Genomic DNA, 55,849 nt, shown 5'->3' with positions numbered 1-55,849 from the left:
GCGCGCATGCCGAGACAAACGAGCCAGAGCGCAAGGCCGCCGCACACCGCCGCCTGCCGCTCCAGCTCCAGCAGGGCGGCGAGACGGCGCGCATCCCAGGGCGCGGACTCCGCCCCGGGCGGCCCAAGCCACGGCTTGTCCACACGCGTGCCGAAATATACGGACGGCCCGGCCATGCGGCAGCCGCACAGCCACGCGCAGGCCGTCATGGACCAGCCGGAATTGGGGCTTGGCATGCCCCGCGCCTGCCCCGCCACCGCGCGGAACCCGGGCCAGCGCCCGTCCCACGGACGCGCCGCGGGGCGCAGGCGCGCGAGGGCGTCTGTCAGCCACAAAGCCAGGACGGAAAGCCGCGCGGGCACCAGGGCCAGCATGTCGTCGGCGCGCGCGGCGGCCCATCCGGGCCAGCGCCAGCGCTCGTTGAGATAGCCCCACATGGAATCGCCCGTGCTCACGGCCTTGTAAACCCACAGGCCCACGGGTCCCGCCGCCAGAAGCCAGAACCAGGGCGCGAAGAAGGCATCCGTAAAATTTTCCGAAAGCGTGTCGGCAAGGGTCTTGCGCAGGGTCGGCCTGTCCATGGCGCTCACCTCGCGGCTGACCAGCCGGGACAGGGCCGCGCGGGCCTCGGGGAGCGGCGCGCCCTCCACCGCCCGCAATACCTCACGCCCGGTACGCGCCAGACAGCCCATGGCGAGGCCGGACCAGGCAAGATACAGGGCAAACGCGCCCCCCGCCACCGGCAGCGAAATCAGAAGCAGGACCACCGCCCCCGTGCCCGCGCACAGCAGGGCAAGCGCGCAGGCGCCCGCCAGTTTCAGACGCGGGGGCGCGCCCGCGCCGCTGCCGCCGAAACGGCGCACCGGAGCCTCCAGCCGGGCAAGGCACCTCCCCAGCAGACAGACGGGATGCGGCCAGGGCAGACGCGGATCGCCGAGGAGCAGGTCCAGGGCCAGGGCCGCGGGCGCAAGCCACCAGGCATCCCATACGGACCAGGGCAGGACGAGCCAGTGGGGCGCGGCCCCCAGTGCCGCAAGGCCGTTCATGGCCGCGTGTCCCCCGGCCCGATGCATCCGCTGGACGTGAGGGCCGCAAAAAGGACAATGCCCGCGGCGGTGGAAAGATTGAGGCTGCGTACGCCGCCTTCCTCCATGGAACGCACGGGGATGCGTACCCGCCACGGCGACGCGGCGAAAAGCTCCTCGGGCAGGCCGCGCGTTTCCGGGCCGAAAACGAGGGCATCCTCGGGCCGGAAGGCGAAATCCTGAAGCGGCGCGGCCCGGCGCTTCGCGGTCGTCAGGACCCAGCGCTCGGCGGCGCTGCGCCCGGCGCGGGCCGCAAACGCCGCCCAGTCCCGCCAGACATGCAGACGCACATGCGGCCAGTAGTCCAACCCGGCGCGCCTGAGATAGCGGTCTTCCAGAGAAAAGCCGAGCCTGCCCACAAGGTGCAGCTCCACGCCGAAGCCCGCGCAGAGCCGGGCCACATTGCCGGTATTGGGCGGGATCTCCGGCTCAAACAGCACGACACGCACGCATTTCCTCCCGAACGGGGCAGACCGGTGCCGACACGGCATGTGACCGACAACGCGGCATCCTTTCGCTACCTGCCGCCGGGCGCTCCATCGTTCCGCGCTCGAAAAACCGCGACTCACTCCCCGGCAGCCAGCCGCGCGGCAATGCCGGGCCGCACCTGGCAGGTCACGCGGATGTCGCGCGAGCCGCGCCCCCCGTCGTCCAGCGTGGCGAACAGGTCCGCCTCCACCACTTCCACATCCGCATCGTCCACGCCCTCGTCGACAAGACGCGCTTCAAGAAGTTCCCGGGTGCGCGCCGCCGCCCGCTCCAGCGTCAGGTCCCTGCCCACGCGTTCGCTGTGGTCCAGCGACGGGACATTCAGAATGCCGCGTCCCGTATCCGCATAGGCTTCCAGCACAGCCGTGGGCACGGCCAGCGCCGCGCCGATGGCGTTTGCCACCTCGAAATGCGCCGGGATGCTCACGGGCAGCCCCAGCGCCGTCTCCAGATGCTCCCGCACGCACCGGGCCGGGCCGCCCACCAGACAGACCCGCTGCGGGCGCGCCTCCCGTATGGCCCTGAGCGCCGCAAGCGTGTAGATGGGGCGGGCATTGATGCCCTCCACAAGAGTCCGCGCCGCCCGCGCCACCTGAGCGCAGGCGTCGGCCACAGCCTGGCGCGCCAGTTGCCGAATGCCGTCCGGCCCGTGCTCCGGCCCAAGGCCGACCTCTTCGGCCAGCGCCGCCATACCGGCGCGGGAAGCGGCCGCATCGCCGCTGGTCCCGTCCGCGAGGGAGAGCACATTGAGCGCATCCAGCAGGGTCGGCCGCGCGCCGCCAAACGCAAGGGCCGGCCCTTCGCGCTCAGGACCCACATGGACAGTCAGGGCGCCGTCGGCCGTTCCCTCCGCCCGCAGCAGGGAGTCTCCGCCCACGCCGATGGAAACCGACGCCAGGGAACGCACGAGGGTCCGCCGTCCGAGCAGGCGCATGCCATCCCTGTCCACCACGGGCGATCCCTCGTGGAACACGGCCATATCCGTCGTGGTGCCGCCCATGTCCAGCAGCAGGGAACAGCCCCGCGCGGCCTCGGGCCAGAGGGCCATGACGCCCATGACGCTCGCCGCCGGCCCGGACAGGATGGACTGCACGGGTTCGCGCCGCGAGAAGGCCAGCGGCGCCGCGCCCCCATCCGCCTTGAGCAGGCGCGCCGGCGCGGTCACGCCGGCATCGGCCAGCGCGGCCTCCACCGCATCGAGGAACTCGCCCTGGAGCCGGGCGACGGCGGCGTTGTAATAGGCCGTGGCGATGCGCCGGGGAAAGTTGAGGCGCCCGGAAAGACTGTGCCCCAGCGTCACGGGCAGTCCGGAAGCGGCGGCCGCAGCCTCCCCCATGCGGCGCTCCTGTTCCGGATTGCGCGGGGAAAACTTGCCCACGCAGGCCACCGCCGCGACGCCCCGCGCCGGCCAGGCCGCCGCCTCGCGGGCCAGCGCCTCCGTTGAAAGCGGCGTCACCTCCACGCCCCGGTGGTCAAGGCCGCCGGGCACGATGCACACATGGCGGCCCAGGGCGAAATGCGCGGGGTCCAGCCCCGGCCCGGCGGACAGCGCAAGCCCCACCGTGTCCGCCCGGTCCTGCACCAGAGCATTGACGGCCAGCGTGGTGCCCAGGGTGGCGCGCTCCACACGCGCGAGCAGGGCCGGGCCGTCCAGCCCCGCCGCTGCCGCCGCCCGCCCAAGGGCCGCCAGGACCGCGCGCACGGTGCCCGGCAGATCCTCATGCCGTGTGGGCACCTTGGCCGAGGCCAGCAGCCTGGCCGCCGGAAAGGCGGCCCCCTGCTCCGGCAACGCCAGCAGCGCCGCATCCGTATGCGTTCCCCCGGCGTCGATACCGAGGACGATCTGTCCGTTCATGACGTTCCCCGCCTCTTCCCGCGCAAGGATTCAGTGGTGACAACGCACCTGGTTGAGCACACCCAGACGGCCGAGCATGGACTCCAGCGCATGCCTGAGCCGCCGCTCCATGCCGTCGGCGATATCCGCCTGAACTTCGGCGAAGGCCTCGTTCAGCGCTTTTTCGATATAGGCCGAATTTTTTTCCACGATCTTGCGGCGGTTGCTTTCATTGAGGAGAAAGCCCGGCAGTTTCCGTTTTTCCAGAAAACCGGGCGCGGCCCTGCCAAGCAGCCACGCGCCGCCAAAGGCCATTCCGCCGCCCAGCACGGTGGAGACAGGTTCCCCGGTATGGGCCAGCGCGCCGGCGGCGGCGGTGCCGGCCAGCAACGGCAGCACGGCTGTCAGGGTAAAACGCATGATGTTGAGCGAATCCAGACGCGAAAGCCGTACGCTCACCCCCTTGAAAAAGTCCGCGCTGATGGCCTGGGCGGGGACTTCGAAGCGCGGCACGAGCAGCACGCCGTTCTCCCGCAGCCATGCCCGGAAACGCCGGGAAAGTTCGCGCTGCAATTCCGCGTGCAGGGCGGCGCTTTTTTCCCGCACGATGTCCAGCAGCGCCGCGTCTTCACGGATATTGCGCTCAAAGGCCGCCTCCAGGGCGGCCACGGTGGTGCCCGCGCCCTGCGCGGCCTCCAGGGCGGGCATGATGTCACGCGCCACGATGCGTTCCGTGCAGCGATGCGCCAGCGCGCGGCCGCTCTTTTCCACCAGGGCGCGCGCGGCCGAGGCGGCCTCGGCCGCAAAGGCGCCGAGTTTTTCCTGCAGCAGCCGTTCGACGCGCGCGCGCGAGGCCGCCAGCACGGGGTACAGCGCCAGCCCGTAGGCGATATCCTCATAGGTGCGCCTGCTCATGGCGCAGGCGGCGGCGGGGAACAGCTCCCGCACCATGTCGCGCACAAAGAACCAGCGGCTGCTGCCGCCGGTGAGCAGGACGCGCCCCACCTCCCGGCGGCCGTCCAGAGTGCCGAGCAACTCGCGCAGCCACGAGATCAGGCCGATGCTGCGCCCCTCCAGCAGGTCACGCGCGGAGCGGCTCAGGCCGCCGCGGCCCTGATACTGCCGGAGCATGGCGAGCATTTCCGGCGAGGCCGCATAGTTTTCCGCATCGCGGATAAACTCCTCGCGCGTGTAGTCATGCACCCAGGCATCGCGGCGCGCGCCCGCCGCATCGTACCACACCGCATGCAGGCTCACGCCTTCGGGCGCTCCCGGCGCTCCCGGCGCTCCCGGCACTCCCGGCGCTTCCGGCGCGGAAGGCGACAGCCCGTGGCTCATGGCCGTTGAAAAGCGTTCCTTCTCGGTCTTGCATTCCATCCAGTGGAAAAAATAGGCATAGGCCGAACCGGCAAGCCCCGGCGCCAGCTCCGGAGCGCGGCGGCAAAAAACCTGAAAGACGAGATCGTCGAACAGGCGGCCGCCGTAGAGCGGGTCGCCGCCGTTGGCAAGCGCATCCACGCCGTCGAGCACCGTAACGTCGCAGGTGCCGCCGCCGAAATCGAGAATGACGGCGCGCCGTTCAAGATCGTCGATATCCAGCGCCCCGGACTGGAGACAGGAAATGAGCGCCGCGTCGGACTCGCGCACAAAAACGGGCGCGGGCCAGCCGGCATCGGCAAAGCAGCGGCCAAGGTTGAGGCTGAAGTCCTCCCGCGTGAGCGACGGAATGCCCACATAAAGACGCGTGCCCGGCCGGGGCGCGCCCTCCGGCAGCGCTTCGCCGAGCAGGCGCAGGAAATCCGTCATCCAGAGCATGGCCTCGGCGTCGCCATGGGCGATCTCCGGCTTGAACTGGCTGCGGAGCACACGCCCGGGCAGCGCATTGGCGTACTGTTCGCTTTCCGCCATGTTCCCGATGAGGATGGGCCTGCCGTCCTCATACAGCACGGCCGTGGCAATGCTGCCCGCGGCGTCGCTCACGCCGGGCACCACCACCGCTTCAGGCCGGGACGCGCTGTCCGCCCGGCAGGAGAAGAGATAGGTATTGCTCGTGCCGAGGTCCATGCCCAGAATGTTTCCGGCGCCGGAACCTTCCCGCCCGGCCGGCGGTGCGGTGCCGCTCATGGGCGCCCTCCTTCCGGAGCGGACGCGGCCGAGGGCGCCCGCTGCACAAGCCCCCTGACCACACCCCGCGGCGTATGCATGGCGCGCCGCAGGATACGGCAGCGCTCGCCCGGTCGCACAAGCCCTACGGCATCATAGAGCGCGGCATGCGTTTCCGGCTCCCAGACCAGCCAGTCCTCATCCGCGCGTTCCGGCGCGTAGCCCGCCGCCGAAAGACGCTGGAGCAGGAAACGGCGCGCATCGGCATCCAGGCCGTCGAGCATGCCCAGCAGGTCCCTGGCGAGGGCATCGCCGTTGCGGCGCGGATCGTCCCCTTCCGCGACCTCGTCCAGCCGGTCCCGCAGCTCGGCCAGGGCCGCGTCGCGGCGTTCCACCTCGCCGAGCACGAAGGACGCGAGAGCCAGCCTTCCTTCCACCTGTTCCCGCAGGGAATGGCGAAAAGCGGTCATATCCAGCGCCGTGACCTTTTTGGAAAGAAAGACGAGCACAAAAAACGCGCCGAACAGGAGCCAGCCGGCCTTGAAGATATTGGGCAGCCTGCCCGCGCCGAAAATGGCCTGACGCAGGCTCCCCCAGGAACCGATACGCAGCATGCCCGACATGGCGGACACGGCGAAGCGGCCCAGCGCCCCGAGGCCGAGCACGGCAAGCAGCCCGTGCCGGGCCTTGGGATTGGCCGAAAGATATTCCGAAAGCCAGAACATGGCCCACACGCCGAAAGCGCGCAGGATGTCGCCGCCAAGCCCGAACCACCCGAGCACCGTGGACGCGAGGCCGCCGAGAAACCAGCCGAACAGCGCCATGCCCGCCATGGCCGCCAGGGAGGAGCGCTTCTGGTACAGGGCCTCGGTGCTGAAATCGGGCAGCGCCCGCGCCAGGTCCCAGACCATGTCGGCATGGGCGGCGCCCCCGGCGACGTCCGGCGCGGGGGGCATGGCCGCAGGGTCCCCGGAGACCGGCAGGCCCGCAGGCGCCGTCCCTTCCATGCTGTCGCCGTCCCCTTCACGGGGAGATGCCGCGGCCGCCAGCTCGACGACGGCGAGCTTGAGATCATGGAGCAGACGCCCGTGCGCCGCATAGTCTCCGGGCGCGGCGGCAATGGCGTCCGCAGTCTCGTCCGCGAGGCGGTCCGCGGCGGCGTCAAGGCCGGCAGCCGGGTCGGCAGCCGGAGGGCGCGTGGAGGGGGAAACGCCGTTTCCTTCCAGGCCGCCGTGCGGCGCCGGCGCCGGCATCAGGCGTCCCCTTCGCGCAGGGCGCAGCCGCGCGCGCCGTCCCCGACCGCAGCGGGGGCGTCCTTTTTCCGCGCCGGTTCGTGGGTATAGTCAAAAACGGGCACATTTTCGCCCACGGCCGCCCTGACCACCTTTGCGAGCTTGCCCGCAAAGGGACAGGCGTAGTCAATGGGCGTCCCCCTGGTGATGCAGGAGGCAAGGGCAATGGCTTCCGCGCCCCGGCGCACCATCATGGCGGCGCGCGCGCCGGCCTTCTTGCCGGGGCAGCCGCCGCAGGTGGTCACGCCAACGAGGACGATCTCGCCTTCCACCCCGGCAAAGGCGTCCTTTTTCGTCCGCATATATTCAAGACAGCGCGAGGCGGGGCAAAGTTCCTCGGTCTGCATGCAACGCACAAGGCCGATCTTCATGGCTTCTCCTTCGGACCCCGCGGCGCGTCGGCCGCACAGGGTATCCGCCGCCATTCTCGCACGGCCACGCCCCCCTTGCAAGCCACGCGGCGGTCGCCGCACATCCGAAACATTGACTTTTGCCGCGGGAATGCCCACCTTCCCGCTGATCACGAACAGGCGACCCTCCCGGGAGACGGCATGAAAATGAAGATCGGCGCCCTGGCGAAGCTGGCAGGCTGCCCGGTGGTGACCATCCGCTTTTATGAAAAGGAAGGCCTGCTGGTCCCCCCCGAACGCAGCGAAGGCAACTACCGCCTGTACGGCGAGGCGGATCTCGAACGCCTGCGCTTTGTCATGCACTGCCGCCGCCACGGCATGAAGCTTGCGGAGGTCCGCGAACTCCTCGCCTTCCGCGACCGGCCCACGCGCGACTGCGCCTGGGTGCACCGTCTGGTGGACGAGCATATCGCCAATGTGGAAGCCCAGATCTCGGCCCTCCAGCACCTCAAGGCGGAACTGGTGGCCCTGCGCGCGGCCTCGTCCCATGGACCGGGATGTGGTGAGGGGTGCGGCATCCTCGCCAGCCTGAGCGCCGCCGACTCCTGCCCGTACTGCGAAGACCTGCGCTGCCGCGCGGGCATTCCCGAAACCGGCGGCCCGCCCGCGTCCGGCGCTGACGCCCCGCTTGCCAAGCCCGGCGCTTTTAAGTAGATTTCATCCCTTGCGCGGCCGCGCGGACTTTCGTCCGCCAACCGCACGCGCCAAATGTGCCCTGCGCGAGGATACCCATGCAGACAACGCAATTCATCTGGTTCGACGGCAAGCTGGTTCCCTGGGATCAGGCCCAGGTCCATGTGCTCACCCACTCCCTGCATTACGGAAGCGCCATTTTCGAAGGCATCCGCGCCTATGCCTGCGCTGACGGCACCTCGGCGGTCTTCCGCCTGGGCGACCACTGCCGGCGCATGCTCAATTCCGCCAAGATCCTTCGCATGGCCCTCCCCTACAGCGCCGACGAACTCGCCGCCGCCTGCCTGGAGACCCTGGTCGCCAACAAGCTCCCCGCCGGATATATCCGCCCGCTCTCCTTCGTGGGCTATGGCGAAATGGGCGTTTACCCCGGCAACAATCCCGTCCAGACCATCATCGCCGTCTGGCCGTGGGGCGCCTACCTCGGCGCCGAGGCCCTTGAGAAGGGCATCTCCATCAAGACGAGCAGCTTCGCCCGCAGCCATGTGAACACGAGCATGTCCAAGGCCAAGGCCGCGGGCAACTACATCAACTCCATCCTCGCCAAGATCGAGGCCAAGGAAGACGGCTACGACGAGGCCGTCATGCTCGACACCAACGGCTTTGTCTCCGAAGCCACGGGCGAGAACATCTTCATCGTCCGCGAGGGCATCATCAAGACCACGCCGCTCACTTCCATCCTGGGCGGCATCACGCGCAATTCCATCATCACGCTGGCCCGCGACCTCGGCTATGCGGTGGAGGAGCAGCAGTTCACCCGTGACGAGCTGTACACCGCGGACGAGGCGTTCTTCACCGGCACGGCCGCCGAGCTTACGCCCATCCGCGAGGTGGATCACCGCCAGATCGGCGCCGGGCATGCGGGACCCGTGACCAAACGCCTCCAGAAGGAATTTTTCGCCATCGCCAAGGGCGAAAATCCGAAATACGCCGACTGGCTGACGCACTACACGTTCTGAGCAGGCCGGGCTGCCCGGCGCGGATTGGCATGAAGCACCTCTCGCTTGCGGCGCGCTACCGTCCGCAGACCTTCGCCCAGGTGGCCGGCCAGGAAATGGTCGTGGCCGCGCTGTCGCGCGCCGCGGAACGCGACAGCCCGGCCCCGGCCTATCTCCTGAGCGGGACGCGCGGCGTCGGCAAGACGACCATTGCCCGCATCTTCGCCAAGGCGCTCAACTGCGAGCACGCCCCCGCCGCCGAACCGTGCAACGAGTGCGCCCAGTGCCGCAAGATCGCCGCCGGCGCCCATGTGGACGTGACCGAGATCGACGGCGCCTCCAACAACAGCGTGGAGGACGCCCGCGCCCTCAGGGAGCATATCGGCTACGCGCCCATGGACGGCCGCTACAAGGTCTTCATCGTCGATGAGGCCCACATGCTCTCGCGCAGCGCCTTCAACGCCCTGCTCAAGACGCTGGAGGAACCGCCGGAACGCGTGGTCTTCATCTTCGCCACCACCGAGGCGCACAAGTTCCCCGTCACCATTGTCAGCCGCTGCCAGCATTTTGTCTTCCGGCATCTGAGCGAGGATGCCCTGGCGGCGCATCTCGTGCGGACGCTGCGCGCCGAGGGCAGGGACTACGAGGACGCGGCCGTGCGCCTCATCGCCCGGCGCGCCGCCGGGAGCGTGCGCGATGCCATGTCCCTCCTCGACCAGACGCTGGCCCTGGGCGGCGCGCGCCTGGATGCGGAAACCACGCGGCAGGTGCTCGGCCTTGCCGGGCAGGAGCTGTTCACCCGGCTCCTTGTGGCGCTTTCCGCCCAGGACTGCGCGGAAGCCGCGACGACCACCCGCGACCTGCTCCAGCGGGGCGTGGACATCGGCTTCTTCATCCGCGAACTGGCCGGCCACTGGCGCAATCTCTTCCTGCTCCGCCAGACGGGCGGCGCTGTCCTGCCCTCCCTTGCCCTGCCGGACGACGAAGCGGCGTGGCTCAGGGACATGGCGGCGCGCTTCTCGCCGCCCCACCTCCATGCCGCCTGGCAGATGACGCTCGACGCCCAGCGCGGCATCACCCAAAGCCCGGAACCGGCGGCAGCGCTTGAGCTTTTGCTCCTGAATCTGGCCCTTTTGCCCCGGCTCCTGCCGGTGGAACGCCTGGATGCCCTCACGCCGCCGGGCGCTCCCCGCGCGGACTCCGCCCCTGCCGGACCGATGCCGGAAGCGGCGCCCGCCGTCACGGCCGGACCCGACCGCGAGGGGTCGCCGCGTCATGAGCCACCGGCACGGAGCGCGGAGAGACCGGCGCGACACGCCGGGGCGGACGCCGCGCCCGCGTTGGGCGACGCGTGCGGGGAAGCGCGTCCCGCGCCGCCCGCGCCGGAACCGGAGCTTCCCTCGCCGGAACTTCCCTCGCCGGCGACGGACGCCGGCGCAAAACCGGCTGCCCGTCAGGAACCGGACGCCTCTCCGCGCAGCTCCCCGCCGGACTGGGCCTCGTTTTGCGCGTTCTGCGCCGCCGAACACGAGGCGGGGCGCCAGGCGCCCCCCCTGCACGCCTTGCGCGGTCTGGAAGTGGAGTGGCGGCCCGAAGGCCTGCGCCTGCACGCGCCCGCACGCGAGCTGGTGCATCAGCTGGAAAAGCATCGCGCCGCGCTGGAAGCCGCGCTGGCGGCCTATTGCGGCGGCAGGGCGCCCGCGCTGGACATCGTGGCCCCCCGGCCGCGCCGCAGTCAGAACGAGCTCATGGCCGAATTTTCCCGCCGCCCCGAACTTCAGCCCTGTTTCGAGCTTCTGGGCGCCTCGCTCGCCCATTGTTCGGAGCGCGGCGGCAACCCCTAACAGCAACGCGCCCCCGGGCGCTCGGAGACCCCCATGCGCAACATGAACGACATCCTGCGTCAGGCCCAGGTCATGCAGAACAAGATCGCCAAACTCCAGCAGGAAATGGGCGAACGCACCTATGAGGCCGCGAGCGGCGGCGGCATGGTCAGGGCCGAGGTTTCGGGCAGGCAGGAACTCCGCAGGCTCGTCATCGACCCCAAGGCCCTGGAAGGCGGCGACGTGGAGATGCTCCAGGATCTCATCCTCGCCGCCGTCAACGAAGCCGCGCGCATCGCCCGCGAAAGCATGGAGCGCGAAATGAACGCCATTTCCGGGGGCATCCGTTTGCCCGGCATGTTCTAAGCCATGTCCACCCGCGTTCCGGAACCCTTGCGGGCGCTTGTGGAGCAGATGGCGCGCCTGCCCGGCCTTGGTCCCAAGTCCGCCATGCGCGCGGCCATGACCCTGCTCAAATGGCCGGAAGCCGAAACGCGCCGTCTCGGCCGGAATATCCACGACCTGCGGGACAACCTCCATTTGTGCGGCCGTTGCGGCGGCCTGGCCGCCACGGACCCCTGCGCCATCTGCGCCGACCCCGCCCGCAGCCGCGACACGCTCTGCCTCGTGACCGAATGGGACAGCATGCTCGCCTTGGACGAGGGGGGCTTCTACCACGGCCAGTACATGATCCTCGGCGGCCTGCTCGGGCCGCAGGAAAGCCCGCTGGACCTGGAGCGCCTTGCCCGCAGACTGGGCGAAGGAGAGATCGGCGAACTCATCCTTGCCCTCGGCGCCACGGTGGAAGCGGAAAATACGGCGGCGTTCATCCGTGAGATGGTGCGCCGGCGCTTCCCCGCCGTCCGCGTCTCACGCCTCGCCCAGGGCATCCCCCTGGGCGCCGAGGTCAAATACATGGACAGAGAGACCCTGCGCCAGTCCCTCCGTTTCCGCCAGGATCTGTGACCGGCGCCGTCCCCCTTTTTTCTTGCAAAAACGCGGGGTCCATATAAAGTTTCCCCGGCAGCAGCCGAACAGAACTTCAGATTCCGCCACGCGCCGCCGCCCGCTGCTTTCGGGCGGTGTCCGCTCTTCGGGACGGAGACAACCCTTGGCAAGGGCGCCGGTCCATCTTGGGCCGGGGCCTCAGCGGCCAGCGGCACAGTATGCCGGGCGGCAGTTCAGCTCAGTCAGCATTCTGGAAAGGAAACAGCCATGAGCAACTCTATCAGCTCCAAACTGGTGCTTATCTTCATCTGCTTCCTGGTGCTCGCCTGCGTGGCCTGCATCGTCAGCATCAGCATGTCCTCCGGCGGAGCCGCCTGGAGCGCGGCGTTGCCCGGCATCGCCGTGGCGGCGGTCCTGGCCGTCATCGGCGCCGTTTTCATCTCCAAAAGCGTGGGCGAACTCCCCAGGATCGCGGAGTATGCCAAAGCCGCGGCGGAAGGCAAGCCGCTGCCCGGGCTGGACCCGGCCGCCTGCGGCGCCATGGCCCCGCTCGCCAGAGGAGTGCAGGGCATGGTGAAACGCTCGCAGACGCGCACCCACTGGTACGAGGACATCCTCAACGCCCTGCCCTGGGCCATCGCCGTCACGGACGAGAACATGAACTGGACGTTCTGCAACACGGCGTCGCTCAAGTCCATGAACAAGTCCTCCATGAGCGAGGTGCTTGGCGTCCACTGTTCGGCCAAGGGCGGCAATATCTGCAATACCCCCAACTGCGGCATCGAACAGTTGCGCCTGGGCAACAAGCGCGTCATCAACCACATGCCCAACGGCAAGACCATGCAGATCATCCTCGAATTCCTGCATGACGCGTCCGGGAAGGTCATCGGCCATGTGGAAGTGGGTGAGGACATCACCGAACGCATCGCCCTGGAAAAGAAGAGCAAGCTCGCCGCGGCGGAAGCCCGCGCCACCATGGTCTCGCAGCTCGAAAACGTGGTCAACGGCATCGACAAGGGCGCGGAAAGCCTCAACACCGCCCTGACGGAAGTCCGCAACCAGGCGCAGGAGGCCGCGGCGCGCCTCTCCGAATCCGCCACGGCCATGAACGAGATGAACTCCACCGTGCTTGAGGTGGCAAGCAACGCCGAAGGCGCCGCCGATGCGGCCACCTCCGTGCAGACGCAGGCTCACGAAGGCAATGCCCTCGTCCTCCGCACCGTGGAAAGCCTGCGCACCCTGCGGACCCTTTCCGTCAACCTCAAGACCGACATGGAAGGCCTTGACAAGCAGGCCAATGACATCGGCACGGTCCTTACCCTCATCCGCGACATCGCCGACCAGACCAACCTGCTCGCGCTCAACGCCGCCATCGAGGCCGCCCGCGCCGGCGAGGCGGGCCGCGGCTTCGCCGTGGTGGCCGATGAAGTACGCAAGCTCGCGGAAAAGACCATGAGCGCCACCCGCGATGTGGAATCCGCCATCGAGGCCATCCAGCAGGGCACCGACAAGAGTTCCTCCAATCTGGACACCGCCGTGGAGGCCATTGAAAATACCAGCCGTATCGGTGAGGAATCCGGCAATGCCCTGGAGCAGATCTCCAGCCTTGCCGAAGACTCCAGCCTCCGCGTCTCGGCCATTGCCGCCGCCGCCACGGAACAGTCCGCCGCCTCCGAGGAGATCAACCGCAGCATCACCGAGGTGAACCACCTGAGCGCCGAGATCTCCCGCGTCATGGGCGAAGCCGTGGAACAGATGGCCGAGATGGTCCAGGAATCCCATGTGCTCACCGACATCCTCGAACGGATCCGCAAGCAGGGCGAGGAGGAGGACGCGGCCTAGCCAGTCCGCGACAGGCGCCCGCATGAACGAAACGCGGCGGTCCGCACGGGCCGCCGCGTTTCGTTCATGTACCAGAAAACGCCGGAACACGTTCCGGCGTTTTCCTTTTCAGCACAGGCCCGCTGTGCGGGCCACCGGCTACGGATGATCCTTGAACTTGTCGGAGACCGCCTTGCCGCCGCTGTGGCAGGGGGTGCAGTCCATGACGCCCTTGGCCCAGTTGGCCTCGTTGCCCTTGGTCATATGGCATTCGCCACAATATTCCACGGACTTCTGCATGGGGATGGTGCCCTTGAAGTCCTTGCCCTGGTCGATCTTGGCGTTGAGGATCTCCACGGCCTTGCGGGACACGTCAGCCGTGATGCGGCCGCAGCGCTCGCTGCGCGCCTTGCTCGTGGCCTCGATCTTGTTCTGGAAACACCACTTGGAGACCGAAAGGTGGCAAAGCACGGAGTCCGAAACATTGCTCGGGATGGCGCCCTTGACGCCCTGGGCCTTGTCGCCGGGATTGTAGATGGGCAGCGCCGTGGTCTCATACCAGCGGAAAAGCTCGTTGACCATGGGCGTGCGCTCCTTGCGGCCCCAGAAGAGCGCGAAGGCGGCCGCCGCGCCGTAGAGCGCGCCGCAGATGGTGCCCCAGTCCGAAATGCCGCCCTTGTTGGCCTCGAGCATGGTGAACGGGAACTGGTTGTAGGGCGCCCCGTATTTTTCGCCCATGACGCCGATGATGCTGTAGAAGGTGCCGTATCCGCAGGCATAGCCCTTGTACCAGTAGCCTTCATAGGCCGCGATCTCGCACTCGGCGGGGTCGAGCTTGTGCGGCTTCCAGCCGAATTCGCCGTTCACCTGGGCAAAGCGTTTGCCCGCGGGGGCCTGCGCCTCCGCGGCGAGACCGGGAGCCGCCATGCCGGCCGCGAGACCGCCCACGGCAAGACCACCGAGACCGCAGAGCAGATGCCGCCTGTTACACTCCACCATAATGCCCTCCTGGCGCTGAAAATCCCGCGACAGAACGTCGCGAACCGGAACTCCACCAACGGGAATGTGCAAAATATCACTAGCACTCGCAGGATGGGGCGTCAAGGAATCCGCCGGCCATCTCCCGCCCCGCGCGTTTGCGCCGCACGCGCGCATCCCGGCCGGGCAGCCCCGTGACCGCACGGACAGCGCGCACGGAAGAAACCGGCCCGGGACCGGGCGCGGGCCATGCGGACAAAAAATTTTTCCGCCGCCTCTGGACGCCGGCGCGAAAGGACTTATCTTCTTCCTGCGTGGAAGGCGCGCGCCGGTCTCCACTTCCGGCGTCCCGGCGCAAGTTTCGCGCACCAAAGTTTTCCTGAAGATTTTCCTGAGGAGGAACAAAACATATGTCCAAGATCATCGGCATCGACCTGGGCACCACCAATTCCTGCGTCTATGTCATGGAAGGCAAGGACCCCAAGTGCATCACCAATCCCGAGGGCGGCCGCACCACGCCGTCCGTCGTGGCCTTTACGGACAAGGAGCGGCTGGTGGGCGAGATCGCCAAGCGCCAGGCCGTGACCAACCCCAAACGCACCATTTTTGCCATCAAGCGCCTCATGGGCCGCAAATACAACAGCCCCGAGGTCGATCGCTGGAAAGAAAACTCCCCCTATACCATCGTGGAGACGCCCAACGGCGACGCCGGCGTCGAGGTCGACGGCCGCGTTTACAGCGCGCCGGAAATTTCGGCCATGATCCTTGCCAAGCTCAAGGCCGACGCCGAAGCCTACCTCGGCGAGACCGTCAGCGAGGCCGTCATCACCGTGCCCGCCTACTTCAACGACGCCCAGCGCCAGGCCACCAAGGACGCGGGCCGCATCGCCGGTCTTGAGGTCAAGCGCATCATCAACGAGCCGACGGCCGCTTCCCTGGCCTACGGGGCGGACAAAAAGGCCAACGAAAAGATCGGCGTCTTCGACCTTGGGGGTGGCACGTTCGATATCTCCATCCTCGAGGTGGGCGACGGCGTGGTGGAAGTACGTTCCACCAACGGCGACACCTTCCTCGGCGGCGAGGACTTCGACCAGCGGATCATCAACTTCCTGGTGGAAGAGTTCAGGAAGGAGAACGGCATCGACCTCTCCAAGGACAGCATGGCGCTCCAGCGTCTCAAGGAAGCCGCCGAAAAGGCCAAGAAAGACCTGTCCACCGCCATGGAGGCCGAAATCAACCTGCCGTTCATCACGGCGGACCAGAACGGCCCGCGCCACCTGCTCATCAAGCTCTCGCGCGCCAAGCTGGAATCTCTGGTCAGCGATCTGGTCGACCGCACCATCGAACCGTGCAACCAGGCCCTCACCGATGCCGGTCTCGATCCCAACCAGATCAACGAGGTCCTGCTGGTGGGCGGCATGACGCGCATGCCCCTGGTCCAGCAGACCGTGGGCAAGTTCTTCGGCAAGGAACCCAACCGCTCCGTCAATCCGGACGAAGTGGTCGCCATGGGCGCGGCCATCCAGGGCGGCATCCTCACCGGCGACGTGAAGGATGTCCTCCTGCTCGACGTGACCCCGCTCTCGCTCGGCATCGAGACCATGGGCGGCGTCTTCACCAAGCTCATCGACCGCAACACGACCATCCCGACCCGCAAGAGCCAGGTCTTCACCACCGCTGCCGACAACCAGCCTTCGGTGTCCATCCATGTGCTCCAGGGCGAACGGCCCATGGCCGCGGACAACATGACCCTCGCCCGCTTCGACCTGACGGGCATTCCGCCGGCGCCGCGCGGCGTGCCGCAGATCGAGGTCTCCTTCGACATCGACGCCAACGGCATCGTCAACGTGTCGGCCAAGGACATGGGCACCGGCAAGGAGCAGTCCATCAAGATCACCGCTTCCTCCGGACTCTCCGAGGACGACATCCAGCGCCTGGTGCGCGAGGCCGAGGCCCACGCCAGCGATGACAAGAAGAAGCAGGAGCTTATCGAGGCCCGCAACCACGCTGACAGCCTGATCTACGGCACGGAAAAATCCCTGGCGGATCTCGGCGACAAGGCCGACGCCACCGTCAAGGGAGACATCGAGCGCCGGATCGCCGATCTTCGCAAGCTCATGGAAGGCGAAGACGCGGCCGCCATCAAGAGCGCGGCTGACGAACTTGCCAAGGCGTCCCACAAGCTCGCCGAACAGCTCTATCAGCAGCAGGCCCAGCAGGCGGGCGCCCAGCCCGGCGCCGATGCCGGAGCGGCCGGCGGCGCCACGGGCGGTCAGCCCGGCGGCAACGACGACGTGGTGGATGCGGACTTCACCGAAGTGAAGAAATAACGCCACGCTTTCCGACCATGCGCGGGCAGCCCCTCGGGGCTGCCCGCTTTTGTTTATGGAGCCGTTTATGCCGTGGATGATCGGCTCCATGCCCGGAGAGACAAAAAACTCTTGGGGAAAAGGCGCGCCGGAGGCTCCCCATGCCGCCATGGAATGGCGGCATGCCACGGCCGTCGTCCCCTGTCCCACGGAACGCCTCCGGCATGGCGGCTTTCGGCGGCTTGCCACCGCGCCCCGGCTGTACTAGAATTTCTGTTCATGCCTCTTTCATTTTTTGTGCATAAGGAATCGCCATGCCCGCCAGCGCCATGACTTCCCTTGTTCCGTGGTTCCGGCCGCTCCGCAGGGGCGCGCTCGCCGGAACGCTCCTCCTCGCGCTCGCTCTCGGCCTTTGCGGATGCCAGTTTCCGTTCGGCAAACGCGATGCCACGCCCACAGCGCCCGAAGCGCCGCAGCAGACATGCGTGGTGCTGGCCCTGCCCGCTTCCGGCCCATATGCGCCCATTGCCGCCAAGATCAAACGTGGCGCTGCTGCCGCGCAACAGGAACTGGCGGCCGCCGGCGGCAAGCTGCGTCTGGAGACCGTCAATACCGCGGCCGCCAACTGGCTGGAGACTCTGGCCGCGCTGCCCCCAGCGTGCGCCGTGGTGGGCGGTCCCCTGCGTGACGTGACCTACGGGCAGGCGCAGAAATCCGGCGCCCTGGAGCAGCGCGCCTTTTTCTCCTTCATGCCCACGCTCAAGTCCGGCGATGAAGGCGCCAGGGCCTGGCGCTTTTTCCCGAGTCCGCAGGACCAGATCGACGCTCTGGTGGGCTTTGCCACGGGCGAACTGGGCATCCGTTCCTACGGAGCCTTTCATCCGGCGGATACCTATGCCGCGCGCATGACCGGCCTTTTGGCGCAGACCCTCGGCAAGCGCAACATCCCCCTGCGCCAGGCCACCTACAACGCGGCGGACCCCACTTCCTGGAGCGATGCCGCCGCGCCGCTCATCAACCCCGTCACCGCCGAAGGCAGCAGCACACCCGTGCCGCAGACGGAGTTCGAGGCGCTCTTCCTGCCCGATTCCTGGAAAAACATCGACATGATCACTCAGAGCCTGCTCTACAACGGCGAAGACCGCCTCGTCCTGCTCGGCACCACGCTCTGGGAGCAGAGCCTTTCCGGCAGGCAGGTTCCCCGCGCGGAGAATTTCGCCCTGGCCGTTTTTCCGGGCGCGTGGAACGCCCAGCGCGCCCCGGCGGCGCTCAGGGCGCAGGGCAACGATTTCTGGACGGCCCTTGGCTACGATTTCGTCAATTTCGCCGCGGCGCTGGCCCTGAACTCGCGCCTGACCACGCCGGAGATCACGGCAAGGGCGCGGCGCGCGGCCTCGGCGGCGCGCGCCATGGCGCCCCTGGCCTATGACAATGCGGGCGTCGCCCATCAAAAGCTCCACCTCTTCCAGGTCTCGCCGGGAGGCATGAAGCCGCTCGACGCGACGCAATTCCGCGAAACACGCGCCGCCGTGCTGGAGCGCGCGGCCCTGCGTATGCAGGGGCTGCCCAGTGTGGACGCCCAGGGCAATCCGCTCGTGCCGGGAGCGCCGGGCGCACCGGGAGCGCCGGGAGCGCCGGCCACAAATCCCGGGCAGACCACCGGCACGCCGCCCGCAGGCGCTTCAGGGGCACCGGCCTATGATACCACACCGCGCCCCTCCTACAAGCTTCGTCTGCCGGGGAGCCGCTGATACGGTCCGCCCCGTCGGGAGACAGTGAGGATACCATGACAGAAGAACGGCATCAGCAACGCGTCAGCCGGGAAGAAGTGCGCCATATGGCCGCCCTTTCCCGCCTTGCCGTGACGGAAGAGGAAGAACGGCTCTTCGCGCGCCAGTTCGGAGAGATCCTCGGCCACATGGACCGGCTCTCCCGTGTGGACACGGAAGGCGTGGAACCGCTCTACAGTCCCCTGGAACATGCCGCGGCCACCCGCCCCGATGAGTCCCTCCAGCGCAGGGAACGCGCGGAGATCCTTGCCAATGCGCCGGAGACCGACGGCGAATACTTTGTGGTGCCCCGCATCGTCTGAGGATGCGCCGCTTTTTCCGGGCGCTGCCGGTTTCAGGCCCTGCCCCCACGATCATGCCTCGGGATCATTGCCATGACAGGTGACATCTGCTCGTTTTCTCTCGGTGAAGTGGCCTCCTCCCTCCAGCAGCGGCAGCTTTCCGCCGTGGAGGTGACGCGCGCCTGCCTTGCGCGCATCGAAGCCACCGAACCCGCCATCGGCGCCCTGCTCCATGTGGATGCCGAAGGCGCCCTTGCCCGCGCGGCGGAACTGGACGCCCGGGGACCGGACCCGGCGCTGCCGCTCTGGGGCGTGCCCGTGACCGTCAAGGACGCGCTCTCCACCAGGGGCATCCCCACCACGGCGGCCTCGCGCATCCTGGAAAATTTCGTGCCCGTCTATGATGCCTTCGTGGTGCGGCGGCTGAAGGAGTCCGGCGCCATCCTGCTGGGCAAGGCCAACATGGATGAATTCGCCATGGGTTCCTCCACGGAAAACTCCGCCTTCAGGGCCACCCGCAACCCCTGGAACGTGAACAGGGTGCCGGGCGGCTCCTCGGGCGGCTCCGCCGCGTCCGTGGCCGCGGGGCAATGCTTCGCGTCGCTGGGTTCGGACACGGGCGGCTCCATCCGCCAGCCCGCCGCGTTCTGCGGCTGCGTGGGGCTGAAGCCCACCTACGGGCGCGTGTCGCGCTACGGGCTTTTCGCCTTTGCCTCTTCGCTGGATCAGGTGGGACCGCTCACGCGCACCGTGGACGACTGCGCCCGCGTGCTGACGGTCATTGCCGGGCACGACCCGCGCGACACGACCTCCGAACCGCGTCCGGCGGAAGACTTCACCCTGGCCGCGCGCAACGCAGGCGACAGCCTTGCGGGGGTGCGCCTGGGCGTGCCGCGGGACTTTTTCGGGGAGGGACTGGCGGAAGAAGTGCGCGCGGCCTGCGAAGCCGCCCTTGACCGCGCGCGCGAACTGGGCGCGGAACTGGTGGACGTGCGCCTGCCCGCCACGGACATTGCCTCGGCGAGCTACTATATCATCGCCATGGCCGAGGCCAGCTCCAACCTCGCCAGATATGACGGCGTCCGCTACGGCCGGCGCGCGCCCGAATCCGGCACGCTGGAAGAACTCTACGTCAATTCGCGCAGCCAGGGCTTCGGCGAGGAGGTCAAGCGCCGGATCATGCTCGGCTCCTATGTCCTTTCCTCGGGGTATTATGACGCCTATTTCCGAAAGGCCGCGCAAACGCGCCGCCTCATCCGCGACGCCTGGCACGCGGCCCTTGAGACGTGCGATGCCATCTGCACGCCCGTTGCCCCGGTGACGGCGTGGCCCCTGGGGAGCCATGCGGCCGATCCGCTTCAGGCCTATCTCATGGATGCCTATACCATCCCCGTCAACCTTGCGGGCCTGCCGGGCCTGTCCCTGCCGGTGGGGCTTGGCCGGGAGAGCCACATGCCCGTCGGCCTCCAGCTCATCGGCAAGGCCTTTGACGAGTCCTCCCTCCTGCGCGTGGGGCAGGTGCTGGAGCAGGCGCTGCCGGGCATTGGCGCACCGGCCCTGTAGCACGATCCGGAATACCGGCGACAGCGATGGCGCGTCCCAGCCGCATTAAAACATCGGGGCATTTCCTTCCGCGATCTGTCATCGCACGAGGAAATGCCCCGGTACTGCTTTTTCCCTTTTTGTCAGGCGCGCTGCCTGCCGGAAACAGCCTGTGATGTCATTGCTTGTGCAGCATGATGTCGAGGATGACCTTGTCCGTCTCGCGCATGCCCGTCGAGCCGAGCCGTCCGAGATTGGCGATGCAGGCTTCGATATCTTCCGAAACGATGCCTTCATTCCCGGGAACGGCGGATCCTTCCAGAGCGAGCATGGCCGCCTGGATGCCCGCGCCCACGGCCGAAGCCACCTTGAGCGCGCAGGAACTCTTGGCCCCGTCGCAGATCATGCCCGCCACATTGCCCACCATATTGCGCACGGTCATTTCCATCTCGCGCAGGCCGCCCCCCAGCAGGAGGGTGATGCCGCACCCGGCCGCCGTGCCGGCCACCATGGCGCCGCAATGGGCCGAAAGCCGCCCCAGGTGATGCTTGATGTGGATGGCCGTCAGGTGGCTCATGATCAGGGCGCGCGCCAGCTCCTCGTCGCTCTTTTCCAGGCGGATGGCGCAGGCCACCACAGGCATCGTGCAGGTGATGCCCTGATTGCCGCTGCCGGAATTGCTCATGACCGGCATCATGACGCCCGCCATGCGCGCGTCCGCCGCGGCCGCCGTGAGCTTGACGGCAAAGGTGGGCATGTCGTCGGCGAGGATATGGCGGCGCACCTGGGCATCCATGTTTTTGCCGACCGCCAGGCCATACTGCCGGGTAAGCCCTTCCTCGGCCACCGTGCGGTTCATGCGCGCGGCCTCGAGGATGAAGGCTATCTCGGGCAGCGGCGTCGTGGTGGCGAACGCATGGATGGCCGCCAGGCTCAGGGGCCACTGGCCGGAAGCGGACTCCTCTTCCGCCGCAGCCGTTCCGTCGCCGGTGAAGACAAGGACATCGTCCCGCCACACGGCGGTGATATTGGCGTGGGAATCCCGCAGTTCCGCCGCGCCGCTGTGGCCGCCGCCATGGGCGACCACCTTGCAGTAGAGCAGCAGCTCATTCTCCGGCAGATGCAGGTTGACCCTGTCCTCCGCAAGCAGGGCCTTGGCCCGGGCCACCTGCTCTGGCGAAAGATCGCGCAGGCATTCCAGGCCAAGGGCGCTCTTGCCCCCCAGGGCGCCGGCGGCAGCGGCGATGCCAAGCCCCATTTCGCCGGTGCCCGGCACCATGACGCCCATGCCGTTTTTGAGCAGATTGGCGCTCACGGCCACGTCCAGCCGTTCCGGATCGGCGCCGAGCGCTTCGGCGGCGCGCGCCGCCGTCAGCGCCACGGCGATCGGCTCGGTGCATCCGAGCGCGGGCACCACTTCGCGGTGCAGAAGCTCAAGGAATGCCCGATGCCCGCTCATGCGTCCGTCCCGTCGCTGTGCTGCATCGGCCCAAGCTGACCATGACGATTGAAGACGCCGTCAAGGATAAGCGTCAACGCGCCGTCGCCCGTGACGTTGCAGGCCGTGCCGAAGCTGTCCTGCAGCGCGAAGATGGCGATGAGCAGGGCCACGCCGGTCTGATCGAAGCCCAGCACCCCCGTGACGATGCCGAGAGAGGCCACCACCGTTCCGCCGGGCACGCCGGGCGCCCCCACGGCGAAAATGCCGAGGAGGATGCAGAACAGAATCATGGTGCCCAGAGGCGGCAGGGCGCCGTAGAGGATGAGGCTGATGGTCATGACAAAAAAGGTCTCGGTCAGCACCGAGCCGCACAGGTGGACCGTGGCCCCCAGCGGCACCATGAATTCCACCATGGTGCGGCTGAGCACCGGCGAGCGGTGCGCGCACTCCAGGGCCACCGGCAGGGTGGCCGCGCTGGACATGGTGCCCACCGCCGTCAGATAGGCCGGCGCGTAATAGCGGAACACCTGCGCGGGATTGCGCCCGGAAATCGCGCCGCCGATGCCGTAGAGCACCGCGAGCCAGATGAACTGGCCGATGATGACCAGCGCCACCATGGTCACAAAGATGGGCAGATGCCGCGTGAGCGAGCCTTCATACGCAAGCCCCATGAACGAAAGCCCCACAAAGACGGGGAGGATGGGGATGAGCACATGGATCACGAGCCAGCTGATGACCTTTTCAAATTCCTCAAACAGCGCGGTCAGCGTCCGGGCGCGCGTCCAGGCGATGGCAAGGCCGAGGAAGAGCGCGGTGATGAGGGCGCTCATGACGCTGAAGAGCGGCGGGATGTCCAGCCGGAAGACCATTTCGGGCAGCTTGCGCAGCGTTTCCGCCTCGGTGGCGATGGAAAGATGCGGAATGACCAGGTACCCGGAAACCATGGAAAAGAACGCCGCCCCCACCGAAGACACATAGGCGAGCGCCACCGCCGCCACGAGGATCTTGCTCGCGTTCTGGCCGAGGCGCACGATGGCCGGGGTAATGAAGCCCACGATGACAAGGGGCACCAGGAAGAAAATGATCTGGCCGAGGATGTGGCGCACCGACACCACCACATCCATGACCGCCTCATTGACCACAAAGCCGAGCAGGGCACCAAGCACAAGACCGGCAAGCAGTTTGATGATGAGCGAAAGGTCTCCGATCTTTGCCATGGCGAACCTCCTCCTGGCTCTTGTCCGGCGCATGCGCCACACCTGCGGCACACCGGGGCGCCCCTCACTATAGGCGGGAGCGGCGCCCCGCGCAAGGCGGTAGCAACGGGATTTTCCCAGGTCGGACGCCGCGGGCGCGCCCCGGGGTCATTCCAGGATATAGCGCATGGGATTGACGGGCACGCCGTTGAGCCGCACCTCGTAGTGCAGGTGCGGGCCTGTGGTGCGGCCGGTCATGCCGACATGGCCGATGACCTCGCCCCTTCGCACCCATTGCCCCGGCTTGACCGTGGCCCGTTGCAGATGGGCATACTTGGTGGCGATGCCGCCGCCGTGGTCGATCTCCACGCTGTTGCCGTAGGCGCCGTCGCGGCCGGCCATGGTGACCGTGCCCTCGGCGGGAGCCACGACGGGCGTGCCCACACGGTTGCTGATATCCAGGCCCTTGTGGAACTGGCCGCCCCTGCCGAAGGGCGAAGACCGGCCGCCGAAACTGGAAGAAACAAAGCCGGTCACGGGCCAGATGGATGGCATGGCGGCAAGGATGCCGCGATTGTCGCGCAAGGCGCGGAGAAGGTCCTGCTGGCGCACTTCCTCCAGTTGGGTCGCCTCGGAAAGACGGCCGAGAAAATCCTGCATCTTGCGCGCGGCCAGCTCCTGCCGGTGGAGCGGCAGATAGGTGCGCGAAAAATCGCCCGGGCCGTCCCCCACTTCGGCCGGGTCCTTTTCCATGTTCATCATCAGGCGCAGCTTGGAGTCAAAGCGCTGGATGCGGAGCAGGTCGCGGCTCACGGCGGTGATGCGCCCGGCCAGGCTCACCGTCTGGCGGCGCTGCTCCTCGGCCGTGCGCCGCGCGGCGGCGAGATCCTCTTCAAGGTGCCGGGAAGCGAGCCATTCCCGCCAGAGCCAGAGATTGCACCCCACCAGGGCGGCCAGAAGCAGGCAGGCCGTAACGCCGAACCAGCCGCGAAGATGCAGGTTGCGGCTGCCGCTGCGGCCTTCCTTGAAGATGACGATATGGTACTTGCCAAAAAGCATGAGGGGGCCAGTCTAGAGGGCGGCCGCCACGCTGTCAATGCGGGCCGCGCCACGCCGTGCCTGCTGACAGGGCGCCCCGGCCCGTGTATGCTTTGTCCCGCGCGCTCCGGCCGCAGGGCCGGGCGCAACCACACAGGGAGGGAGCATCCATGCCGCAGGACCCCATGACGCAAGCCCCCGGAGACGACCCGGGCAGACAGGCGCTGGCCGCCTGCCTGCCGGAATTTTACGCCGCCGTGCGGGACTTTCCGGATCTCAGGGTGGAGCCTGGCCTTGACGACGGCGCCATCGCGGCGCTGGAGACCCGGCTGGACTTCCGCCTTCCGGCCGGACTCAGGCGGCTCCTCCGCCACTGCGCGGCCATTTCCATGAACGGCCTTTCGCTCAGGGCGCGCGAATTCGGACCCATCGTCATGCCAGGCTCGGAGGCGCTCGTCATCGGCGAGCTGTATCTGCACAATCCCGGCGACCGGCTGCTGATGCTCCCGAACGACGAAAGCGTCTATTATCTGGAGCAGCGCAACGGCGCCATCACCAAACTCGCCGACACGGTGGAGGGCTTTTTCAATCAGACGCTCCCGCGCCATCTGTATGGCTAGCTCCTCCCTCGGGCGCCGCGTTCCTGCCCAGCTGCCAGCGGGTGAGTCCGCGCAGGATGGAACGGCGCGCGTCCGGAATGGCGCCGGAGAGCGTCCCGAGCGTTGCCTCCATCTCGCTGCGCGCGGTATGCCCCGCTGAAGGGCAGGCATTCCTCCAGACCGGCAGCCCCCACTGGCGGGCCGCCGCGCTGACGTATTTTTTTTCCACCAGGAGCAGCGGCCGCACCAGCTCAAGGTTGCCGCCGAAAAAGGCCTCGCGCATGCTCAGGCCGTCCACGCGGCCATTGCGGCAAAGATTGAGGAAAAACGTGGTCACCAGATCATCCGCCGTGTGCCCGAGAGCAAGGTGGGTCAGACGGTACTGGCGGCAAAGGTCGAACAATCGCTTGCGCCTGAGCCACGCGCAGCGGAAGCATGCGGAGCGCTTCCGGTTGCGTTCGGAATGCGCCTCGGGACCATGCTCCGTCACCTCCACATGCCCCGGGATCCCCTCGGCGGCCAGCCATGGCAAGAGCGCCGCATGCGCCAGCGGGTCAAAGCCCGGGTTGCAGTGCAGCGCCATGATCTCGAACCGGAACGGCACGATGCCCTGCCGGATCCTGAGGGTCTTGAGCAGGACAAAACTGTCAACGCCGCCGGAAACCGCCACGCCAACGCGGCAGCCGGGGCGGAGCATGGCCGCCTTCTGCATGGCTAGCCCGGCAGCCTTGACGCAAACTTCCTGCGCGTATGTCCGTTTTTCGCGTGCCATACAGCTCCCGCAGGAGGGTCGTCCGCGCGGCGCCGTTCAACAGCGGCGGGACTTGACGGACATGGCCCTCTCATCTACAGTAACGTGTTTCAGCCGGTGCGACATCCCCGGCAAGCGGCCGCCCTTGACAATGCCGTGGGCGGCCATAGTTTTTCGTCACGATTCCGCCGTAAACGGAGGCAGCATGGCCCGCATCACCGTGGAAGACTGTCAGGAACGCGTGGACAACCGTTTCCTGCTCGTGCAAATGGCTATCAAGCGCGTGCGCCAGTATCGCGAGGGCTACGAGCCTCTGCTGGAATCGCGCAACAAGGAAGTCGTCACCGCGCTGCGCGAAATCGCGGCCGGCAAAATCCTGCCCGACGACAAGACGCTCTATACGCCGCTTCCGGCGGATGGGGAAGCGCCCGCCGCCACCGCCGGCGACGAGGCGACCTCCGGGAACTGACGGGCCGGGGCGCGCTCACGCCGCGCGCCCGCGCAAGGACCCTCCACATCATGACAGAACGCGATTATTACGAAGTGCTCAGCGTCTCGCGCGACGCCGGGACCGAAGAAATCAGGCACGCCTACCGCAAACTCGCCATGCGCTACCATCCGGACAGGAACCCCGGCGATGCCGATGCCGAGCTGAAGTTCCGGGAGGCCGCCGAGGCCTATGAGGTCCTCAGGGACCCGGAAAAACGCGCCCGCTATGACCGTTTCGGCCATGCCGGCGTGCAGGGGGGCGCCGCCGGATTCGGCAACGCGGAAGACATTTTCGCGCATTTCAGCGACATCTTCGGCGACCTTTTCGGTTTCGGCGGGTCCATGCGCGGTTCCCGCGCCGAGGCGGGCGCGGACCTGCGCTACAATCTCACCATCAGCTTCGCCCAGGCGGCCCACGGGGACGAGATCAGCCTCACCCTGCCCCGGCATGTGGAATGCCCCGACTGCAAGGGCGGCGGCGCGGCCCCGGGCAGCAAGGCGGAACCCTGCCGCCAGTGTCGCGGGACCGGCCAGGTGCGCCGCAGCCAGGGATTTTTCCAGCTCGCCATGCCCTGTCCGGCATGCCGGGGCACGGGCCGCATCATTTCCAGGCCCTGCGCCCGCTGCAAGGGCGAGGGACGCGTGGAGGATTCGCGCGAGATCATGGTGCGTATCCCCGCCGGCGTGGATACGGGCACGCGCCTGCGCGTGCGCGGCGAAGGCGAGGCGGGTTTCCATGGCGGCCCGGCCGGAGACTTGTACGTGGTGCTCACCGTTGAGGATGACGCCCGCTGGGAACGGCACGGACAGGACCTGATCTTCACGCAGGAAGTCAGCTTCGCCCAGGCGGCTCTCGGCTGCCGGGTGGAAGTGCCGGGCATCGACGGCCCCCTGGGCATGGACATTCCCCGGGGCGTCCAGTCGGGTGCGCTGCTGCGCCTTGCGAACCAGGGAATGCCCTATCCCGGACGCAAGCAGCGCGGGGACCTGCTCGTGGCCGTCAAGGTCGTCACGCCCACGCGTCTCAACGCCCGGCAGGAAGAGCTTTTGCGTGAGTTTGAGCGCGCCGGTGAGGAAACACCGCTCGAAAAGGTCAAGAGCGCGGCAAGAAAGATCGGCAAGGCCATGGGCCTGGATTGAGACCGCGCGCCCGCGCTCCGGACCCTGACCGGCGCAGCGGAAGAAAACGCGCGATTGACAAACAGCGCCGGCGCCCGCATCCCGGGGCGACGGCGCTGTTTTTTTCTGCCGCCGATGCCCCTCAGAGAACGCCCAGCCCCCCCAGCGCCGCCAGGACGTCTTCCACGGGCAGATGCGCCAGCGCCGGTTCGGCGCCCGAAGGATATTCAAAACCGAGGTTGAGATAGGCGCACTGCCCCGTGCGCGGCAGCAGGCTCACGCACCGCGGACCCACAGGACCCCAACGGCGCGGATCGGTGGCGCCATGCAGCCCCACCGTGGGCGCGCCCGCCAGGGCGGCAAGATGCATGATGCCGGTATTCACGGAAATCACGGCATCCGCCCGTGCCAGAAGCCACGCCAGATCGGGGAGGCTGGCCCGCCCGGCCAGGGAATGGATGTGCGCCGCCCCGGAAAGCTGTTCCCGCACGAACGCCGCGTTGCGCGCCGCATCGGACCCGCTGCCGGTGAGCCAGACGCTGAAGCCGCGCCCGGCAAGCTCGCGGGCCAGGCACGCCCAGTATTCAGGGGGCCATTCCTTGAGATGGCTCTTGTAGCCCGCAGGCCACATATGGAGAAAGGCATGGCGGCGGCCATCGGCCATCCCGGCCGCCAGCGGCGGCGTCCCGGCGGGCAGGCGCAGGGCCGGGGCACCGGCAAGGCCGGGCCAGAGCGCTCTGCCGAGCGCGAGAAAGTTTTCCGTCTCATGCTGCCGCGCGCTGTGCGTGACCACGCGGTCATAGCCCAGAGAACGCCATTGCCCCGCCGTGGAAAAGCCCACCGTGAGACCGGCGCCCGAAAGGCTGCTGACGATGGCGCCGAGGCGCGCCCATTGCGTGCTGTCAAACAGGAGGTCATAGCGCCGGGCGCGCACATGGCGCACCATGGCCGCCGCATGCCGCACGTCAAATGCCGCCACGGCGTCCGCCTCCCCGAGAAGAGGGACGGCCCCGGCATTGCCGGAGGACACCACGAGTTCCAGTGACGCCCGGGGCAGTTCATGCCGCAGGCCCCTGAGCAGCCCGGAGAGCAGGAGCAGGTCGCCGATGGCGCCCAGGCAGATGATGCCCACCCGCCGCGCCGCGGAAGGCTCGCCGCAACGGCGTGGCCGCTCCGCCGCGCGGGCCGCCGCCGCCATGGCCGCCAGCGGGATGCCCGCATATCTGTCCAGCCAGCGGTGCAGCCGGTTGCCGCGCTCGGACGCCATCAATAGGCCCCGTAGCCCGTAAGGACAACGGGGATGGTCCTGGTCAGGATCCAGATGTCCATCCAGACAGACCAGTTATTGATGTAGTAATGGTCAAAGCTCACGCGCTCGGCATACGTCGTGTTGTTGCGGCCCGAGATCTGCCAGAGTCCGGTGATGCCCGGTCGTACCCGGCAATATTCGTCAAAGACCGCGCCGTACTTTTTCACTTCATCGGCCACAATGGGGCGCGGGCCTACCAAGCTCATATCGCCCATGACCACGTTCAGGAGCTGCGGCAGCTCGTCCAGACTCGTCTTGCGGAGGAAGCGGCCCATACGGGTGACGCGCGGATCGTGCCTGAGCTTGTGGTCGCGCTCCCATTCCTCCCTGAGGACCGGGTCCCTGGCAAGCCACTCCCGGAGCTTCGCATCCGCGTCCGCCACCATGGTGCGGAACTTGTACACGCTGAGCAGACGCCCGTCCCGGCCGATGCGCCTCTGGCGGTACAGGGCGGGTCCGGCACTGTCCAGACGGATGAGCAGCGCGAGCACAAGGCCGATCGGCAGCAGAAACGGCAGCAACAGGAGGCAGAACAGGAGGTCGATGCCGCGCTTGATGGCGAGGCGGCGGCGGTCGTGAAGGTTCTGGCTCAGCAGCAGGGCCGTGACGCCGCAGAGTTCACAGGGGATCAGCCAGTACCGGCGGAAGCCCGCCTCCAGGTCGGGAACCACGATGACCTTGGCGAAATGGCGGCTCACTTCCGTGACATAGTCCACAGGCTGGCGCACGCCGGCCTTGGGCAGGAGCAGGGCCGCCGCCCCGGGCCAGCGCCGCGCCGCGCCGCTCAGCAGCGTGCGCAGATGCTCGGCGTCCGCGGGCAGGTCAAGCATCTCCACGGGCCGCACCCCATGGTTGGGGTGGCGCCTGAGATAGTGCCAGAGACGTTTTGCCGCCCCGCCGCGGTCAAGGATGAGCAGCGGCCTGCCCCACCATGACCTGCGGGAAAAAAGCCGGACGCAGACGGCGCGCAGGAACGGGAGCGTCACCAGCGTGGCGCCCCAGCCGCCGATGATGACCAGGCGCGAATACAGGTCGCCCGTCTTGGAAAGGAACAGCATCAGGAGGATGAGGGCATAGATCAGACTGACGAAAATGAAGATGCCCTTCATTTCCCGGTAGGGCGGAAGGCTGATGCTCCGGTACAGGCCAAGGGTGGCGGCAAAAACCGGCGAGATCAGCAACAGCGGAAAAACCCAGTGATAGATGGCGGGGTCCAGGTCGCCAAACGCCGCGCGCGCCATGAGAACGGCGAACATGGTGCCCAGAAGCGCCACAAGATCGGAAAGCGCGAGCACCGCGGCGCGCACGGGAATACCCGCGCGCTGCATGAGGAGAGGAAGCTGGGAGATCCGGCGCATGGCGCCCCTTGGCAAAAATGTTGTATCGCCCCCCTTTGGGACCAGGAGCGGCCGGAGGGAACGGCATGCGGCAGGGGAGGCTCTCTGCCGCAGATTTTTGCGGAATGCCTGAACTTCAGTACACCAAAGCACCGCCAAAGCGCAAGCCCGGCCCGGCGGGGTCCCGGCGCCCATCCCCCGGAGCGCCTTGCCTTGGAAGCGTCCATCTGGTAAAAGATGCCTTCCTGCAAGAGCGGCCTTCCCGTTTTTGCCACCACACGTTTTCCGAGGGGAACCACGCATGAAAAAGCATTTCCGCGGCGCGCTCCTGGCCGGACTCCTCACCCTGCTTTTCGCGCAGGGCAGCATGGCCGCCGGGGCGAAGACCTATGTCAACGGCATCGATCCCAACTATCCGCCCTTCGCATATGTGGATGAAAAAACCGGCCAGCCCGCCGGTTTCGATGTGGACTCCATGAACTGGATCGCCAAGACCATGGGCGTGAACATCGAACACAAGCCCATGGCCTGGGACGGCATCATCCCGGCCCTGCTTGCCAACCAGATCGACATGGTCTGCTCCGGCATGAGCATCACGCCCGAGCGCGCCAAAATGGTGCAGTTCTCCGATCCGTACTGGACGGTCTCGCGCGTGTTCATCGTGCCCGCCGATTCCTCCCTCACCGTGGAGGAGATCCTCAGCAAGCCCATCAAGGTGGGCGTGCAGCGGGGCACTTCCGAAGCCAATGCCATCAAGCAGGAGCAGCAGACCAAGGGCTACCCCTTTGAACTGCGCTTCTATGATTCGGCGCCGCTTGCCGTGGAAGACCTCCTCAATGGACGCATCCAGGCCGCCCTCATGGACGAGCTGCCCGCGGACGACGCCATTTCCAAGGGGCGCGCGGTGAAAAAGGCCGGCACCCACGGCAAGCCCGACGGCTTCGGCGTGGCCCTGCGTAAGAACGACAAGGAGCTGCGCGCCCTTGTGGACGAGGGCTACCGCAAGCTCATGGCTGATCCGTACTGGCAGGAACTGCAGAAGAAGTATTTGCACAAGTGATGCCGGCGCGCGGCTCCGGAGCCTGCCTGCCCACGGCCGGAAGGACTGCCCGGGGCCGCGCCGTATGCGCGGGCACCGCCGGCGGCGGCCGCCCCTTCACCGGCGCGCTCCCCCGCCGGAGCACCCGGCAACGACCGTAAACGCCACGCCCATGGACTCTCTGCTCGTCGTCATCCAGGCGCTGCCCGCCATTCTGCCGGGCATCCTCGTCACTGTGGGCAATGTGGCCGCATCGCTCGCCATGGGACTCGCCCTGGGCGTTCCCTTTGCGGTGGCCCAGGTCTATGGTCCCGGCTGGAGCCGGAGCCTGGTGCGGCTCTATGTCTGGTTCTTCCGGGGCGTGCCCATCCTGGTCCTGCTCTTCCTGTTTTACGGCTTCTTCATCAGCCTCGGCCTGCCCGCTGAACCCTTTTTCATCTCCTGCCTGGTACTCGGCTGCACCAGCACAGCGTACCAGTCGCAGATTTTCCGGGGCGCCATCGAAAGCCTGCCCAGGGGGCAGCTCCTGGCGGCCAGGGCACTGGGCATGAACGACGCCACGGGCATCGCCTGCATCATCCTGCCGCAGGCCCTGCGCCTTTCCATTCCCGGCTGGGCCAACGAATTTTCCATTCTTCTCAAGGACTCGGCCATCTGCTTCGTCCTCGGGACGCAGGACATCATGGCGCGCACCTCCTTTGCCGCGGCGCGCACCCATGAGCACCTGGCGCTTTATGCCGCGGCCGGATCCATCTATTTTCTCCTTACCCTGGTGGTGCTCAGGCTGCTGCGCCGCCTGGAGGACAAGGTCCATGTGCCTGGCTACTCCACCGGCGGGGGCAGCCTGGGGATGGGAGAACCGGCCTAGAACGGGAGGACCAATGAGGGAGGAACAGGACGTTGTGCTCCGCGTGGAGCATGTCTCCAAACGGCTGGGCGGCAAGCTCATCCTGGATGACTGCTCCCTTGCCGTGCGCCGCGGGGAACTCATGGTGCTCATCGGCCCTTCCGGCGCGGGCAAGAGCACCCTGCTCCAGTGCATCGACTGCCTCATCCCGCCCGACAGCGGCGAGATATGGCTGGAAGGCGAACGCCTGGAGCGCGACGACCGGCGCAGGCTCTGTGACTTTCGCGCCCAGGTGGGCATGATCTTTCAGGATTTCAACCTGTTTGACCACCTCACGGCGGAAGAGAACGTCGCCATCGCCCTGCGCAAGGTGCGGGGCATGTCCCGCAAGGAGGCCAGGGCCAGGGCGCTTGACGAACTGGCCCGGGTGGGCCTTGCCCGGCGCGCCCTGCTCTATCCGGCCCAGCTCTCCGGCGGCCAGAAACAGCGCGTGGCGATCGCCCGCGCCCTTGCCATGGACCCCAAGGTCATGCTGCTTGACGAACCCACTTCCGCCCTGGACCCGGAACTGGTGGGCGAGGTACTGGCTGTCATCCGCGATCTGGCGGCCGGGGGCATGACCATGGTCATGGCGACGCACCAGATGGACTTTGCCCGCGCCCTCGCCACGGAGATCCTGTTCATGGAACGCGGCAGGATCATTGAACGCGGGGCGCCCGCGCAGCTGCTCGCCGACGGTTCAGCCACGCGAACGCGCGATTTCTGCCTGCGGGTCCTGGAAGTCAGTATTTGAAACGCTCGCGGTGAAGGCAGCGACGCCTGAGGAACATCTCCGCAAGACGGGCATCCTCCCCGAAAAAATGCTCTACCGGCTTCCGCCGCCCCCCTGCTGCCGCGCCTGACCGCCGGATGTGCTGCTCCAGTTGCCTTCGGTGGAGGCATCGCTGGCAGGCTTTTTCTCTTCTCCCTGCCCCGGCATGAAACGCTGGAGATCGCGCGAGACCTCAAAGGTCCGCAATTCGGCAGCCGCGGCCTGGGCAAAGGGCGAATCGGGGAAACGCTGCACAATGCCTTCCAGCAGCGCCTCAGCGCGGGAGGCATCCCCGAGCTTGCGGTAAAGGCGCGCCTCGCGGAAGCGCAGCCCCGGATACTCCGCCGAATCCTGCGGCACATAGGCAGTATAGCGTTCCACCCATTGCAGGGCCTCGGGGATGCGGTTCCCCACCTCGCAAATGTCCATGAGCGCGGCGATGGCCTCCTTGATGCGCTGGGGGTCCGCCTTGTCGGAGCGTTCGTCCTGCAGGCGGGTAAAAAGCTCGATGACGCGGCGGTTGGCCTCGTAGGCGTTGCGGATATCCTTGCGGTTCTCGGCGTCACGCGCGAGAAAATAGGTGGCATAGGCCTGCTGATAGAGCGGGATATCCTGCCGTTCCGCCAGCTTCCGCCACATGGTCAGCGCCGGGCCGCCCAGATTGAGATTCTGCGCGGAAAGCGCCATGGCATAGTCGAGCTGATTACGCAACTGCGGCTGAAGATCCCAGTTCTCCACGAGCTTGCTCAGGTCGAGGATCTTGTCCCAGGCGCCGTTTTTCAGATAGTGGTTGAAAAACTGGGAAAAGGCGGCCTCGCCATAGTCCGGGTCCATGGGACCCTTGAGAAAATCCGCCAGCAGCTCGAAGGACTTCTTTTCATCCCCCCGCTCCAGCCAGCCCTGGGCCAACGCATAGCGAAGCTTTGCGTCCGGCGCGCCATAGCGCTCGCGCACCAGCGGAAAGCCGTTCCAGAGCAGAAGGATGCGGCCGTAGTTCTGTTCGGCCAGAGAGTTGGCAAGCTCCTTGCTGAATGCCTGCCAAAGGATCTCGCGCGCTTCGGGCACGTCCCGATGCTCGGGATACGCATCGATGAAATCCGCCGCCTTGCCCATGGCTTCGGGGTACTGGCGGTCCCAATAGAGCCACATGGCCTGCTTGAGCCGCGCGAGCACCGCCTCGGGCGTCGTATCCGACGACGCGGCCAGATCGGAATAGACCTGCCAGAGCGGCGGCTCTCCTCCCTGCGCGAACACCCTGCTCATTTCCTCATAGGTGATGGGCGATTCGTGGATGCCCTTTTCCGCCAGGCGCAGACGCGCGGTAACGGCCGCCGGGGAGTCGGGAAAATTCCGTTCCAGATCCGTGTAGATGAAATTCGCCGCCTGGCTGTTGCCCCGCCGCATGTAGGTATCGGCCATCCTGAGCAGCAGGCTGTCGTTGCCCTGGCGTTTCGGGTCCAGATTGACAAAGAGCCAGTGGAGATCCATGGCCGCGTCACCGCGGCCCATTTTTTCGTCATTGGCCGCCTGAAGGAGCAGGAACGCCGGATCATCGATATAATACCGGGGCCAGCGCTTGCTGATGAAGTCGAGGATGACCTGCGCGCGCTCATGCTTGTCCTGATTGACAAGGGCCTTTGCCAGCCCCACGGATGCGGCCTGGAGTTGCGAGGATTCGGGATACTTGTCGAGCACGATGCCAAAGGACTGCTCGGCTTCGGCGTTGCGCCCGTTCTTGAGCTGGGCCTCCCCCAGGGCGGTCAGGCCCTGGGCAACGCCGGGATAATCGGGAAAGCGGCGCAGCAGGGCGACGATATACCCTCCGGCCTCGCCGAGATTGCCCACATTGGCGTTGGCAAGGCCCAGACGCAGGAGCGCGTCCGGCACGCGGGGCGAACGCAGATTGGCGTTCATGGCCTCGTTTGTGGAGGAGACGATAGGTTCGAATCCCGCCAGCGGATTGTCCGCATAGCGCGCCCAGAGGCAGTCGCTGATGCGGTAGAGCGTCCTTTCCAGCAACTCGGGCGGCAGATTCGGCAGCTGACGGATATTCTCCAGCGCGGGCAGGGCTTCGTCGTACTTGCCCTCGTCAATGAGCGCCTCGGCGGCGGCGAACATCTTGTCCGGCTCCGGCGGCTTGGGCACCGGATTTCCCTGCTCGTCCACATAGATGACTTCACGGGGCTTCTCAGGCTCCGGCGGCTCGGGAGCCTTCTGCCCGAGGGGCAGCCCCACCGTGCCGGGCACCGCCGTTCCGGACGCTGTGCGTCCCTCGTGGCGCACGGCGGCCGGCGGGGGAGTGGACGGCGCCGCGGCGGAGGCCGCCTCCGGCGCGCCTGCCGGTGTGGCTGGCGCGCCGGCCGGAGAGTCTGACGCGCCCGGAGCGGTCCCGGGAACAGCAACGGAAGAGGCCGGGGGCACCTCAACGGCCGGGGGAGGCGCCTTGCGGGGAGCGGTCTCCGCCTGCGGCATCGCCGGCGCGGGTCCGGGCACAGGCTGTCCCGCCGCGCCCCCCGGCGTCCGCGCCGGAGAAGCCCCGGCCTGTGGCGCGGGGTCCGGCGCAGGCGGCGCCGACGGGGCGGCCGTTCCCCCGGGCACATCGGCCGTGGCAGTGGAAAGACCGCTGTTTTCAGGCCAGTCTTCCGGACCCCCGGTATTGACCTTGCCCCGCAGCGATTGCCGGGAATCCATGACGCCCCGGCCGCCCAGGGCTTGTCCCGCTGTCGCGCCGGCCGCCGCGCCGGGCTGGCCGGGCGTGGCCGCCTGCGCCGGGGCCGCGCCGAACGCCCGCGCCATCACGCCGGGCGTTTCCGCCGGAGCGGACGCAGGGGCGGGCCAGGGCATGTCCGCCCCGGCCCTGGCACCCAGGGCATTCAGTTGTGAATACGGGACGGTCTGCCGCCCATTGAGCTGCCCGCGCACCTGCTCCGTTCCGGGAACGGCGGCCATGCCCCCGCTGTCGGCGGCCAGGGCGGGCGCGGCGCCGCCCAGCCAGCAGACGAACACCAGCAGGCACGCGGCCCGCCGGCCGTTGCCGGGAGCGAGCCGCGCGGGGCGCGCAGCGACAGGCGCTGTGTGTATGGGGCGGAAGAAAACAGCCATGGGCAGCATCCTGCACAAGACAATGCAAAAAAAATGCCACATCCCCCACATATCGGACGCCAGGTTCATGCCCCCCGCTTCTTGAGCTTTTCGATGAGGGTCGTCCGCTTGATGCCCAGATATTCGGCGGCCTGGTTCTTGACGCCGTCCGCGCGTTCCAGCGCCTCGTCAATGAGGCGGCCTTCCACGGTATCGAGAAAATCCTTGAGGTTCATCCCCTTGTCTTCCAGCACGGACAGGGTGGGCCACACAAAGCCCCCCTCCCCGGGGACGCCGTCGCGGGCGGCGCCCGGCGCCACGGCCGGCGCCGGGGCGGGCGGTTCGGGCTCGGGCAGCGAAGCCACATCCCCCACCTGGTCAAGGATCTTGGCGGGCAGGTCGGCGGCCATGACCGTATCGCCATCCACAAGGATGCTCAGCCGCTCCATGAAATTCACGAGTTCGCGCACATTGCCCGGCCAGGAATAGGCGGCAAGGATGCGCCGCGTCTCCGGCGCAAGCGCGAGCGGCGGCCGTTCCTTCCTGCGGCAGAACTGTTCAAGAAAGTGCTCGGCCAGCAGGAGCACATCGCCGCCGCGCTCGCGCAACGGCGGCAGGTGGAGGGGAATGACGTTGAGACGGTAGTAGAGGTCTTCCCGAAAATGTCCGGCGGCCACCTCCTGCTCCAGGTCACGGTTGGTGGCGGCCACCACGCGCACATCCACCTTCTTGCTGCCGGTGCCTCCCACGCGTTCGATCTCCTTTTCCTGGAGCACGCGCAGGATCTTGACCTGGAGGCTCAGATCCATCTCGCCGATTTCATCAAGAAAGATGGTGCCGCCGTCGGCAAGCTCGAAGCGCCCCGGCCGGGAGCGGATGGCATGGGTGAAGGCGCCCTTTTCGTGGCCGAACAGCTCGCTTTCCAGCAGTTCCTTGGGGATGGCGCCGCAGTTGATGGGCACAAAGGGCTTGTCCGCGCGCCGGCTATTGGCATGGAGGGCGCGCACGAGAAGTTCCTTGCCGGTGCCGGATTCTCCGGTTACAAGGACGGTGCTGTCCGTCGGGGCGACCTTGCCGAGAACCCTGAAGACCTCGGCCAGGGTGGTGCTCTGGCCGATGATGCCGCTGGTGTCGAGATCCATGGCGTTCCTGCTCACGGCCCCGGGCGGCCACTGGCCGGCCCGCGCGGGCGTTTGACTGGCTGTTCAGGTGTCAATACACTGACACGGGCCGAATTGCCAGCAAAAACACCGCCACCCCCGCGTTTTCCCCCGGGAGCGCCCGCGCCCCTCACGCGAAACACCGGTCAAGAAATGCCGCGGCGCGTGCTTCGCTGTAATAGAGACCGCCCGGCTGGGCAAAGCCCACATGCCCGCCGTGCGGCGCCACTTCCAGATGCAGACGCGCGTTGCGCCGTGCGGCCTCCCACGGGTAGCAGGCCGGCGTGCAGAACGGGTCATCGGCCGCCAGCAGCAGATACAGCGGCGTGCGGATCTCGGGAAGGTCCGGCAGGACGCTGTTGGCGGCCCAGTAGTCATGCGCCGAGGCGAAGCCGTAGACCGGCGCGGTGAAACGCTCGTCAAAAACGCCGAAGGTGCGGATGCGCTCCACCCCTTCCGTGGAAGGATAGGAAGGAAAGCGCGCGGCCTTGGCGCGCACCTTCTCGCGCAGGGTGCGGAGGAAATAGGCCATATAGAGCCGGCACGACGGGCCGTCCATCCTGGCGGCGGCGCTGACAAGCTCGCACGGCACGGACACGGCCACGGCCGCGCGCAGAAGCGGGGAGACCGGGCCACGGGCGAGGTACCGGCAGATCTGGTTGCCGCCCAGGCTGAAGCCCGCGAGCGCCAGCGGCAGGTCCAGCGATTCCGCGTAGCGGATGACCGCGCCGAGATCGCCGATCTCGCCCATGTGATAGAGCCTGTCCGTGCGGTTGATCTCGCCCGAACAGGAACGCATGTTCCAGGCAAGCGCATCGAAGCCGCGCAGGGCCAGCGCCCGGATCATGCCCAGGACATATTTGCGGCGGCTGTTGCCTTCAAGGCCATGTGAGATGATGACCAGCCCGCGCGCCCTTGCCCCGGCGCGACGGTGCAGGTCAAGATCAAGAAAATCCCCGTCGTCGGTCTCAATGCGGATGCGCTCCGGCCCGGACTCCATGCCCGGCGCCGGACGCGGCCGGCGGCGGAACAGGACCGGCCAGAGCGTGCCCGCGTGCCCGTTGGTCAGCCACCAGGGCGGACGATAGGAAGAAGGAAGGATCGGCATGGACAGGACCCCCGTGACGGCATGCGACGCCCGATCGCGGTCATTTTCTACGCCGCCGTCTTCGTGCATGTCAAATGACGGTCCGGCAAACGGCGGTCCGGCCATCGCCGCGCGGGGGCGCCAACCGCGCATCCCCGGCGCGGAGGCGGGCGCGGGGCGCGTGGATGTGCTGATCCTCGGCGCCGGGGCCGCCGGGCTTGCCTGCGCGTGCGAGGCCAGCCGCCGGGGGCTGGGCGTCCTCCTGCTCGAACGCGGGCGAAGCCCCGGCCGCAAGCTGTCCGCCTGCGGTGGCGGCAGGGCCAATTTCAGCAACCGCTCCGTCACGCCGGAGGACTACCTCTGCCGGTCCGACGCCGCCTTCTGCCGCCATGCCCTGGCCTCCCTTCCGCCGGAACGCGTGCTGCGCCGAATCCAGGGCTGGCGCCTGCCTGTGGAAGAGCGCGACCATGGGCGGCTTTTCCTGAAAGTGCCCGCCATCCGGCTCGTGCGCGCGCTGGAAGACGAATGCGCCGCTCACGGCTGCCGTCTCGCCTGCGGTGCGGAAGTGCGCGCCGTGCAGCGCGAAGACGGCGGTTTTGCCGTGGACGACGGGAAGCGCATATGGCGCGCTCGCGCCGTTGTCCTTGCCCTGGGCAGCCCGGCCTGTCCGGCCCTGGGGGGGAGTGCCGCCGGCTGGCGGATCGCCGCCGCGCTGGGGCATACGCTCACGCCCGCGCGCCCGGCCCTGGTGCCGCTGCGGCTCCCGGAGGTAACGCCCCTGGGCGCGGCGTTGCGCGGGCTGGCGGGCATCAGCCTGCCCGCGCGCCTGACGCTGGCCCACGCCGTGGAGGGAAAGACGCGCATCTGGGAGGACGACCTGCTCTTCACGCATACGGGCCTGAGCGGGCCGCTCGTCCTTGGCGCCTCCCTGTTCTGGCGTGACGGCCACGCTCTGGAGCTGGATCTTCTGCCGGGCCAGGATACGGAAGCCCTGCTCGATGTCGGGGGCGCCCGCACGCCCCGCGCCCTCCTGCGCCGCTTTCTGCCGCAGCGCCTGCTCGATGCCGTCCTGCCGCCGGAGCCGGCCCGGCGCAAGTGCGCCGAGCTTTCCCGTCAGGCGCGCCGCCAGCTGGCCGCCGCCGTCCACGCCCTGCGCGTGACGCCGTCCGGCACCGGGGGGCTGGACAGGGCCGAAGCCTGCTCCGGCGGCGTGGATACCGGCGAGGTCGACCCGCGCACCATGGAGAGCCGCCTCATCCCCGGGCTGCACATCGTCGGCGAAATGCTCGATGTGACGGGACGGCTGGGCGGCTACAATCTCCACTGGGCCTGGGCCAGCGGCATCCGCGCCGGGCGGTCGGTGCTGGCCGGGGCCGAAGGCCGCCTCACAGGCCGCAAAACAGCGTCACCCAGAACGGCACGCTGAAATCAAGCACCATGGCATGCACGATGGCCGGAAAGGCCCAGGCCGTCCCGGCGGCGCGGGTAATGACCGGCAAGGTGGTGTCCATGGTGGAGGCCCCCCCGCACATGACGGGCGCTGGCGCCCCGCAGAGCCGCACGAGCAGCGGGGTGAAGATGAGGGTGAACAGCTCGCGGAAAATATTGGCGAGCAGGGCCACCGTGCCCAGTTCCTCCCCCCGGTACTGGGTGATGAAGACCGAAGAAAGCGAATAATAGGCGAAGCCCGCCCCCACGGCCAGGCAGTCCGCCACACTGTACACAAGAAAGACACTCATCAGGGCGCAGCCCGCGAAGGTGCCCACGGTGGTCCCCAGCGGCAGCAAAAGGACGCGGGGCCGCAGGGAACGCAAAATCTCGCCCAGGCGCCTGTCCGCCCCCAGCGAAAGCCCCACCAGCGCCATGAGCAGCCACAGGGCGGGCAGCGTGGGGTCATGCCGCAGCAGCGCCTCCGGCGCAAGGCCGAAACGCGCAAGCAGCAGGCCCGCGAGAAAACAGGCGAGGATGGGCAGGCTGGCGCTCATGCCGGTGCGCCGTCGCGGCCCTGAGGGCGCCCGTCCCCGTGGGGGCGGTCCCCTCTTCCCCCGCCGAAGACCCGCCGGAGCAGGACGGCGCAGACCAGCGTGCCCCCGATGCCGCCCAGCGCAAGCGCCAGCGCGGCACCCCCCAGATGCGGCAGATCGCGCACCAGTTGCGCGTTGCCGCCCACGGCGATGCCGAGGAAAAACAGCAGCAGCATGATGGCGAGAAAGATCCAGCGCCGCAACGCCTCCGGCCTGAGCCTTCCGCGCAGCAGGCGTCCGGCGAGCATGCCGCAGAGCATGATGCCCAGGGCGATGTACATGGTGATTCCCCCGTTCCTCTCTCTGACCGTCTCAGCGCGGCAGCCGCGCCACGGGACCAAGCCCCTGACGAAGAAAGGCGAGCGTGGGACCGTAGCGCGCCATGTCCCCCGCGAGGGCATCCACATCCCGCAGCACAAGCACCAGTTGCCCGCGCCAGCGCAACTGGCCCAAAGGCCGCGCCGTGCCCGGCAGCCCCAGGGCGCGGACAGCGGCGCTCCCCATGACGATGACCGCCCGGCACCCCAGATGGACGGCGCCGGACCAGAACGCCTCGGCATGCGGCGCGAACTCCGGTCCCCCCGCAGGGGGAGCGGCGGCTTCCGGAACTTCCGGCAGGCAGGCGGGCCAGAAGGTATGCGTGCCCGCGGGGTGCGCCAGATCCCGGAGCAGCCGCCCCAGAAAGGCGCGACGCGCGGCGCGGGCTTCCGCCCCGCTGTCCTCCTGCCGTTCATCGCCGGCAGCGGCGGTGAGGTCCGGTCCCAGATTCCAGTAGGTCCAGGCGACCAGTCCGGGCCGGGTGGCGGCCAGACGGCGGCGCCAGGGTTCCGGCAGCTCCGCGCGCGGCAGGGGGCGCCAGCGGCCCTCCGCGGCCGCCGCGGAGGGGACCTGTTCCCGCGGCGCCTGTTGCGGCCGTTGCGGACGCCGCCCCGGACCCGCGTCATGCCCGGCGGGACGGGGGGGGCGCCCGGCCGCAACAGCCGGACGCGCGGCAGAGGGCGCCGCGCACAGCGAAAGCTCCGGCGGCAGGTCGGCGGGGGCCGCCAGATACCGCAGCCCGCGCCCATGCCAGAGCGCGGCGGCGAAACTCAGATCCGCAAAAGCCATGAACAGAGATCCCAGGCGATGTCCGCCTTGTTTTTGAGGCTCCAGATCTCCCCGTGGCCCGTCCTGTCCACCACGGCCATGGACGCGCCCTCGGCGCCGAAGGCGCCGTGACCGGCATTGACGGGATTGGCCGCCACCACGTCCGCGCCCTTGCGCTCGAGCTTGAGGCGCGCCAGCGGCAGCAGGCTCTCCATATCCGGCACGATCTCCGCCGCGAAGCCGAGCACGCGCTGTCCGGGGCGCCGCGACGCCGCGAGGCTCTTCAGGATGTCGGGATTGGGCGCAAAGGCGATGCTGAACCCCTCGGGCGCGCCGGATTTCTTGTACTTGCCGAGGCCCCCGTCCGCCGGGCGCTCCGGGGCGAAATCGGCCACGGCCGCGCTGAAGAACCCCATGTCCATGCCGGGCCAGATGTCGGCGGCAGCGCTGAACATCTCCGCCGCGCTCGTCACCTCCACGCGCGTGACGCCCGCCGGGAATCGGCAGCGCACGCCGGGACCGCAGATGGCCGTCACCGCCGCGCCGCGCAGCCACGCGCAGACGGCGAGCGCCGCGCCCATGCGCCCGCTGGAGGGATTGGACCAGTAGCGCACGCCGTCCCACGGTTCGCGCGTGGGTCCGAGCGTCACCATGACGCGCAGGGACGCCATATCCTGGGGAGCCAGCGCGCGCAGGACGGCGAAAAAGATCTCCGGCAGCGCCGCCAGCCGCCCCCGCCCCCGGTCGCCGCAGGCGGCTTCTCCCGAATCCGGGCCGACCAGGACCACCCCGCGGCCGCGCAGGCGCTCGGCATTGGCCCGGGTGGCCGCATGCGCCCACATGCGCGGGTTCATGGCCGGAGCCACCACCAGCGGTCCGGAAAAGGCCAGGGCCTGGGCCGAGAGCATGTCCGACGCGGCGCCGGACGCCAGCCGGGAGAGCACATCCGCCGATGCCGGAGCGATCACCATGGCCTCCGCGTTCTCCCCCGGCTCCAGATGGGCGAACACCTCCTGCCCCGGATCGAACATATCGCCATATACGGGATCCGCCCCCAGCGAGGCGAAGAGCAGCGGCGTCACGAACCGGCGCGCGCCGGCCGTGAGCGTGGCCGAGACTGCCATTTCCAGCCGGGTCCAGGCGCGCAGCAGTTCCACGGCCTTGTAGCAGGCCACGGAACCGCTCACGCCGAGATGGAGCCGCCGCCCGGAAAATCTGCCGCTTGCCGCAAAGGGCGTCGCATCCCACAGTTCGTTCACAGGGTCCGCTCCCTGACGCCCCCCTGGGCGCCCCACTCCTCAACGGTGCCCGGCGCAGGGGCCGTTGTCGTGGAGGAGGCGGCGCCGCCCGCGTCCGGTTCTCCGGCGCCATCCAGCGGGCCGTATTCCTCGCCGGGCAGCTCCGCGCCGCCCCCTGTCAGGCCGGGATCGTCCGGCATCTGGAGCGTTGCCCCCTCCGGCAGGCGCCGGCCGAGCCAGATATCCAGAATGGTGAGCATGGCCTGGCTGCGAAAGGCCAGCACGGCCATTTCCCCGGCCTTTTCATAGACCTGGAGCAGACGGTCCTCCTTCCGCAGGGAAAGGCGCAGCTGCCACCCGTGGCTTTTCAGGGCCGTAAACAGTTCCATGGCCGCGGCGCCCGCGTTCACCCTGCCGCGCAGGACTTCAAGCCCCTCGCGTCCGCCGTCGGCATTCAGGGCGCTGTACCCGTGGGAGGCATAGCGCTGGAGTCCCGCGGGCAGCGGCACGTTGAGAAGGGCGCTGGTGGCGGTATCCACGCCGCCGGTCAGGGGATCATTGGAAAAGGGAGCGCCCACGCCCATGGACGCGCACCCCTGAAGCAGGGAAACAGCGCCGAGAAGGAGGGCAAGAATGCTGATGACAAGCTGCCGACGCATGGCTATACTCATTTTTTTGATGTGCGGCGCCGAATGTGCCTGCTACGGCGCCTGTTGCCGACCCATCAGGACAGGGAGAAGGGGCCTCGGTCATGGTCTCCACCAGCGCGGACACGGCGCGCACGGACATGGCGCCTCCTGCGCCGGAACAGGTGCCAGAGCAGCCTAGCCTCTCCGGCATGGACTGGCAAGCCTCGCCGCGCGGGACCGGCCCCGCGGGCCGCCCGGACGGCGCCGTGGTGCCGGAACCGGAAGACTTTCTTCTGGAAAGTTACGACTTTCCCCTCCCTGAAGCGAGCATCGCCCAGTTTCCGCCCGAAGTGCGGGGCGCTTCGCGCCTGCTGGTCATGGATCGCCGCGAGTCGCCCTCCGGCGCCCGGACCCGGCACGCCATGTTCAGCGAACTTGCCCGCTGGCTGCCCCCCCGGGCGCTCATCGTGGCGAACAATTCGCGGGTCCTGCCCGCGCGCCTGGCCGGACGGCGGGAATCGACCGGGGGCAGGGTGGAATTTCTCCTGCTCACGCCCCTGCCGCTCCTGCTGGCAGAGGCTCAGGCGAACAGCGCCCCGGCCGCGACGCGCGGGACGGCCACCGCCGAGGGCCTGGTGCGGTGCGGCGGCAGGCTGCGCGAGGGGGAGCGCCTCTCCCTGAACGGCGGCATCGGGCTGACCATTCTGAAAAAGGGACCGTTCGGGCGGCATGCCGTACGCCTCGACTGGCAGGGCGACCTGGCCGCGGCCTTCATCAGGGCCGGAGAGATCCCCCTGCCGCCCTATATCCGCCGCCCCGCGGGCCAAGGCGACGCCGAACGCTACCAGACCGTTTACGCGCGGGCCGACAAGACCGGCTCGGCCGCGGCGCCCACCGCCGGGCTTCATTTCACGCCAGAACTGCGCCGCGAACTGGCGGACCGGGGCTTTTCGTGGCGCGAAGTCACGCTTTATGTGGGCTACGGCACCTTCAGCCCCGTGCGCTGCCGTGACATTCGGGAGCATGATATCCATTCGGAATATATGGAGATTTCTGAAGAGACCGCCCGGGCCGTGCGTCAGGCAAACGCGGAAGGACGCCCGGTGGTCGCCATAGGCACCACCAGCGCGCGCGCCCTGGAGGGGGTGGCCGCGCAGTGCGGCGATGTGCGCCCATTTGCCGGCTGGACGGATATTTTCCTCTACCCGGGGCGGCCGTTCCGCGTCATCGACGCCCTGGTGACCAATTTCCACCTGCCCGGATCCTCCCTGCTCATGCTCGTTTCGGCCTTTGCGGGCAGGAAGCGGATACTGGCGGCCTATGCCGAGGCCGTGCGCCGCGGCTATCGTTTCTTTTCCTACGGCGATGCCATGCTCATCCGCTGAAGTCAGAACCCGAACGCCCAGGAGCCTCACATGCATCAGTCCACCGTTGTCATCAAGTACGGCGGCCACGCCATGGAAAAGCCCGAACTCAGCCGCGCGTTCGCGGAGGATGTCGCCCTGCTCGCGGCGCAGGGCATGCGCTTTGTGGTCGTTCACGGGGGCGGCCCGCAGATCAGCGCCCTGCTGGCGCGTCTGCACATCGAAAGCCGGTTTGCGGACGGCCTGCGCATCACGGACGCGGCCACCATGGAAGTGGTGGAAATGGTGCTGTGCGGCCAGGTGAACAAGGCCGTGGTCAGCGAACTGGCAGGCCGCGGCGTGGCGGCGGCGGGCATTTCCGGGCGCGATGGCGGCCTGTTGCGGGCGCGGCGGAAAGATCCCGCGCTCGGGCTTGTGGGCGAGGTCGTCAGCGTGGACCCGGCCCTGCCCCGCTGCCTGCTGGAGGGCGGCTTTGTGCCCGTGGTCGCGCCGGTGGCCTCCGGCCCGGACCAGGAAGCCCTGAACATCAATGCGGACACCGCGGCGGGCGCGCTGGCGGGCGCCCTGAATGCCGAGTATTTTGTCCTTGTTTCCGATGTGCCCGGCGTGCTGGACGGTCAGGGGCGACTCATTCCCCGGCTGGACGGAAGACAGGTCGCGGCGCTGCGGCAGTCCGGCGTCATCAGCGGCGGCATGATCCCCAAGGTGGAGTCCTGCGCCAAGGCCCTTGCCGCCGGCTGCGGACGCGCCCTCATCCTGGACGGACGCGCGCCGTCCAGCCTGCGGCGCTTCCTCCTTGAGGACGCTCCCCTGGGGACGCTGGTGACGCCGTGATCGGAGCGTTTTCGCCAGGAGATCGCGTAAACGTTCTGGGCGCAGGCCTCAATACATCAGGGTAATCTGGTTCCCTTTTTTCACGTCTACTTTTTGTAGTGATAACGGCAGGAAATGACGATGATTGAATCAGCACAAATTCTGTAGATAAGTCTGTGTTCTCTGTCTATTCTTCGCGACCAGTATCCGGACAGGTCAAAAAGCAATGGCTCAGGCTTTCCAATTCCGGAAAAGGGTTCCTCGCTGATTGCTTCCAAGAGTTTCTTTATTCGGGTGGTTTTCTCCGGGACATGGTTTTTCCAGTAGTGATAGTCTTCCAAGGCTTTGGGAGTGAACTGGATTTTCATAGTTCATCCAGTGAACAGGATACCACTTCGCCGCGTTCCACCTGTGCGAGCGATTCACGAAGGTGGGCGGCATTGGCTGGATTGCCCAGAAGATAGGCGGTTTCCTGAATACTGTTGAAATCCGCCAGTGACATCAGTACCACGGGTTCCGATTTCTGGCGCGTGATAATAACGGGCGCATGGTTCTCGCAGACCGCGTTCATGGTCTGCGCCAGATTCTGCCGGGCAGCCGAATAGGTGATGGCGTCCATAGCACCTCCAATTTGTACAAATTTTAGTACATACGCCACGACCAATCAAGTCCTCTCTCCAGGAAGGCAGCTTTCCGAAAAAAGAGTATTCAAAATTTTCTTCAAAAATATCTGAATGTTAGCATGATATTGGCACGGACCCTCCTGTTCATAGAGAAATAGATTTCCCCCTCTTGACCCTATACAGCCATCGCGCCATACGATTGAGGAACTTCCTTCCAACAGGGGAGTTCCATGAAAGACGATGCACGCACACGAAGAAAATCAATTTAGTTGAATAACGACACACTCTAGAGGTTTTCCGGCTGCCCGTGCCTGATCCACCACTCCTTCTCCACCCGGCCGTACCACCAGCGGTTGGGGTCCGCGCGCAGCACCGCCTCGGCAAGCTCGCGCCCCTGAGGCGTCCGCAGGCGCCGGAGGGCGCTGTCCAGCCATTCGCGGGCAAACTCGTTGCCCCGGGCAAGTTCCGTCTGGAGATTGCAGATCAGGTCGAGCTGGTCCGCGTCATGGGCAAGCCGCGCGGCGGCGCTTCGCGCGGCCTCCAGCTCGTCCCAGCCGCCGAGGATATCGGACTCCAGGCCGGTCCCGGCCGTGGCGTCTTCCAGCGCGGCCCGCGCCCGGCAGGTATCGTAGCGATGGTTCACATAGTTGAAGTCGCCGGTGCGCGCCTCGTGCAGGTCGTGGAAAAGACAGAGCATGACCACGCGGCACGGCGCCTCCCCGGCCATGCGCGCGAGGATGTAACCGATCACCGTTGTCCGGTAGGAATGTTCGGCCACATTTTCCCGGCCGGAACCGAGAAAGGCGTACCCGCTGCGCGGCGTGCGCCTGAGCATGCCGGCCTCGTTGCAGAGGTCCGCCAGACGCTCCAGCCTGTCCGGCGTAAGCGCCAGTCCAGGTGCCTGCCCCGTTTCCGCGTCATGGACCATGATCCCTCCTGTGCCTGCCGTACAGATATTTTCCCCGGAAAGATGCTCTAAACGGAAACTGGCGCACGCGCAAGCTGCCGGCGCGCACCATTCCGGGCATTGCGCCCCGGGGCGCCATGCGCTATATTCAGGGGGACTGCGGATGCAGGCCGGTCCTGCCGGCGCATCCGCGAGGAGGCGCAAGAGAGTGCGGCGTTTTTATCAGGAAAGCTGGCAGGGAATCCCGTTCACGGCATTCTCGCACATTTCGTTCTTCCATCTGGCGGACCCCAAATTCTACGCCACGTTTTACGAAGAACTCTTCCGCCGCTACCAGGGCTGGAACGACCTGCCCGCCACATGGCGCGCCAACAAGGCCAAGGACGCCCGCTGGCTCGCGGAACGCATCCGCGACATCGTCACGCGCGAGCGGGAGTCGGGAGAGATCCCCGCCGACGGCCCGGCGCGCGTGCTCTCCATCGGCAGCGGCGTGGGCTATATGGAAAAGCTCCTGCTGGAGGAGCTGCCCGATGTCGAGCTGCACGTCAACGAGCCGAGCACCGTGGGCATGCGCTGGCTTAGGCGCCTCATCCCCGCCGAGCGCATCTATATCGGCCTGCCGCCCGCCTGCCTGCCGCCGGACGTGCGCTACGACGTCATCTATCTTTCCGCCGTGGATTACGGCATCCCCACGCGCGAACTCGTCCATGTGCTGGAGGAGCTTCGCTCCCAGCTCGCGCCCGGGGGGGAGCTGATCTGCCTTTCCGCCTCGCTGCTGGAGGAGGATTCGTTCATCGGCAGCTTTGTCAATGCCATCAAGATCCTCATCCGCGCCGTTCTCCACTGCCTCGGCATCAGGCGGCAACAGTTCTGGGGCTGGCGGCGTACCCGCCAGGAATATCGCCGCATCTTCGCCCTGGCGGGGTTCAGCGCCATCGAGGACGGCATCCTGGATGACGGTTTTGAAACCTACTGGATACGCGGCCGTCAGTGAACGCCGCGACCGGCCCGCAGGAAACTCCGCTAACGCATTGCAACCTGTATTGAACCGCGATGGAAGTTGACGCCCCCGCGCCGCTCGACGCCGCCCTTCAGGTCCCCGCCACCTGTCCCGGACCCGGGGATGCCGTCCCCGCCGGCAGGGACACCGCCTGCCATCTGGGGCTTGACATAGGCTCCACCACGGTCAAGGCCGTCCTGCTCGATGCCGCCGACAGGGTCCTCTTCAGCAAGTATGCGCGCCACTTTTCGGATGTGCGCGGCTGCACGGCCGCGCTTCTGCGCGAGATGGAAGCCCTGGGCGTCGGGCGCCCCTGCCGCGCGGCCATTTCCGGTTCCGGCGGCATCTCGCTCGCCGGGGAGCTGGGGCTGCCGTTCATCCAGGAAGTGCTCGCCTGCAGCCTCGCCATCGGCAGAAAGATCCCGGACGCGGATGCGGTCATCGAACTTGGCGGCGAGGATGCCAAGCTCATCTTCCTCACCGGCGGCGCTGAACAACGGATGAACGAAACCTGCGCCGGGGGCACGGGCGCCTTCATCGACCAGATGGCGGCCTTCATCGGAACGGACGCGGGCGGACTCGACCGGCTCGCCCTGCGCCACACGACCATCTATCCCATCGCCTCGCGCTGCGGCGTTTTCGCCAAAAGCGACATCCTGCCGCTGCTCAATGAGGGCTGCGCGCGCGAGGATATCGCCGCCTCCATCATGCAGGCGGTGGTCGGCCAGACCATCGGCGGCCTGGCGCGCGGCCGGCCCATCAGGGGCAAGGTGGTCTTTCTCGGTGGCCCGCTCTTCTTTCTCGCCTCGTTGCGGGAACGCTTCACGGCCCTGCTGCCTGACATGACGGAAGCGGTCTTTCCCGAGGACGGCCATTTCTTCGTGGCACTGGGCGCGGCCTGGCATGCGCGGGACATGGCGCCGCCCACCTTTTCCTTTGCGCGCGCCCTGGACCGGCTGGAGCACGGCACCGCCCCTGACGGCTGCGGGCGCCTGCCCGCCCTGTTCGCCAACGAGGAAGAGCGCCGCGCCTTTGCCGCCCGCCACGCCGGCCGCACCGTGGCGGAACTGGAGCTGGAACAGGCCGAAGGCGACGCCTGGCTCGGCTTCGACTGCGGCTCCACCACCATCAAGGCCGCGCTCATCGACGCAAAGGGCCGGCTTCTCTACTCCTTCTATGAGGCCAACAAGGGCGACCCGCTCACAGCGGCGCTGGGCGTGCTGGCGGAGATCTACCGCCGCAAGCGCCCCGGGCTGACCATCCGCGCCGCCGCGGCCACCGGCTACGGGAGCGCCCTGCTGACCGCCGCCCTGCGCCTGGACGCCGACGAAGTGGAAACCGTGGCCCATTTCACGGCCGCGTCCTTTTTCGAGCCGCAGGTATCCTTCATCCTCGATATCGGCGGTCAGGACATCAAGTGCATGCGGGTGCGTGACGGCGTCATCGACCGCATCAGCCTCAACGAGGCCTGTTCCGCGGGCTGCGGTTCCTTCATCGAGAACTTCGCGGAGTCCCTGCGCATGCCCCTGGCCGAATTCGTGGCCGCGGCCCTGGCCGCCCCCTCGCCGGTGGACCTCGGCACACGCTGCACGGTCTTCATGAATTCCAAGGTCAAGCAGGCGCAGAAGGAAGGCGTCTCCGTGGGCGACATCGCCGCGGGGCTTTCCTGGGCCGTGGTGCGTAACGCCATTTTCAAGGTGATGAAGATCAGCCACACCTCGGAACTCGGGGACTGCGTCGTGGCCCAGGGGGGCGCCTTCCGCAACGACGCCCTGCTCCGCGCCCTGGAGCTGGAACTCGGCGTCAGGGTCACGCGGCCCGGCATCGCTGGCATCATGGGGGCCTTTGGCGCGGCGCTCATCGCCCGGAAGCGCGGCCCGGCCGACGGCGCGCGCAGCGCGCTCATCGGGCCTGACGCGGTGGCCGCGTTCAGCGCCCGCACGGCCACTGCGCGCTGCCGGCGCTGCTCCAACGCCTGTCTGCTCACGGTCACCACCTTCGGGGACGGGCGGCGCTTCATCTCCGGAAACCGTTGCGAGCGCGGCGCCGAACACGAGCCGCAGCGCCGCCCCAATCTCTATGCCTACAAGCAGCGGCGGCTTTTCGATCCCTATGTGCCGCTCGCGCCCGGGCAGGCGCCGCGGGGGAGCATTGGCATCCCGCGCGCGCTGAACATCTTCGAAAACTATCCGCTCTGGTTCACCCTGCTCACCAGGCTGGGCTTTCGCGTGGAGCTTTCCGCCCCCTCCTCCAAGGAACTTTTCTACCGGGGGCATGATACCATTCCCTCGCAGACGGTCTGCTATCCCGCCAAACTTTCGCATGGGCATGTGCGCGACCTTGTGGACCGGGGACTCAGGACCATCTTCTTCCCCTGCGTCCAGCGGGAGCAGAAAAACGCCGGTTTCGGGGGCGCGGGCTACAACTGCCCCGTGGTCATCGGTTATCCCGAGCTGCTCGCGCGGAATATGGGCATCCTGGAAGAAGCGGGAGTGACCCTCATCCATGCCTTCCTGCCTCTGGAGCGCGGGCTGCTGGGGCGCCGCCTGCGCGAGATCCCGTTCTTTGCCGACATCCCCGTCGCCGAGATGGAGGCCGCCGTCCAGGCCGGCTTTGATGAGATGGACGCCTTCCGCCGCGACATTCGCGCCGCCGGCGAAAGCGCCCTGGCCGAGCTTGCCGAGACCGGGGAAATGGGGCTTGTGCTTGCCGGGCACCCTTACCACACGGACCCGGAGATCCACCATGGGGTGGCCGAACTCGTCACCTCCTGCGGCCTTGCCGTGCTCACCGAGGATTCCGTGGCCCATCTCATGCCCGATCCCGGACCCCTGCGCGTGGTGGACCAGTGGGCCTATCATTCCCGGCTCTACCGCGCGGGCGCCCTGACAACGGCGATGGACAACCTCGCCGTGCTCCAGTTGCTCTCCTTCGGTTGCGGCCTGGACGCCGTGACCTCGGACCAGCTGGAAGAGATCGTCCGCAAGGGCGGCCGCCTCTACGCGCAGATCAAGGTGGACGAGGGGGCCAATCTCGGTCCCGCGCGCATCCGCATCCGTTCGCTCCTTGCGGCCATGCGCGAGCAGCGGGAACAACGGGCGCAACGGCGGCAACGGGAAGAAGGACAGGAGGCGCCGGCCGCCGACGCCAGGGCGGACGCGGCGCCACAGCCCCGGCGCCAGGGGCTGCCGGATGCTCCGGCCGAGACCGGCGCGCAACGCCCCGCCTGCTGGAGAGGCGCGAGCCTTCCCCGCGACCCCGGCGATGCCGCCCCTGTCTTCACGCGGGACATGCGCCACACCCACACGCTGCTGGTGCCGCAGATGTCGCCCATGCACTTCCAGTTCGTGAGCGAGATCTTCGCGTCCGAAGGCTATGACGCCGTGCTTTTGCCCAGCGTCAGCCGCAAGGCCATCGAGCTTGGCCTGCGCCATGTGAACAACGACGCCTGCTATCCGGCCATCGTGGTCATCGGCCAGCTGCTGGAGGCCGTGCTGAGCGGCAGGTTCGACACCAACAAGGTGGCCCTGGTCATTTCCCAGACCGGAGGCGGCTGCCGCGCGACCAACTATGTGGGCTTTCTGCGCAAGGCCCTGCAGGACGCCGGGCTGGGGCACATCCCCATCGCCTCGTTCTCCACCAATATCCAGTCGCCGGGCATCAAGCTCACGCCGCGTTTGTTCAAGCGGATGATCATGACCGGGCACTACGGCGATGCGCTCATGCGCATGGTCCACCGCCTGCGCCCCTATGAGCGGGAGCCGGGCATGGTGGAGGCGCTTGCCCGTTCCTGGTCGGAAAAAGCCCGGGAGAACATCGCGACCGGGGGCATCCTGCGTTTTCAGCGCAACATGCTCGCCATGATCCGCGAATTCGACCGCATGCCGCTCCTCACGGAAGAGCGCCGCCCGCGCGTGGGCATGGTGGGCGAGATCCTGCTCAAGTACCACCCCGATGCCAACAACAATGCCGCCCGCATCATCGAGGAGGAGGGCGGCGAGGCCGTGGTGACGGATCTCATGGATTTCCTGCTCTACAATTTTTACGACCATGTCTTCAATTACAAGCACCTTGCCGGCTCACGCAAAGACGCGCGCGTAGCCATGGCGGGCATCGCCTTTCTTGAGTTCACGCGGCTCTGCATGCGCTTCGGCTTCAGCCGCAGCCGGCGCTTCAGCGCGCCCGCCCGCTTTCACGAGCTGCGCGCGCGGACGCGCAACCTCATCTCCCTCGGCCATCAGACAGGCGAAGGCTGGCTGCTTGGCGCCGAAATGGTGCGCATGCTCGAAAGCGGCGTCAGCGGCATCCTCTGCATGCAACCCTTCGGCTGCCTCCCCAACCACATCGTGGGCAAGGGCCTTATCCGCGAACTCAAGCGCCGCTATCCCGGGGCCACCATTACCGCCCTCGACTACGACCCCGGCGCGAGCGAGGTCAACCAGATCAACCGCATCAAGCTCATGATGCGCGCGGGCCTTCAGGATGCCGGGGCGACAGGCGGCCGGGAACCGGCATGAGGCGCGCATGGCGCCCTGCGCGCACCCGCGGGCGCGGCCCAAAGGCAAGGAGTGCATCCGAATCGGGAACATGCTTGCCAGCAAGAATTTTTTATGCCATAACCCTCGTGTACCTGCGGCAGTCTGCCGCGTGATCAAGTGGGGAACTCGGCCGGAATGGGTTCCGGCTGGCCGACGTCAGGGCAATCCCGTCCCGTCGAGTGAGACTATCTGTCCAAGGAGGACACGCATGGCTGAGATTACCTTTAAAGGGAAAAGCTTCGAGGTTGACGAAGACGGCTTCCTGCTCCGCTTCGATGACTGGTGCCCGGAGTGGCTGGAATATGTGAAGGAGTCCGAAGGCATCGCCGATATTACCCCTGATCACCAGAAGATCCTCGACTTCCTCCAGGATTACTACCGCAAGAACGGCATTGCGCCCATGGTGCGCATCCTGTCCAAGAACACCGGCTACAAGCTGAAGGAAGTGTACGAACTCTTCCCCTCCGGACCCGGCAAGGGCGCCTGCAAGATGGCCGGCCTGCCCAAGCCCACCGGCTGCGTGTAGTCAACGCTTTTTCCGAAAAAGGAGGACACGCGCATGGCTGAGATCGCCTTCAAGGGTAAAACGTTTGAGGTGGATGAAGACGGCTTCCTGCTCCGCTTCGATGACTGGTGCCCGGAGTGGCTGGAATACGTCAAGGAGTCCGAGGGTATTCCGGAGATCACCGCCGATCACCAGAAGCTCCTTGACTTCCTCCAGGACTACTACCGCAAGAACGGCATCGCGCCCATGGTGCGCATCCTGTCCAAAAACACCGGGTTCAAGCTCAAGGAAATCTACGAGCTTTTCCCCTCCGGTCCCGGCAAGGGCGCCTGCAAGATGGCCGGCCTGCCCAAGCCCACCGGCTGCGTGTAGTCCGCGCTGTTGTTTCTCCCGATTTGCACGAAACCCCCGGCGAAAGCCGGGGGTTTTTCTTTCATCTCCTGTTCCCTTTTGCGAAGACCATCGCACGACCGGCATCACGCCGCGCACGAAAAAATCCCCTGTGATATTTTGCCGTCAGGCAAAAAAGTCAGCCAACGGAACCGCTGTCGCCATTCGCAAGGCTCGCAGATTCGGCAACGACTGGCGAAAGCAGGCAGAGCCGCTAATGGCGAACGCGTCGCCAGGGCGGTTTGGGCACATTCAGTACCGACCCGCTCTAAAACTTCGGGAACAATCCAGGCGCCTTCGGCTCAAGCTTCTTCAAAACTTCCTTTGCCATTTCCTGTTCGCCAAAGATGGTCACCACGGCAGCCGCCTTGCCGTTGGCGCCGATCCAGGCGCGGCCCTTCGCGCGCTGCCTGGTAAAGTCGAATTCCTGAAGGCCGTCCTTTTCCGTCAGCTCCCCGACGGTCGCCCCGTCCTTCTGCATATTGGCGCGCATATTGCCGGCAATTTCCGCGGCGCTCATGTTGGCCTTCATGACATTGATGGCAATGGCCCCATTCTTCTTCGGGCTGCCGAGAATGACATCCACACTTCCCGCATGCGCCCTCACGGGCTTGAGCAGCGTCCAGCCATCGGTGAGCGGCAGGCTGAAATACTCTGTCCTGATCTCCCGCGGCTGCTGTGTGGCGGCGGGCTGCTGCCCCTGCGTCTGCTCCTGCGACGTATGATGGCGCGGCGCGCGGACCCTCGCCTGTGCCAGATCGCACAGGGCAACGGCCAGTGCCAGCACCAGAACCACACTACACACTTTCATGAACGTTTTCATGGTTCCTCCCCGCTGCTCATGGCGGACATGTATAAAGTACAGCATTCATCCTTCCGGAGCGCCGACAAGCCGTGCGCCCTGCGGCAGCACCACGCCAGATATGACTGCGTGCAGCCCCCGATACCCGGCAACGGAAGAAACATAGCGCGCATTTCCCCGATGCGCCAGTGTCCGGGAGGGGGACCCCACCGCTGCCCAGGGCCACTCGCCGTGTTTACGCCCCCTGGCATATGGGCTATGTAGCGGATGACTCCAGCATCCGTCCCCCGGGACCGGAGTCGCGGCACCGCGGAAAAGGCTTCCGTGCCGCCGGTTCACGATGGACCTTTGTCAACATGTGAGGAGAGCATGAAAACGCTTGTATTCTGCCTGATCGCCCTCGGGCTTTCCGCAAATGCCATCGCCTTTGCCCCCGAGGGAAAAGATGCGACGAGCAAACCGGAATCCTATTATTCCACCAATGCCGAGGGACTGGACAGCATCGCCATCCTGCCGCCGCCTCCGGCTTTTGACAGCCTGGAATTTCTCCTGGATCAGGCAAAATATCAGGAAGGTCTGCAACTCCGCAAAGGCGAACGGGGCGAAATGGCCGTCCTCGACGCTATTTCGCCAAAGGTCAATGAGTCGCTCTCAAAGCCGTTCGGCATCGACATCAATGCCGAAAACACGCCGGAGCTGTACAAGCTCATCACCAATCTGCGCGGAGAACTGGGCGACATGGCCTGCCGGGCCGCCAAGCGCAAATATTTTCGCACGCGGCCCTATGTCATGTACAATGCGCCGACCTGCTACCCGAAGGATGAGGAACGCCTGCGGGAAAACGGTTCCTATCCGTCCGGGCACAGCGCCCGAGGCTGGGCTGTGGCCCTCATCCTTTCGGAAATCAATCCCGCCAACAAGGAAGCCATCCTCAAGCGCGGTTTCGACATGGGACAGAGCCGCGTGATCTGCGGTTATCACTGGCAGTCCGATGTCAATGCCGGGCGCCTGGCGGGCGCGGCGGCAGTTGCTCATCTGCACGCCAATGCCGCCTTTATGGAGCAACTGAACAAGGCCAAGGCCGAATTCGCCAGGCTCCAGAAGGAGGGGAAGATCAAAAAGGTGCAATAACGGCGCGACGCCGCCCGGTTCCCTTCACTTCGGCCGCGCATGCCGGAAAGGCGCACTGTCTCCCGGCAGCGGAGTCCCCGGACGCTATGAGGAAGCCCCGGATTCTTGCGAATCCGGGGCTTCAAAATATTTGCGGCGCGCGCCTTTTTCCCGCCGGATCCCGCTTGACTCTATATTTGCTATAGGCCGTATCGTCAGAATGCCGCCAGAGGCGGTCGGGCGGTGGCCTGCGTATGCGCCGCCCTGCAACTTTCCGACAGGAGGATGAACATGCAGTTTCAGGAAATCCGCGGCGCAACGAGCATCGTGACATTTGGCGGCCTTCGCCTTCTTGTGGACCCTTTTCTGGCGCCCAAGGGGAGTTTTCCTCCCGTGCCGTCGCCCTACAATGAGTTTCCAAACCCTCTGGTGGAGCTGCCGCTCCCGATTGAACAAATCGTCACTGTGGATGCGGTCATTGTCACCCACATGCACCATTTTGACCACTTTGACGATGCTGCCGCCAGGCTGCTTTCCAAATCGCTGCCTGTATTCGTGCAGTCAGAGGCAGAGGCAGCGGATATGCGGGCGCTTGGCTTTGGCAATGTCTCGGCATTGTGCCCGGAAGGCACGGATTTTCGCCATGTCCGCATATTCAGGACGGATGCCCTCCACGGTGATGGCACAACCGCGGACTACTATTACCAAAAATTCGGCCTGCCCGCCGCAGCGTGCGGTTTTGTCCTGAGCACAGAGGGAGAACCCATTTTCTATGCGGCGGGCGATACTCTCTGGTTCGCCGGCGTACAGGCGGCCATTGCCCGCTTTCACCCTCAAATCATTGCCCTCAATGCGGCCAATGCACAGATGTATGACGGCACGCCGATCCTTATGGGCGTGGACGGAGTTCAAGAAGTGGCGAAAGCCGCTCCGTGGGCCACATTGATAGCCACCCACATGGATGCGGTCAATCACGCCCGTCTTGATCGCGCGACCCTGCGCGCCTTTGCGGACAGGGCAGGCTTTGGGGAGCGGCTGCGTATCCCGGCGGATGGCGAGACGCTGACACTGTCTGAAGAGGAATGATGGAGAAGGGGATTAACCGTCAACGCCCCGGCTCCAAGAGGAACCGGGGCGTTGGTAAAGATTTGGCAGCGACCTACTTTCCCGCGCGAGAGCG

At 67.1% G+C, this 55,849-nt stretch carries 50 protein-coding genes (1 of these 50 cut by a window edge); 25 read left to right on the top strand and 25 right to left on the bottom strand.

What is annotated here, in order from left to right; translation table 11 throughout:
- The 6 genes from QZ294_RS02965 to QZ294_RS02940 form a co-directional block, all read right to left on the bottom strand.
- A protein-coding gene (locus tag QZ294_RS02965) for a CobD/CbiB family cobalamin biosynthesis protein (RefSeq protein WP_297046568.1) crosses the window boundary here: on the bottom strand, nt 1-1,046 show its 5' portion. It extends 10 nt beyond the left edge of the window; only the first 1,046 of its 1,056 coding nucleotides appear in the window; it begins with the start codon at nt 1,044-1,046; the stop codon falls past the left edge of the window.
- Nucleotides 1,043-1,534: a tRNA (cytidine(34)-2'-O)-methyltransferase gene (locus QZ294_RS02960; protein ID WP_297046564.1), complete on the bottom strand. Its 492-nt coding sequence runs from the start codon at nt 1,532-1,534 to the stop codon at nt 1,043-1,045. The genes QZ294_RS02965 and QZ294_RS02960 overlap by 4 nt, the downstream gene beginning before the upstream one ends.
- A gap of 116 nt (nt 1,535-1,650) precedes the next feature.
- Nucleotides 1,651-3,429 (bottom strand): hydantoinase/oxoprolinase family protein, encoded by a 1,779-nt coding sequence (locus tag QZ294_RS02955; RefSeq protein WP_297046561.1) that lies wholly within the window; start codon nt 3,427-3,429, stop codon nt 1,651-1,653.
- 30 nt (nt 3,430-3,459) lie between these two features.
- On the bottom strand, nt 3,460-5,532 hold the full coding sequence (locus QZ294_RS02950) for a molecular chaperone (protein ID WP_297046558.1): 2,073 nt from the start codon (nt 5,530-5,532) through the stop codon (nt 3,460-3,462).
- Nucleotides 5,529-6,764: an adenosine deaminase gene (locus QZ294_RS02945; protein ID WP_297046555.1), complete on the bottom strand. Its 1,236-nt coding sequence runs from the start codon at nt 6,762-6,764 to the stop codon at nt 5,529-5,531. The genes QZ294_RS02950 and QZ294_RS02945 overlap by 4 nt, the downstream gene beginning before the upstream one ends.
- A complete protein-coding gene (locus tag QZ294_RS02940; protein WP_297046552.1) occupies nt 6,764-7,174 on the bottom strand; it encodes a CGGC domain-containing protein in 411 nt (136 codons plus the stop codon). Before QZ294_RS02940 ends, QZ294_RS02945 begins: the two co-directional genes overlap by 1 nt.
- A 180-nt stretch (nt 7,175-7,354) precedes the next feature.
- Here QZ294_RS02940 and QZ294_RS02935 point away from each other — a divergent pair, with 180 nt between their 5' ends.
- From QZ294_RS02935 to QZ294_RS02910, 6 genes are all read left to right on the top strand, one after another.
- A complete protein-coding gene (locus QZ294_RS02935; RefSeq protein WP_297046549.1) occupies nt 7,355-7,867 on the top strand; it encodes a Cd(II)/Pb(II)-responsive transcriptional regulator in 513 nt (170 codons plus the stop codon).
- 77 nt (nt 7,868-7,944) lie between these two features.
- Nucleotides 7,945-8,865 (top strand): branched-chain amino acid transaminase, encoded by a 921-nt coding sequence (locus tag QZ294_RS02930; RefSeq protein WP_297046547.1) that lies wholly within the window; start codon nt 7,945-7,947, stop codon nt 8,863-8,865.
- Nucleotides 8,866-8,894: 29 nt separating this feature from the next.
- Nucleotides 8,895-10,688 carry a DNA polymerase III subunit gamma/tau gene (gene dnaX, locus QZ294_RS02925; protein WP_297046544.1) on the top strand — a complete coding sequence of 598 codons (1,794 nt, stop codon included), beginning with the start codon at nt 8,895-8,897 and terminating at the stop codon, nt 10,686-10,688.
- A gap of 33 nt (nt 10,689-10,721) precedes the next feature.
- Entirely contained in the window at nt 10,722-11,033 is a 312-nt protein-coding gene (locus QZ294_RS02920; protein WP_297046541.1) for a YbaB/EbfC family nucleoid-associated protein, read from the top strand.
- Nucleotides 11,034-11,036: 3 nt separating this feature from the next.
- Entirely contained in the window at nt 11,037-11,633 is a 597-nt protein-coding gene (gene recR / locus QZ294_RS02915; RefSeq protein WP_297046539.1) for a recombination mediator RecR, read from the top strand.
- Nucleotides 11,634-11,882: 249 nt separating this feature from the next.
- Nucleotides 11,883-13,457, top strand: a complete 1,575-nt coding sequence (locus QZ294_RS02910) for a methyl-accepting chemotaxis protein (RefSeq protein ID WP_297046537.1) — start codon at nt 11,883-11,885, stop codon at nt 13,455-13,457.
- A gap of 138 nt (nt 13,458-13,595) precedes the next feature.
- On the opposite strand, the gene QZ294_RS02905 is transcribed toward QZ294_RS02910, so the two are convergent.
- Nucleotides 13,596-14,432, bottom strand: a complete 837-nt coding sequence (locus QZ294_RS02905) for a C-GCAxxG-C-C family (seleno)protein (RefSeq protein WP_297046807.1) — start codon at nt 14,430-14,432, stop codon at nt 13,596-13,598.
- Nucleotides 14,433-14,824: 392 nt separating this feature from the next.
- Between QZ294_RS02905 and dnaK the strand changes: the two genes are divergently transcribed.
- The 4 genes from dnaK (at nt 14,825) to gatA (ending at nt 20,357) form a co-directional block, all read left to right on the top strand.
- Nucleotides 14,825-16,744 (top strand): molecular chaperone DnaK, encoded by a 1,920-nt coding sequence (gene dnaK / locus QZ294_RS02900; RefSeq protein ID WP_297046534.1) that lies wholly within the window; start codon nt 14,825-14,827, stop codon nt 16,742-16,744.
- Nucleotides 16,745-17,037: 293 nt separating this feature from the next.
- Complete coding sequence (locus QZ294_RS02895) at nt 17,038-18,474, top strand: hypothetical protein (protein ID WP_297046531.1); 1,437 nt, start codon at nt 17,038-17,040, stop codon at nt 18,472-18,474.
- Nucleotides 18,475-18,509: 35 nt separating this feature from the next.
- Nucleotides 18,510-18,815, top strand: coding sequence for an Asp-tRNA(Asn)/Glu-tRNA(Gln) amidotransferase subunit GatC (gene gatC / locus QZ294_RS02890; RefSeq protein ID WP_297046527.1), 306 nt, complete (start codon nt 18,510-18,512; stop codon nt 18,813-18,815).
- Nucleotides 18,816-18,887: 72 nt separating this feature from the next.
- Nucleotides 18,888-20,357, top strand: coding sequence for an Asp-tRNA(Asn)/Glu-tRNA(Gln) amidotransferase subunit GatA (gene gatA, locus QZ294_RS02885; RefSeq protein WP_297046524.1), 1,470 nt, complete (start codon nt 18,888-18,890; stop codon nt 20,355-20,357).
- Between the two features lie 157 nt (nt 20,358-20,514).
- On the opposite strand, the gene QZ294_RS02880 is transcribed toward gatA, so the two are convergent.
- The 3 genes from QZ294_RS02880 to QZ294_RS02870 all read right to left on the bottom strand — a co-directional run bounded on the left by QZ294_RS02880 (nt 20,515) and on the right by QZ294_RS02870 (nt 24,032).
- Nucleotides 20,515-21,795 carry a serine dehydratase subunit alpha family protein gene (locus tag QZ294_RS02880; RefSeq protein ID WP_297046522.1) on the bottom strand — a complete coding sequence of 427 codons (1,281 nt, stop codon included), beginning with the start codon at nt 21,793-21,795 and terminating at the stop codon, nt 20,515-20,517.
- Nucleotides 21,792-22,994, bottom strand: coding sequence for a cation:dicarboxylase symporter family transporter (locus tag QZ294_RS02875; RefSeq protein ID WP_297046517.1), 1,203 nt, complete (start codon nt 22,992-22,994; stop codon nt 21,792-21,794). Before QZ294_RS02875 ends, QZ294_RS02880 begins: the two co-directional genes overlap by 4 nt.
- A 147-nt stretch (nt 22,995-23,141) precedes the next feature.
- Nucleotides 23,142-24,032, bottom strand: a complete 891-nt coding sequence (locus QZ294_RS02870) for a M23 family metallopeptidase (protein ID WP_297046515.1) — start codon at nt 24,030-24,032, stop codon at nt 23,142-23,144.
- Between the two features lie 149 nt (nt 24,033-24,181).
- Between QZ294_RS02870 and QZ294_RS02865 the strand changes: the two genes are divergently transcribed.
- The gene (locus tag QZ294_RS02865; protein WP_297046511.1) at nt 24,182-24,631 is read left to right on the top strand and encodes an SMI1/KNR4 family protein; all 450 of its coding nucleotides are present in this window, start codon (nt 24,182-24,184) and stop codon (nt 24,629-24,631) included.
- Here the strand turns inward: QZ294_RS02865 and QZ294_RS02860 are convergent.
- A complete protein-coding gene (locus QZ294_RS02860; RefSeq protein WP_297046508.1) occupies nt 24,597-25,382 on the bottom strand; it encodes a tRNA 2-thiocytidine biosynthesis TtcA family protein in 786 nt (261 codons plus the stop codon). The two genes, QZ294_RS02865 and QZ294_RS02860, sit on opposite strands and share 35 nt — an antisense overlap.
- Nucleotides 25,383-25,566: 184 nt before the next feature.
- Here QZ294_RS02860 and rpoZ point away from each other — a divergent pair, with 184 nt between their 5' ends.
- Together rpoZ and dnaJ are read left to right on the top strand one after the other, a co-directional pair.
- Nucleotides 25,567-25,830: a DNA-directed RNA polymerase subunit omega gene (gene rpoZ / locus QZ294_RS02855; protein ID WP_297046505.1), complete on the top strand. Its 264-nt coding sequence runs from the start codon at nt 25,567-25,569 to the stop codon at nt 25,828-25,830.
- A 50-nt stretch (nt 25,831-25,880) separates the two neighbouring features.
- Nucleotides 25,881-26,990, top strand: coding sequence for a molecular chaperone DnaJ (gene dnaJ, locus QZ294_RS02850; protein ID WP_297046503.1), 1,110 nt, complete (start codon nt 25,881-25,883; stop codon nt 26,988-26,990).
- Nucleotides 26,991-27,111: 121 nt separating this feature from the next.
- On the opposite strand, the gene QZ294_RS02845 is transcribed toward dnaJ, so the two are convergent.
- Complete coding sequence (locus tag QZ294_RS02845; RefSeq protein WP_297046500.1) at nt 27,112-28,236, bottom strand: glycosyltransferase family 9 protein; 1,125 nt, start codon at nt 28,234-28,236, stop codon at nt 27,112-27,114.
- Nucleotides 28,236-29,636, bottom strand: a complete 1,401-nt coding sequence (wbaP, locus tag QZ294_RS02840; RefSeq protein WP_297046497.1) for an undecaprenyl-phosphate galactose phosphotransferase WbaP — start codon at nt 29,634-29,636, stop codon at nt 28,236-28,238. The genes QZ294_RS02845 and wbaP overlap by 1 nt, the downstream gene beginning before the upstream one ends.
- Nucleotides 29,637-29,916: 280 nt before the next feature.
- Between wbaP and QZ294_RS02835 the strand changes: the two genes are divergently transcribed.
- The 3 genes from QZ294_RS02835 (at nt 29,917) to QZ294_RS02825 (ending at nt 32,294) form a co-directional block, all read left to right on the top strand.
- On the top strand, nt 29,917-30,675 hold the full coding sequence (locus QZ294_RS02835) for an ABC transporter substrate-binding protein (RefSeq protein ID WP_297046494.1): 759 nt from the start codon (nt 29,917-29,919) through the stop codon (nt 30,673-30,675).
- A gap of 151 nt (nt 30,676-30,826) precedes the next feature.
- Entirely contained in the window at nt 30,827-31,522 is a 696-nt protein-coding gene (locus QZ294_RS02830; RefSeq protein ID WP_297046490.1) for an amino acid ABC transporter permease, read from the top strand.
- Nucleotides 31,523-31,535: 13 nt separating this feature from the next.
- On the top strand, nt 31,536-32,294 hold the full coding sequence (locus tag QZ294_RS02825; protein ID WP_297046488.1) for an amino acid ABC transporter ATP-binding protein: 759 nt from the start codon (nt 31,536-31,538) through the stop codon (nt 32,292-32,294).
- Nucleotides 32,295-32,366: 72 nt separating this feature from the next.
- Here QZ294_RS02825 and QZ294_RS02820 read toward each other — a convergent pair whose 3' ends face one another.
- The 3 genes from QZ294_RS02820 to QZ294_RS02810 form a co-directional block, all read right to left on the bottom strand.
- On the bottom strand, nt 32,367-35,414 hold the full coding sequence (locus QZ294_RS02820; protein ID WP_297046486.1) for a tetratricopeptide repeat protein: 3,048 nt from the start codon (nt 35,412-35,414) through the stop codon (nt 32,367-32,369).
- 65 nt (nt 35,415-35,479) lie between these two features.
- A complete protein-coding gene (locus QZ294_RS02815) occupies nt 35,480-36,535 on the bottom strand; it encodes a sigma-54-dependent Fis family transcriptional regulator (protein ID WP_297046483.1) in 1,056 nt (351 codons plus the stop codon).
- Nucleotides 36,536-36,683: 148 nt separating this feature from the next.
- Nucleotides 36,684-37,661, bottom strand: coding sequence for an alpha/beta fold hydrolase (locus QZ294_RS02810; protein ID WP_297046481.1), 978 nt, complete (start codon nt 37,659-37,661; stop codon nt 36,684-36,686).
- A 67-nt stretch (nt 37,662-37,728) separates the two neighbouring features.
- Here QZ294_RS02810 and QZ294_RS02805 point away from each other — a divergent pair, with 67 nt between their 5' ends.
- Nucleotides 37,729-39,066: an aminoacetone oxidase family FAD-binding enzyme gene (locus tag QZ294_RS02805; RefSeq protein WP_297046478.1), complete on the top strand. Its 1,338-nt coding sequence runs from the start codon at nt 37,729-37,731 to the stop codon at nt 39,064-39,066.
- Here QZ294_RS02805 and QZ294_RS02800 read toward each other — a convergent pair.
- The 5 genes from QZ294_RS02800 to QZ294_RS02780 are packed head-to-tail and all read right to left on the bottom strand — an operon-like array spanning nt 39,026 to nt 42,647.
- On the bottom strand, nt 39,026-39,625 hold the full coding sequence (locus tag QZ294_RS02800; protein ID WP_297046475.1) for a lysine exporter LysO family protein: 600 nt from the start codon (nt 39,623-39,625) through the stop codon (nt 39,026-39,028). The genes QZ294_RS02805 and QZ294_RS02800 overlap by 41 nt on opposite strands.
- Nucleotides 39,622-39,945, bottom strand: a complete 324-nt coding sequence (locus QZ294_RS02795) for a LysO family transporter (RefSeq protein WP_297046454.1) — start codon at nt 39,943-39,945, stop codon at nt 39,622-39,624. The genes QZ294_RS02800 and QZ294_RS02795 overlap by 4 nt, the downstream gene beginning before the upstream one ends.
- Nucleotides 39,946-39,976: 31 nt before the next feature.
- On the bottom strand, nt 39,977-40,771 hold the full coding sequence (locus QZ294_RS02790) for a hypothetical protein (RefSeq protein WP_297046451.1): 795 nt from the start codon (nt 40,769-40,771) through the stop codon (nt 39,977-39,979).
- Nucleotides 40,753-42,009 (bottom strand): bifunctional phosphopantothenoylcysteine decarboxylase/phosphopantothenate--cysteine ligase CoaBC, encoded by a 1,257-nt coding sequence (gene coaBC, locus QZ294_RS02785; RefSeq protein ID WP_297046448.1) that lies wholly within the window; start codon nt 42,007-42,009, stop codon nt 40,753-40,755. The genes QZ294_RS02790 and coaBC overlap by 19 nt, the downstream gene beginning before the upstream one ends.
- On the bottom strand, nt 42,006-42,647 hold the full coding sequence (locus QZ294_RS02780; protein ID WP_297046445.1) for a hypothetical protein: 642 nt from the start codon (nt 42,645-42,647) through the stop codon (nt 42,006-42,008). Before QZ294_RS02780 ends, coaBC begins: the two co-directional genes overlap by 4 nt.
- Before the next feature lie 236 nt (nt 42,648-42,883).
- On the opposite strand from QZ294_RS02780, the gene queA reads away from it, so the two are divergent.
- Entirely contained in the window at nt 42,884-44,002 is a 1,119-nt protein-coding gene (queA, locus tag QZ294_RS02775; protein WP_297046804.1) for a tRNA preQ1(34) S-adenosylmethionine ribosyltransferase-isomerase QueA, read from the top strand.
- Nucleotides 44,003-44,032: 30 nt separating this feature from the next.
- Complete coding sequence (argB, locus tag QZ294_RS02770) at nt 44,033-44,815, top strand: acetylglutamate kinase (RefSeq protein ID WP_297046443.1); 783 nt, start codon at nt 44,033-44,035, stop codon at nt 44,813-44,815.
- 86 nt (nt 44,816-44,901) lie between these two features.
- Here the strand turns inward: argB and QZ294_RS02765 are convergent, their stop codons facing one another.
- The 3 genes from QZ294_RS02765 to QZ294_RS02755 form a co-directional block, all read right to left on the bottom strand.
- Entirely contained in the window at nt 44,902-45,162 is a 261-nt protein-coding gene (locus QZ294_RS02765) for a Txe/YoeB family addiction module toxin (protein WP_297046440.1), read from the bottom strand.
- Entirely contained in the window at nt 45,159-45,413 is a 255-nt protein-coding gene (locus QZ294_RS02760) for a type II toxin-antitoxin system Phd/YefM family antitoxin (protein WP_297046437.1), read from the bottom strand. The genes QZ294_RS02765 and QZ294_RS02760 overlap by 4 nt, the downstream gene beginning before the upstream one ends.
- A gap of 290 nt (nt 45,414-45,703) precedes the next feature.
- Nucleotides 45,704-46,345, bottom strand: a complete 642-nt coding sequence (locus QZ294_RS02755) for an HD domain-containing protein (protein ID WP_297046434.1) — start codon at nt 46,343-46,345, stop codon at nt 45,704-45,706.
- 187 nt (nt 46,346-46,532) lie between these two features.
- On the opposite strand from QZ294_RS02755, the gene QZ294_RS02750 reads away from it, so the two are divergent.
- From QZ294_RS02750 to QZ294_RS02735, 4 genes are all read left to right on the top strand, one after another.
- Nucleotides 46,533-47,318 (top strand): methyltransferase domain-containing protein, encoded by a 786-nt coding sequence (locus tag QZ294_RS02750; protein WP_297046432.1) that lies wholly within the window; start codon nt 46,533-46,535, stop codon nt 47,316-47,318.
- Nucleotides 47,319-47,377: 59 nt separating this feature from the next.
- Nucleotides 47,378-51,841: an acyl-CoA dehydratase activase-related protein gene (locus QZ294_RS02745; RefSeq protein WP_297046429.1), complete on the top strand. Its 4,464-nt coding sequence runs from the start codon at nt 47,378-47,380 to the stop codon at nt 51,839-51,841.
- A gap of 229 nt (nt 51,842-52,070) precedes the next feature.
- Complete coding sequence (locus QZ294_RS02740; protein ID WP_297046426.1) at nt 52,071-52,388, top strand: TusE/DsrC/DsvC family sulfur relay protein; 318 nt, start codon at nt 52,071-52,073, stop codon at nt 52,386-52,388.
- A gap of 33 nt (nt 52,389-52,421) precedes the next feature.
- Nucleotides 52,422-52,739 (top strand): TusE/DsrC/DsvC family sulfur relay protein, encoded by a 318-nt coding sequence (locus QZ294_RS02735; RefSeq protein WP_297046420.1) that lies wholly within the window; start codon nt 52,422-52,424, stop codon nt 52,737-52,739.
- Nucleotides 52,740-53,025: 286 nt separating this feature from the next.
- Here the strand turns inward: QZ294_RS02735 and QZ294_RS02730 are convergent, their stop codons facing one another.
- Nucleotides 53,026-53,580 (bottom strand): hypothetical protein, encoded by a 555-nt coding sequence (locus QZ294_RS02730; RefSeq protein WP_297046417.1) that lies wholly within the window; start codon nt 53,578-53,580, stop codon nt 53,026-53,028.
- Nucleotides 53,581-53,928: 348 nt separating this feature from the next.
- Here QZ294_RS02730 and QZ294_RS02725 point away from each other — a divergent pair, with 348 nt between their 5' ends.
- Nucleotides 53,929-54,690: a phosphatase PAP2 family protein gene (locus QZ294_RS02725; protein ID WP_297046414.1), complete on the top strand. Its 762-nt coding sequence runs from the start codon at nt 53,929-53,931 to the stop codon at nt 54,688-54,690.
- 270 nt (nt 54,691-54,960) lie between these two features.
- A complete protein-coding gene (locus QZ294_RS02720; protein ID WP_297046411.1) occupies nt 54,961-55,755 on the top strand; it encodes an MBL fold metallo-hydrolase in 795 nt (264 codons plus the stop codon).
- Nucleotides 55,756-55,849: the final 94 nt, after the last annotated feature.

This window comes from uncultured Desulfovibrio sp. (assembly GCF_910584445.1).
Taxonomy (GTDB): domain Bacteria; phylum Desulfobacterota; class Desulfovibrionia; order Desulfovibrionales; family Desulfovibrionaceae; genus Desulfovibrio.
Note: the sequence above shows the minus strand (reverse complement) of the source record. Positions and strands in the feature narration are given on the sequence as shown.

Excerpts from the sequence above, each read along its gene's own strand:
- QZ294_RS02955 (WP_297046561.1), bottom strand. The coding sequence starts at position 3,429 with ATGAACGGACAGATCGTCCTCGGTATCGACGCCGGGGGAACGCATACG.
- QZ294_RS02950 (WP_297046558.1), bottom strand. The coding sequence starts at position 5,532 with ATGAGCGGCACCGCACCGCCGGCCGGGCGGGAAGGTTCCGGCGCCGGA.
- QZ294_RS02945 (WP_297046555.1), bottom strand. The coding sequence starts at position 6,764 with ATGCCGGCGCCGGCGCCGCACGGCGGCCTGGAAGGAAACGGCGTTTCC.
- QZ294_RS02940 (WP_297046552.1), bottom strand. The coding sequence starts at position 7,174 with ATGAAGATCGGCCTTGTGCGTTGCATGCAGACCGAGGAACTTTGCCCC.
- QZ294_RS02935 (WP_297046549.1), top strand. The coding sequence starts at position 7,355 with ATGAAAATGAAGATCGGCGCCCTGGCGAAGCTGGCAGGCTGCCCGGTG.
- QZ294_RS02930 (WP_297046547.1), top strand. The coding sequence starts at position 7,945 with ATGCAGACAACGCAATTCATCTGGTTCGACGGCAAGCTGGTTCCCTGG.
- dnaX (WP_297046544.1), top strand. The coding sequence starts at position 8,895 with ATGAAGCACCTCTCGCTTGCGGCGCGCTACCGTCCGCAGACCTTCGCC.
- QZ294_RS02920 (WP_297046541.1), top strand. The coding sequence starts at position 10,722 with ATGCGCAACATGAACGACATCCTGCGTCAGGCCCAGGTCATGCAGAAC.
- recR (WP_297046539.1), top strand. The coding sequence starts at position 11,037 with ATGTCCACCCGCGTTCCGGAACCCTTGCGGGCGCTTGTGGAGCAGATG.
- QZ294_RS02910 (WP_297046537.1), top strand. The coding sequence starts at position 11,883 with ATGAGCAACTCTATCAGCTCCAAACTGGTGCTTATCTTCATCTGCTTC.
- dnaK (WP_297046534.1), top strand. The coding sequence starts at position 14,825 with ATGTCCAAGATCATCGGCATCGACCTGGGCACCACCAATTCCTGCGTC.
- QZ294_RS02895 (WP_297046531.1), top strand. The coding sequence starts at position 17,038 with ATGCCCGCCAGCGCCATGACTTCCCTTGTTCCGTGGTTCCGGCCGCTC.
- gatC (WP_297046527.1), top strand. The coding sequence starts at position 18,510 with ATGACAGAAGAACGGCATCAGCAACGCGTCAGCCGGGAAGAAGTGCGC.
- gatA (WP_297046524.1), top strand. The coding sequence starts at position 18,888 with ATGACAGGTGACATCTGCTCGTTTTCTCTCGGTGAAGTGGCCTCCTCC.
- QZ294_RS02880 (WP_297046522.1), bottom strand. The coding sequence starts at position 21,795 with ATGAGCGGGCATCGGGCATTCCTTGAGCTTCTGCACCGCGAAGTGGTG.
- QZ294_RS02875 (WP_297046517.1), bottom strand. The coding sequence starts at position 22,994 with ATGGCAAAGATCGGAGACCTTTCGCTCATCATCAAACTGCTTGCCGGT.
- QZ294_RS02870 (WP_297046515.1), bottom strand. The coding sequence starts at position 24,032 with ATGCTTTTTGGCAAGTACCATATCGTCATCTTCAAGGAAGGCCGCAGC.
- QZ294_RS02865 (WP_297046511.1), top strand. The coding sequence starts at position 24,182 with ATGCCGCAGGACCCCATGACGCAAGCCCCCGGAGACGACCCGGGCAGA.
- QZ294_RS02860 (WP_297046508.1), bottom strand. The coding sequence starts at position 25,382 with ATGGCACGCGAAAAACGGACATACGCGCAGGAAGTTTGCGTCAAGGCT.
- rpoZ (WP_297046505.1), top strand. The coding sequence starts at position 25,567 with ATGGCCCGCATCACCGTGGAAGACTGTCAGGAACGCGTGGACAACCGT.
- dnaJ (WP_297046503.1), top strand. The coding sequence starts at position 25,881 with ATGACAGAACGCGATTATTACGAAGTGCTCAGCGTCTCGCGCGACGCC.
- QZ294_RS02845 (WP_297046500.1), bottom strand. The coding sequence starts at position 28,236 with ATGGCGTCCGAGCGCGGCAACCGGCTGCACCGCTGGCTGGACAGATAT.
- wbaP (WP_297046497.1), bottom strand. The coding sequence starts at position 29,636 with ATGCGCCGGATCTCCCAGCTTCCTCTCCTCATGCAGCGCGCGGGTATT.
- QZ294_RS02835 (WP_297046494.1), top strand. The coding sequence starts at position 29,917 with ATGAAAAAGCATTTCCGCGGCGCGCTCCTGGCCGGACTCCTCACCCTG.
- QZ294_RS02830 (WP_297046490.1), top strand. The coding sequence starts at position 30,827 with ATGGACTCTCTGCTCGTCGTCATCCAGGCGCTGCCCGCCATTCTGCCG.
- QZ294_RS02825 (WP_297046488.1), top strand. The coding sequence starts at position 31,536 with ATGAGGGAGGAACAGGACGTTGTGCTCCGCGTGGAGCATGTCTCCAAA.
- QZ294_RS02820 (WP_297046486.1), bottom strand. The coding sequence starts at position 35,414 with ATGGCTGTTTTCTTCCGCCCCATACACACAGCGCCTGTCGCTGCGCGC.
- QZ294_RS02815 (WP_297046483.1), bottom strand. The coding sequence starts at position 36,535 with ATGGATCTCGACACCAGCGGCATCATCGGCCAGAGCACCACCCTGGCC.
- QZ294_RS02810 (WP_297046481.1), bottom strand. The coding sequence starts at position 37,661 with ATGCCGATCCTTCCTTCTTCCTATCGTCCGCCCTGGTGGCTGACCAAC.
- QZ294_RS02805 (WP_297046478.1), top strand. The coding sequence starts at position 37,729 with ATGTCAAATGACGGTCCGGCAAACGGCGGTCCGGCCATCGCCGCGCGG.
- QZ294_RS02800 (WP_297046475.1), bottom strand. The coding sequence starts at position 39,625 with ATGAGCGCCAGCCTGCCCATCCTCGCCTGTTTTCTCGCGGGCCTGCTG.
- QZ294_RS02795 (WP_297046454.1), bottom strand. The coding sequence starts at position 39,945 with ATGTACATCGCCCTGGGCATCATGCTCTGCGGCATGCTCGCCGGACGC.
- QZ294_RS02790 (WP_297046451.1), bottom strand. The coding sequence starts at position 40,771 with ATGGCTTTTGCGGATCTGAGTTTCGCCGCCGCGCTCTGGCATGGGCGC.
- QZ294_RS02780 (WP_297046445.1), bottom strand. The coding sequence starts at position 42,647 with ATGCGTCGGCAGCTTGTCATCAGCATTCTTGCCCTCCTTCTCGGCGCT.
- argB (WP_297046443.1), top strand. The coding sequence starts at position 44,033 with ATGCATCAGTCCACCGTTGTCATCAAGTACGGCGGCCACGCCATGGAA.
- QZ294_RS02765 (WP_297046440.1), bottom strand. The coding sequence starts at position 45,162 with ATGAAAATCCAGTTCACTCCCAAAGCCTTGGAAGACTATCACTACTGG.
- QZ294_RS02760 (WP_297046437.1), bottom strand. The coding sequence starts at position 45,413 with ATGGACGCCATCACCTATTCGGCTGCCCGGCAGAATCTGGCGCAGACC.
- QZ294_RS02755 (WP_297046434.1), bottom strand. The coding sequence starts at position 46,345 with ATGGTCCATGACGCGGAAACGGGGCAGGCACCTGGACTGGCGCTTACG.
- QZ294_RS02745 (WP_297046429.1), top strand. The coding sequence starts at position 47,378 with ATGGAAGTTGACGCCCCCGCGCCGCTCGACGCCGCCCTTCAGGTCCCC.
- QZ294_RS02740 (WP_297046426.1), top strand. The coding sequence starts at position 52,071 with ATGGCTGAGATTACCTTTAAAGGGAAAAGCTTCGAGGTTGACGAAGAC.
- QZ294_RS02735 (WP_297046420.1), top strand. The coding sequence starts at position 52,422 with ATGGCTGAGATCGCCTTCAAGGGTAAAACGTTTGAGGTGGATGAAGAC.
- QZ294_RS02730 (WP_297046417.1), bottom strand. The coding sequence starts at position 53,580 with ATGAAAACGTTCATGAAAGTGTGTAGTGTGGTTCTGGTGCTGGCACTG.
- QZ294_RS02725 (WP_297046414.1), top strand. The coding sequence starts at position 53,929 with ATGAAAACGCTTGTATTCTGCCTGATCGCCCTCGGGCTTTCCGCAAAT.
- QZ294_RS02720 (WP_297046411.1), top strand. The coding sequence starts at position 54,961 with ATGCAGTTTCAGGAAATCCGCGGCGCAACGAGCATCGTGACATTTGGC.